The following is a 57,539-nucleotide window of genomic DNA, read 5'->3' as shown; positions in this document are numbered from 1 at the left end:
CACCAACCGCTCTCGACCAATCGGCGTCAAACGGGCATTCTTGTGGATGTTCATCCGGTCCTCCTTGGATGCCTGAAGCTTCGCAACCTCAGTCTCCTCGGTCCGGATCGGATGGACAAACTATTGAAAGCTCACAGCTAGGCGCGTTCGATTGCAATTCGAGGCGTCATTCCGGGGCGCGAGAGCGTAAGCTCGAGCGAACCCGGAATCTCGCAACAAGGCGGAGCTTCTCCAAGCAGCAAGATTCCGGGTTCGCTCGGCCTGCGGCCTCGCGCCCCGGAATGACAAAATTGAGGACTGCAGTGGGAGCAACAATCGCATGACCGACCTCGAATTGTGGCCCGCCGACGGCGCGCGGCGCTGGCAGCTGATCACCGACGCGGTGATGGGCGGGGTCTCGCGCGGCCGCGTCGTCGCGGATCTGGTCGCCGACCGTCCCGCCATCCGGATGCGCGGCGCGGTGTCGACCGACAACAACGGCGGCTTCATCCAGATCGCGCTCGACCTCGCCGCGCCCGACGCTGTGCTCGATGGTTCCGGCTTCACCGGCCTCGCGCTCGACGTCGCCGGCAACGGCGAGCGCTACGGCGTGCATCTGCGCACCCCCGACGTCGGCCGGCCGCAGCAATCCTGGCGGCAGGGCTTTGTCGCCACGCCGCAGTGGCAAACCGTGCTGCTGCCGTTCGCGCAATTTGTTCCGCATCGCATCGACTGCGCGCTCGATCCGGCGCGGCTGCGGCGGATCGGCCTGGTGGCGATCGGCCGGGAGTTTGACGCAGATCTATCGGTGGCGCGGCTGGCGTTGTATGGATCTGGCAAAGCCTGACTTATGGCGAATGGCGGCGGCCGCCGCCGGTTCCTAGAAATGCGGCATCTTCCGAAGGCGCAGCCAGGACACGACACACCATGGTAGATCTGGCACAACCCGCCGCGGCGCTGTGGACGCCCGACCTCGCCGAGCCGGCGCCGCGCGAGCTGTGCACCGATTGCGGGGTGTCGCGCTCCAGCGATCCGAAGCAATGCGGCCAGGCCTGCCAGTTCATCAAGCCGGACTACAAGGCTCTGGAACAGCGCGTGCACGGCCGCGTCCGCGATCCGGCCAAGCCCGACGAGGCGTTCTTCGGCCCCTATCAGAGCATGCTGCGCGCGGCGATGAAACAGCCGCGGCAAGGCGCGCAATGGACCGGCATCACCACCCGGATCGGCGAGCGATTGCTCGAGACCGGCGCGGTCGACGCGGTGCTGACCATGGCGCAGGACCCCGACGACAAGTGGAAGCCGAAGCCGGTGATCGTCACCGAGGCGCAGGGCATGCGGGCCTGCCGCGGCATGCGGATGGGCTACGCGCCATTGCTGTCGCTGCTGGAGCCGGCGCGCGACGCCGGCTACAAGCGGATCGCGGTCATCGGGATTCCCTGCCAGATCTACGCGCTGCGGCAACTCGAGCAAAAGCTCGGCTTCGACAAGCTCTACGTGATCGGCACGCCATGTTCCGACAACACCACCACGGAGAGCTTCCACCAGTTCCTCGACCTGCTGTCGGATCAGCCCGACACAATCACCTATCTGGAATTCCGCGCCGACTATCATGTCGAGCTGCGCTTCGATGACGGACGGGTGAAGGAAATTCCGTTCCTGCTGCTGCCGATCTCCAAGCTGCCGGCGGATTTCTTTCCGATGACCTGCCGGACCTGCGTCGACTACACCAACAGCCTGGCCGACATCACCGTCGGCTATATGGGCGGCCAGGGCGAACAGTGGCTGTTGGTGCGCAACCAGCGCGGCCGGCAATTGCTGGATCTGCTCGGCAACGAGGTCAGGCTCAGCGAGCCCGGCAGCGCCGGCAAGCGCACCGCGCCGGTGAAGGGATTTCTGAAGAACGTCGAACTCGCCGCCGGCGGGCTGCCGGTGCGCGGCATGCCGAACTGGCTGCGCCCGTTGATGGGCTGGCTGATGCCGAAGGTCGGCCCGCGCGGGCTGGAATTTGCCCGCGCCCGCGTCGAGATGAAGGCGGTGGAAACCGTGCTGCATCTGCGTCGGCAATATCCGCAACGCATCAAGAACATGGTCCCCGACCACGTCTGGGCGCTGGTGAAACCCTACGGTCTCGCGCCGCGCGACGGCGAGCGCAAGTAGTTTCCGCGGCCTGCGACAACCTGTCGGGAACCGGCTCCCTCCACCCGGGTTGTCTGGCGACGCCCGTTGCGCCAGCAGGCCAGGGCGTATCAACCCGTGGAGGATGACGTGGACAAGGACCTGCTCGATCATTTGAAGACGCTGCATACCGCCGCAATCGACGCCCGCAACGGTTATCAGGAAGCACTCGAGGACGCCGAAGGCCACGGCCTGACCGGGCTTTTCAACGAGATGATCGCGCTGCATGAAGGCAACGCCCGCGAACTCGCCGCCGAACTGAGCAAGGCCGGCGAGACGCCCGACGATGACGGCTCGTTCATGAGCATCATTCACCGCACCATCATGAATGTGCGCTCGCTGTTCAACGGCCTCGACGGCAGCGTGCTGCCCGGCCTGATCGACGGCGAAAAGCGCAACGTCTCGAAATACGACGACGCGCTGCAGGCCACCACAGCGCCGACTTCCATCACCGCGCTGTTGACTACGCAGCGCAGCAAGATCCAGCAGAAGATCGCCAAGATGGAAGTCGAACAGGCCGAATACAAAAACGCCTCCGCGAGCACCTGAGAGCCTGGCCGAGATGAAGCATTGAAATAAAGCCGATCCGTCATTGCAAGCCGAGGACGGCGCGCAGCGCCGGCCGAACAGCGAAGCAATCCAGGGGCCCGCGCGTGGTCCTGGATTGCTTCGTCGCAAGAGCTCCTCGCAATGATGAACTTAAGCGCCTGATTTCGCAGCAGACATTTTCGAACAGACTCTGAGGAGAGCCGCGCGCGTCGCGGGCCGCCCCGAAACCAAGATCCAGCCCCGCGCCCGCGGGGCTGGATCTTCTGTGTTATGCGCCGGTGATGCCCTGCGATTCTGCGCGAAAGAGCAGCGAGCCAAGCATGCTTGGCCCTGATTGCTCGGTCCTGATTGCTCGGTCCTGATTGCTTGGCCCTGATGCTTGACCCTGATTGCTTCGCCGCGACAAGCTCGCACTGACGTGTTGAACGGCTGATTTCGTTGAGGGCTGTTTCGGTCAGGCTCGATGGCGCAACGCGTTTGCCGCACCGCTGTCATCAATTGCTGACCGCACGAAATCGGGGGCCGCGAGGCCCCCGATCACGTCGCAAAGGATGTCGCGATTGGTGACTTGGCGATTGATGACTTGGCGATCGGCTATTTAGTCAGCGTGCCGGTGTTGCCGGGCGAAGATCCCACGCCAGTGTCAGAGCCGGTCGGCGCGGCACGGGTGTCGGTGCCCGGGTTAGCCGGCTGATAGCGCTTCGGCTGGTTGAACGATCCCGGATCCTGCATGTTGCCCTGGCCGGTGGTTCCGACCTGACCCGGCAGTTGCGCGGTCTCGACGCGGGGCTTGTTGTTCTGGCCGACCGCCAGCAGGCCCATGGCAATCAGCGCGAAGGCGGTAATCGCCAGAAGTTCGGGCAGCGCCCCGCTCGGCGCGGCGCCGCGGCTACGACCATCGCCTTCCAGGGCATCGGCCGCAGCATCACGGTTCGAGCGCGAGCGAATGAAATTCAGGAATACCGCGCCGACGATCACGATTCCGGCCGCGAGCGTGAAGAACATCAGCCAGCTGATGGGTTGATCACCGTTCATAAGATCCTCCAAGGGGTGTGAACTATCAGAAAAAATAACGGAGGATATTTGGTTTGGTTCCGGCCGGGACAACCTCGCCGGCAATGGCGCGCCGAAAAGGTTAAGCGCTATGTCCCCTGGCGGGCTTAGTCCGAATGATGTGTGTTGGAAGGCTGATCAGCTCCCTCTATCAACGAGTGTTGCGGTGGTCGCGAAGCCCGGATTCCCGGTTTCAATCTCAGAGCCCAGCCGAAAATGCCTGCAGCGAAATCAGGCGCTTAAGTTCGTCATTGCGAGGAGTTCTTGCGACGAAGCAATCCAGGACCACACGCGCAGCCCCTGGATTGCTTCGCTTTTCGGCCGGCGCTACGCGCCGTCCTCGGCTCGCAATGACGGATCGACCGCGGTGTATTCAAAACTTTATTTTCGGCCAGGCTCTCAGGACAAAATCGTTGCTTCGGGAACTGGCGACCCGCACTGCACAATGGCGCCGACCGGCCGGGTCGTCCCGGCGGCGGCGCAACCCCGCAAAACAAACGCCGCAGGCATCGCTGCCTGCGGCGTTCGTTGGTGGTCTTAAGTGTGATCGGGCTTACTTGGCCAGCAGCAGCAGCGAGCCCGAGAACGACTTGTACTCGCCCTTCTGCTCGAGGATCAGCGGCACGCCCGAGAAGAAGGTGTTGCTGTCGATCAAGAGCGGGGTTCCCGAGAACGACTTATACTCACCCTCCTGCTCCAGGATCAGCGGGGAGCCGGAATAGGTCTTGTCGCTGTCGACCAGCAGCGGGGTGCCGGAATAGAACTTGTCGCTCTCGACGAGCAGCGGGGTGCCGGAATAGGACTGATAGGACTCGTTGGACATGGTGTTCACCTACTTTGAGAGGACAGGGAGGCCCAGCCAAGACGACAGCGGGGTCGGATTGTTGATCAAGAGCGGGGTGCCCGAATAGGACTTGTAGGGCCCCTTGTTATCGAGCAGCAGCGGGGTGCCGGAGAACGACTTGTACGGCCCCTTGCTATCAAGCAGCAGCGGCGTGCCGGAATAGGTTTTTTGGCTATCGACCAGCAACGGCGTGCCGGAATAGGTCTTGTTGCTATCGACCAGCAGCGGAGTGCCGGAATAGGATTCATAGGGTCCCGAATTATCCAGCAGCACCGGTGCGTGCAGGATATTGGAGAACGGCGTCGCGGCGTCGATCTCGACGCTGCCGGTCGACGAGCTGGGGATGCTGGCCTGGTTCGGGCTGTAGCGGTCGAGGATCGCCGCGGCCTTGGCGCCCAATCCGAATTCGGCCTGCACCGAAACGACCGCGCCGCCCTTCTTGATGGCGTCGACATAAGAGCGGCCTTCGCCGCGCGACACCCCGGCCCGGACCAGCGCCGCCAGGATGTTTTCGTCGAGCGTGGTGCCGGGCTTACTGGGCTGCGCGCTGGTGACGACGGCGTATTTCAGGCTGGCGTTCTTCAGCTCGGTCTCGATCGCCGAGACCTGCCTGCTGGTGTCATACAGTCGGGTGATTTGGGTCATGACTTCTCCGTTTCAGTCTCAAGGCCGATCGGTGGCCGTGTCAGAAGCTGCCCCGCTCCGGCACCAACGGTGGTTTGTCGAATGAGCGGGACCATCGTTACCAGCGTCGCGAAGAGCAGAACGATTTCGACGCAATAGACGAAATCATAGCCCGCGGCGGCGCCAAGCGAAGTGTGCGGCGCGATCGCATCGACGACGTCGCGCAGCACGCCGCCGAGCGCGATCGCAATGCCGGCCGCCGAGGCTTGCACCGCGCCCCAGGCGCCGAGCGCGAGGCCGGCCTGATGCTTGGGCGCGGCATTCATCGTCGCGGTCAGCGTGCCGTGGCCGAACAGGCCGGCACCGAAGCCGATCAGGAAGGTGCCGGCGCCGAACAGCAGCGCCGACAGCAGCGGCGCGGCGAAGATCACCGCAAGGAACGCCGGAATGCCGACCAGCGCGCCATAGCTCGCCATCCGGAACGGATCGGCGCCGCGGCTAAGCACGCGCGACGCCAGCCCGAAGCCGAACAGCCCGCCGAGCGCCAGCGCCGCGGTCAATTTGGTGGTGTCGCCGACCGCGAGATGCAGGATCTGGCCGCCGAACGGTTCCAGCAGCACGTCCTCCATGCTGAACGCCATGGTGCCGAGCCCGACCGCAACCAGCCGCCGCAGCGCGTTGTCGCCGGCGATGAAGGCGTCCCAGGATTCCCGGAAGCCCGGCGTGCGCGGCTGCGGCGCCGCCTGCGCGGCCGCACCGGAGCGCCGGGTCTCCTGCTTCCACACCGCGACGCCGTTGAGAATGATGGTGACCACCGCCGCGCCCTGGATCACCTGGATCAGACGCCCCGGCGAGAAATTCGCCAACAGCGCGCCGAAGATGAATGCGCTGGCGATCATGCCGAACAGCAGCATCACATACATCAGGCCGACGACTTTGGGGCGCGATTCCGGCGCCGCCAGATCGGTGGCGAGCGCGAGCCCGACGGTCTGCGTAGTATGGACGCCGGCGCCGATCAGTAGAAACGCCGTTGCGGCTGCGGCCTGCCCGATCCATACCGGGGCATGGCCGGCTTCGCCACCGCCGGACAGCACCAACAGCGCGAACGGCAGAATCGCCAGTCCGCCGAATTGCACCATGGTGCCCTTATAGAGAAACGGCACCCGCTTCCAGCCGAGCACGGACTTATGGACGTCGGAGCGAAAGCCGATCAGCGCCCGAAACGGCGCAAAGATCAGCGGCAGAGAAATCATGATGCCGACGATCGACGCCGGAACGTTGAGCTCGACGATCATCACCCGGTTCAGCGTGCCAACCAGCAGCACCAGGGACATGCCGACCGAGACTTGAAACAGCGACAGTCGCAGCAGCCGCGACAGCGGCAGATCGGGGGTCGCCGCATCCGCGAAGGGCAGGAAGCGGGTCCCGAGGGAGATCCAGGCCTTCATCGCTTTTTGGCTGATAGGGTTCATCGTTGAGCTAATCCAACAGATGAGAGGCTGATGCTGGATTCTAACACCAGTCCCCGATCGGGTAAGCGGAAAGACCACTTCGCGGCCGAAGATGAACAAGCCCGGCCAACTTTGGCGCGCTTGTTCACCCCGGCTACAAAGCAAGCGACCGGGACCCTTGGATCCCGGTCCTGCATCACAGCTCTAAGGAGCCGAATTAACCGACGTTGACCGAGCTCTCGATCGAGGCGGTCTTGCCGTTCCAGTACTTCGGGAACCAGGTGGTGTGCGAGATCAGCGCATAGTGCACGAGGATCGCGATGATGGTGACGCTGCCCAGCAGGAGGGGCAGACCGACGGTCGGCTTAACGACAGTCCAGATACGACCTTGATTCATTTTCGGTTCCCCTTACTTCAGCCACGGCGAATAGACATACGCCAGAAAGTGAGCAACGATCGCGATCGCGCCGAAGATGCGCGTGCCGTCGATGACGTGCTTGTGGAGTTCTTCCGATTCCGCGATTGTCAAGCCAGTCGGCCAGACCTTGTTCGGATCGTCTACCATAACATAACCTCCTAAGAGACTTACGATCAGTTTCGTGCTGAACCCGCACGCAGGTTATTTCGCTGCTACGCCGAACAGATGTTCGCTTGGTCTCAGCATTGTCCTGTCTGTTGCCCCGCCGCCCGCGTCGCCAAACGGGACGTGGATCGAACGAAGCGCTTCCAGACTCGTTTGATCGGAAAATCCCAGAACGGCATGCCCCAACTTGCTTGGAAACACCCTCGTTCGTAGCGGGAACTCCTACTCGCTCGAGTGAGTGTAAGAATAACCTGACACCAAACTTTGTCAACTAAACGTGACAACAAGTTGGGAACTTGTGACGCGGTGGCAGGCTCCGCAACCCGGTACCATCCGCTCCGGGCATTGGCATGCTCGTACCTGCACGGAGCTTTGCCGCAGTTTCCCGTCGCGACCCGCTAAGCGGTTTGAAGGGCTTTGTTTTCCGCCGTCACGCGGGTGTCACGCGCGGCCCAGCTCGGAATTTATTGCATCTGGCGCGGCCAACCGCGGCGGCTGGTCCCGGAGCGCTGCGGCGTTGTTCTTTGGTTGTAAGGAGCCGGCGACGGGCGATCGTGCTGGCGGCGGACCGGCGTCGGCGACCGACTGAGGAACCCGCCGAGTCGTGGTCGAACCCGCCTTCCGTGCAACGGATGGTTTGTTCCGCCGCTGGCCATTGTCAAAGTCGCCTGACATTTCAGATCGTCAGTGTAACATGACAGTCGGCGCCGGCTGATGCGATGAGCGGGTCTCGATCGCCCAGCCGATTGATGCGCATGACGTTTGAAGGTCTGGTTGGCGATCATCCGCCGCTGCAACGCCCGGATTGCCCATGGATCAGCGATCGAAACATCCGCTGAGTGCCCGCGAGCACGAGGTGCTGCGGCTGGCCGCGGTCGGCTACAGCAACAAGATCATCGCCGAGAAGCTGCAGATCGGCGCCAAAAGCGTCGAGACCTACAAGGCGCGCGGCATGACCAAGCTCGGCTTTCACAACGGCGTCGAGGTGCTGCGCTTTGCGCTCAGCATGGGCTGGCTCGAGGAACCCTGACGCATGGGCGCGGTTCACACGCCGGGCCGCGCCGCGGGCGCCGCCGTTGGCCGCTTGCGATAGCCGGCCAGCAGCGGCGCAAAACTTGTGGCAAACCCAAGGAAGGCCGCCGCCCAGGCGAACGCCGCCAGATGCAGCAGGCCGACGCTCCAGGCCGGATGGATCGCGGCGCAGATCCGCGCCAGCACCGCCACCACCGCCAGCGCGTAGATGGTCTGGGTGGTGAGCGACGCGGTGAGTTGCTGGCCGGTGTGGCCGAGGCTGGCGCGGGTCATCACCGCCAGCGTCATGATGCCGGCGGCGCCGACCATCCAGGCATGGGCGCCGGCGCTCGGCGCGATCGCCCCGAACGCCGCCGCGGCGGTGAGCAGAAAGCCGAGCGGCACGAACAGATAGCCGACATGCAGCACCAGCACGAGACGTTCCTTGCCGGTGCGGTGGCCGGCCCAGCGGCCGAGCCGGACCAGATGCAGCACGCCGGCGATGCCGAGCACGCTGCCGACCACAACGCCGTCCTTCAGCGCCACCCATAGCAGCAGGCTCACCGCGCTCGCCGCCACCACCGCCATGTCGAAGCGGCCGAACGGAGCCGGCAACCGGCCGGGATTCTCCCGCACCAGCCAGTTGCGGGTGAAGCTCGGAATGATGCGGCCGCCGATCATCCCGATCAGCAGGATCACCACGGCGATGCCGAGCCGGATGCTGACGTCGGCAACCCCGTTCAGATGCGCCTCGAGGTGGAAGCCGACATTGCCGGCAAGCAGCAGCGTCAGCAGCACGACCACCGGCAGGTTATTCCATTTGCGGCCGGTGATGATTTCCCGCGCCACCACCGCCGCCACCAGCGCCAGGAAGCTGGCGTCGATCAGCAGCGCCGCGAGCCAGCCGGTGTCGGCGGAGAACGCCATCACGAAGCGGCCGGCGAGCCACACCAGCACCAGGCCGAGCAAAGGCCAGCCCTGGATCGGCATCCGCCCGGTCCAGTTCGGGATCGCGGTGAACAGGAAGCCGGTGATCACCGCCGGCAGATAGCCGTACAGCATTTCGTGGACGTGCCAGTCGCGCGGCACCAGCGTGGTCGCAAGCGTCAGCTCGCCATAATAGAACGGCAGCCAGATCAGCACCGCGAGCGCGGCATAGATCGCTCCGGCGAGAAAGAACGGCCGAAACCCGCTCTCCAGAATGGCCGGGCCATGATGCGGCTGAAAGCGGGGAATCGGGCTCATGTCGGATGTCCGGTGCGTTGCGCTCCGAACATTTGTAAGGCGCCGCCGAAAGCCTTGGTTGCGCCAGCGCAAGCTCGCCGGCGATTGCCCGCGCAGCGGCTATCCCAGCGCCCGCCCCGGTTCCGCATAGGGGGCGCGCCCGACCGCGGCGTCATAATGCGCCACCGGCAACGGCCGGCCGATCAGATAGCCCTGCACCTGGTCGCAATGCTGCTGCGCCAGGAAGCGGTACTGTTCCTCGGTCTCCACGCCCTCGGCGATCACCGACATGTCGAGGCCGTGGCCGAGTGCGATCACCGCGCGCAGGATGGTGGAGGATTGCGGATTGGCGCCGAGATTGCGGACGAATTTGGCGTCGATCTTGATCTTGTCGAACGGAAACGACTGCAGATAGGACAGCGACGAATAGCCGGTGCCGAAATCGTCCAGCGCGATCTGCACACCCAGCGCCTTCAGCCGACGCAGCAGCGACAGCGCGCGCGCGGAATCGCTCAGCAGCACGCCTTCGGTGATTTCCAGCTCCAGCCGCGAAGGCGCCAGCCCGCTCTCCAGCAGCACCCGATGCACCAATTGTGGAAGATCGCGTTGCTGAAATTGCACCGGCGACAGGTTGACGGCGATGCTCAAAGGCTGCGGCCACGACGCCGCCTCCCGGCAGGCTTCGCGCAACACCCATTCGCCGATCGGGTCGATCAGTCCGGATTCTTCCGCGAGCGGAATGAACTCCGCCGGCGAGATCATGCCGCGGGTTTCGTGGCGCCAGCGCAACAGCGCCTCGAAGCCGATCACCTCGCCATCGACCACGGCCTGCGGCTGGTAGTACAATAGCAATTCGTCGCGCTCCACCGCCTGCCGCAGGTCGCGCAGCAGCGCGTGGGATTGCTGGATCTTGCTGTCCATCTGCGGATCGAAGAAACAGGCGCGGCCGCGGCCGTCCTCCTTGGCGCGATACAGCACGGTGTCGGCATTGGCGAGCAGCGTCTTGGCATCGGTGCCGTCGGCCGGGTACAGCGCCACCCCGACGCTGAGGCCGATCTCGACCTTGTGGCCCTGCAGCTCGAGCTGTTCGGACGACATCCCGATCAGCCGCTCCGCCACCGCCGACGCGGTCAGCGGCTGCGGGCCTTCGGCGATGATGACGAATTCGTCGCCGCCGATCCGCGCCACGAAATTGTCCTCGGCGAGGCGCTGCAGCCGTTCGGAGGCCGCGCAGAGAAACGCGTCGCCCACCACATGGCCGAACACGTCGTTGATCTCCTTGAAGAAGTCGAGATCGACGAACAACAGCCCGAAGCTTTCGCCGCTGCCCTGCGCGCGTTCGATGGTGGCGTCGAGACGTTCGGTGAAGGCGGCGCGGTTGGGTAATTTGGTCAGCATGTCGTGATGCGCCAGATGCGCGATGCGACGCTCGGCGACGCGCCGCTCGGTGATGTCGATCACCGAGACCAACGCCGCGGCGGCGCCGGCATAGCGCAGCCGGCGCGAATACACCGCGACTTCGATCAGCCCGCCGTCGGCCTTGGCGTGCCAGTCGGTGGCGCCGACGTGATCCTCCATCGCCCGCAGCTCGGTGCCGCCGATGTCGCCGGCGACGCTTTGCAGGTCCGGCAGCGACATCGTCAGGAACTGCTCGCGGCGATAGCCGTAATGCTCGACCGCGGCCTGGTTGACCGCGAGGAAGCGCAGCGTGTCGCGATCATAGACCCACATCGGCACCGGATTGTTGTCGAACAACAGCTGGAACGAGGCCTCGCGCTGCTTCAGCTCGGTGATGTCCTCGTGGGTCGCCACCCAGCCGCCGCCGGCCAAAGGCCGCCGCGCCACCGCGATGATGCGGCCGTCGGCGAGCTTGTGGATCTTGTCGACCGAGGTCGACACTCCTTCGGTGCGTTCCTTCAGGTAGCTTTCCGGCGCCTCGTCAGCGAAGCGGATGCCGTTGGCGACGATGCGCTCGACCATGTCGCGGCGCCGGGTACCGGGTGTCACCATCTCCGGTGTCAGGCCATAGAGCGCTGCGTACTTGTGGTTGCAGACGATGATGCGTTGCTCGCCGTCGAACATGCACAGGCCCTGTGGCATGTTGTGCAGCGCCGCCACCAATTGCTGGTTCTGGTCAACCACAGCGGCCCCATCGGCACCGGCGCGACGCCGCCGAAATGGCAACAGACAGCAGAAAATTCCAACGACAAACCCGCCAATGGCGACAAACAACCCGTGATCGGTCATTGTCGCGAAAATCATTTCAACACTGGTCAGCAACTTCATTCCCCGACGCGTCCCGCACCGAGCCCGAGCCCGCCACATCGCTCGATAAGTAACAGGGAATGATCAATTATCAGTTCATGCGCGAGCCATGGCGAAGAGCCGACGTGGCGCGTAGTTAGGGCAGCGGCGACACGCCGATCACCGGGGCATGCAGCGCCAGCAGCGTCAGCCAGGCGAGAATGCCGATCGCCAGCCGCTTCGGCGCGATCCTTGAGGAGCGCGGCCGAAAGCGGCCATCGAACAGCGCGGCCAACGGCCAGAACGAGGTGTTGCGCGCCAGCGCCTGCCACGCCTCGCGGCCGAGCCGGCGCTGCTTGCGGCGGTCGATGATCACCATGCCCGCCAGCGCAATGAATGCGAAGAAGCCGAACAGCACGACGTGGGCGAGATCGCCGTTGGGAACCAGATGCGCGGCGGACCACAGCGCGATCGCCCACAACAGCGGATGCCGCGCCAAGCCTACCACGCCGGGCTGATCGGGATCGAACGCAAGCTTCGCATTGCCGCCGAACGACAGCGGATTGGCGGCGCCGATACCGAACGCCGCCAGCAGGCAGGCGCACGGCATCGCCAGATTCGGCGCCAGCATCTGCCAGGGCTCGAACGTCCACAGCGGCACGAACGGCGCACGCGCCGCGGCGCCGATCAGCCAGGCCAACACCAAAAGCGAGACGCCGCTGTACAGCGCCAGAAAGCCGCGCTCGCCGAGCCTCGCCGTCAACGCCGCACGCAGCTCAGGGCGCGACGGCACGGCATGCGAAGCTACGAACACCACGAAGGCGGCGGCGAATTCCGCCCAGGCGCCGAGATGGGTGGCTGCGCTGGCTGGCATGCGGCTCCCGTTGAGGCTGTTGAATCTACGACCCTGACCCCAACGCATTTTCGTTGGAGGTGATGCGCTTCGCAACGACGAGGCTGTCATTCCTGGGCACGAGCAGCGTGAGCTGCGAGTGAACCCGGAATCTTGCCGCGGGGGCAAGGCCCAAACCCGTTGCGAGATTCCGGGTTCGCTCGGCCTATCGGCCTCGCGCCCCGGAATGACAGCCGTGTTTTCGATCGGCGCCGCGACGCAACCCCTACCCTGTCATTCCGGGGCATGAGCAGCGAAGCTGCGAGTGAACCCGGAATCTTGCTGCGGGGGCAAGGCCCCAGCCCGTTGCGAGATTCCGGGTTCGCTCGGCCTATCGGCCTCGCGCCCCGGAATGACGGCTTGTTTCGAACAGGCGCGTCGAACCAACAGCGAGCGACGCTACCCCTTCGCCGCGAACACCGCCGACAACGCGCTCTGCGCCTCTTGCTGGATGCGGCGAAGGTGATCCTCGCCGCGGAAGCTCTCGGCATAGATCTTGTAGACGTCCTCGGTGCCGGACGGCCGCGCCGCGAACCAGCCGTTCTCGGTCACCACCTTGATGCCGCCGAACGGCTGATCGTTGCCCGGCGCGTTGGTCAGGGTGGAGTGGATCGGCTCGCCGGCGAGCTCCTTCAATCCGAGCTGGTCGGCCGATAGCGACTTCAGGATCGACTTCTGCTGGGCGCTGGCCGGCGCGTCGATCCGTTCGTAGAACGGCACGCCGAGCTGTTCGCCGAGCTGATGGAACAGTTGTCCCGGATCGACCCCAGTGCGCGCGGTGATCTCCGCCGCGAGCAGCCCGAGGATCAGCCCGTCCTTGTCGGTGGTCCACACCGTGCCGTCGCGGCGCAGGAACGAGGCGCCGGCGCTCTCCTCGCCGGCAAAGCCGAAGGCGCCGGAGCCGAGCCCGTCGACGAACCATTTGAAGCCGACCGGGGTCTCGACCAGGTCGCGGCCAAGCCGCGTCGCGACCCGGTTGATCATCGCGCTTGAGACGATGGTCTTGCCGATCGCGGCCTGCGCGCTCCATTCCGGGCGGTGCTCGAACAGGTAGAAGATCGCGGCGGCCAGATAATGGTTGGGATTCATCAGCCCGTTCCAACGGGTGACGATGCCGTGTCGATCGGCGTCGGTGTCGTTGGCAAACGAGACGTCGAAATTGTCGCGCATCCCGATCAGCCGCGCCATCGCATAGGGCGACGAGCAGTCCATCCGCACCTTGCCGTCCCAGTCCGCGGTCATGAAGCGGAAGGTCGGATCGACCACGTCGCTGACGATGCTGGCGTCGATGCCGTAGCGGTCGATGATCGGCCGCCAGTAATGCACCGCGGCGCCGCCCAAGGGATCGATGCCGATCTTGACGCCGGAGGCCTTGATCGCCTCCATGTCGATGACGTTGGCAAGGTCGGCGACATAGGGCCCGACATAATCGTAGCGGTGCACATTGGCCGCGCGCAGCGCGCGTTCGAGCGGGATCCGCGTCACGCCGCGCAGGCCGTCCTCGAGCAGCGCGTTGGCGGTGCGCTCGATGGCGCTGGTGATGTCGGTGTCGGCCGGGCCGCCGTTCGGCGGGTTGTATTTGAAGCCGCCGTCCTCCGGCGGATTGTGCGAAGGGGTGATCACCACGCCGTCGGCGAGCCCGCTCGTGCGGCCGCGGTTGTAGCTCAGGATGGCGTGCGAGATCACCGGCGTCGGGGTGTAGCCGCCGTGCTCGTCGATCATCACCTCGACGCCGTTGGCCGCGAACACTTCGAGCGCGCTGGCCAGCGCCGGCTCGGCCAGCGCGTGGGTGTCGATCCCGATGAACAGCGGCCCGGTGATGCCGGCGCGTCGCCGGTATTCGCACACCCCCTGACTCACCGCCAGGATGTGCGATTCGTTGAACGCGTTGTTGAGGGCCGAGCCGCGATGGCCGGAGGTGCCGAACGCCACGCGCTGCGCCGGGATCGCCGGATCGGGCCGGCCGGAAAAATACGCCGTCACCAAACGCGGCACATTGACCAGCATTGACGGGTCAATGATCTGGCCGGCGAGCGGGCTGACTTCCGCAACCATCTGTTGCTCCTGGATGGACAAGACCACGCGACCGGGCGGCCGCGATATCGCGGCACCATGGCACGGCGCTGATCTGATTGAAAATTCCGCGTGGGCCGCGACCGCCCTACCAAAGTGGCAGAGGCCGCAGCGCGGCCCCAGCGCGTCGCCGGCTCAGAGCAGCAACGACGATTGTTCCAGCAGCGTTTCGTAGCATTCGCAGGACAGCTTCGCCACCGCGGGCCGATTGAGGATCTTGATGACGCCGCGCGAATAGGAGATCAGCCCGGCGTTCTGCAGCTTGGTGGCGACCTCGGTGACCGAGGTACGCCGCACGCCGAGCATCTCGGCGAGAAACTCCTGGGTCAGATTGACGGTGTCGCCGCCGGCGCGGTCGGCGGACTGCAACAGCCAGCGGCAGAACCGCGCCTCGATCAGATGCAGCGCGTTGCAGGCCGCGGTGACCCGGGCCTGCGACAGCAGCACCTCATTGTACTGGATGCACAGGTTGCGCAGCGCCTCGCTGGCGGTGGCGACCTTGCGGAATTGCGACGACGGAATCTTGGTCAGCGAGGTCGGCATCTGCACCACGACGCGGACCAGCGACTTGTACAGGCCGAGCCCGGCCATCGCGCCGACCACGCCTTCGCGGCCCACCGTGGCGGTCTCGATCGCCTTGCCGTCGCGCAACACCGCCAGCAGCGACAGCATCCCGTTATGAGGAAAATACACCTGCTCGAATTCGTCGCCGGGCTCCAGCAGCACCAATCCCTGCTGCAAGGATGCAGTGGTCATATGCGGCGCCAACAGATCGAACTGAGCGCGGGGAAGCCCCGCCAACAATTTGTTATCCAAGGGAAATCTGATGTCTATGGAGGGCACTGCGATATCTGCCCGATCGGTCGGGCTGTCTACCGCAGGGGTGGGGTGGAGGACGCGCCGAGACGCGTTCCGCGGATCAGCGACTATAGGAAAATGGCCCTCGATTTGTCTGTCCGGTTCCGCGCTTAGCTCCCGCCGCCGGACACGATCAGCAAGCCGCCGCGAAAGTCTGCTCCTGTAGCGCTGGCGGCGATCGCGCTGCGGTGGCGCTACGACTTTCGTTTGTCGGATAGGCGACACAAGGTTCCCCGACACCCGCTTGGGCCATCCGGGGCGGCGCGCGGCCGGGCCGGATCACCGGATCGGATGGAACTGGTCCCGGCGCGGCTGGTTGTCTCCCCAGCAACAAAGGAGGACATCTCATGGGTCTCGAAAAAGGTGCTCTGCTCTGGCTGATCGGCATTCCGCTGCCAATCATTATCATTCTCGCGTTGTTCATGAACCACTGAACGCGCAACCACGGCGCGCAAAGGCCTCGGCGCCCGCCGGGGCCTTTGCTGCGCCTCACCGCCTTTGCTGCGCCTCGCCACCTTTGCTGCGCCTCACCCTGGAACCGACATGCTGGATTTCATCGCCACTGAACAAAGCGATTTGCGCGGTGGCGTATCCCCCTGGCAGGCCGGCGCGCATCGACCGATCCGCCACCCGCTGACCGAGTCCATCGCCACCGAGGTGCTGATCGTCGGCGCCGGCATCACCGGATCGTTGATGGCCGAGCACCTGACCCGGCAGGGCCGGCAGGTCTGCGTGATCGATCGCGAGCGCCCCGGCATGGGCAGCACCGCCGCCTCCACCGCGATGCTGGAATGGGAAATCGATCGCTCGCTGCAGGAGCTTGCCGCGATCTACGGCTTCGAACCCGCCGCTGAGATCTACCGGCTCAGCCTCGGCGCGGTGGCCGGCCTCTACGAGTTGGTGCAGTCGAATGGTCTGGCGCCAACGCTGCGCGGCCGCAACACCGTCTACCTCGCCGGCGGCGACGCCGGCGCCCGCGAGCTGCTGGCCGAGCATGAGCTGCGCGAGCGCGCCGGGCTGCCCGGCGCCTTTCTCGACCGCCGCACGCTGTCGGCCGAGTTCGCATTCGACCGCGAGGCGGCGATCGTATCGCCGGGCTCGGCGGAGGTCGATCCGCTGCGGCTATCGCACGCTCTGCTCAGCCTGGCCGAACGCCGCGGCGCCAAATTGTACGACGGCGAGGCGGTCGGCTACGACAGCGGCGGCCGAACCACCCATGTCGCGCTGGACAATGGCTGCAGCATCGAGGCCGACCACGTGGTGCTGGCGACCGGCTATGTGATGCCGGACATCGTCACGTCGGATCTGCACAAGACCGCCTCGAGCTGGGTGATTGCAACCCCAAGGCAATCGCCGCAGCAGCTGTGGCGCGACGGCGCGCTGATCTGGGAAGCCTCGAAGAACTATCTCTATGCCCGCACCACCACCGACGGCCGCATCGTGATCGGCGGCGAGGACGACGACAGCGTCGTCGCGCAGAGCGACCGCGACCGGCTGATGCCGCGCAAGGCGACCATCCTGCTCGATAAGCTGCAGCGGCTGTGGCCGCGCGCCGAGCCCTTCGCCGAATTTGCCTGGTCCGGCGCTTTCAGTACCACCGTGGACGGCCTGCCGCTGATCGGCGTGGTGCCCGGCCATCCGCGGCTTTACGCGGCCTATGGCTATGGCGGCAACGGCATCACCTTTAGCTATCTGGCGAGCCGGATGATCGGCCGGCTGATCGACGGCGAGCGGCTGGCGTGGTTCGACCATTTCGCCATCGATCGCGCGCCCGTGGTGTGAAGCACCGCTGTCTCCAGACGAAAGCCAGTCCGAGAAACCAAACCCGTCCGAACCTCCGGCCCGGCTGCGGGTGATAGCGGCGTTTTGCTCAGTTGCGGAAGGGCTGTTCGAACGCCGAAATCGCCTTGTTGGCGAGCCGGATCTTGTTGCGCTCGCCGCGGTAATACAGGTCGACCACGGTATCGAGCAGCAGTTCGTGCACGCCGAACATCTCCGGAATGGCCCCGCTCATCCGCAGATAGTCGAACGCGATGTCGTAAGCCTGGTCGAGGGTTTCTAATCCGGTGGTGCGCAGATTTTGCTGGGCCAACATGGCGATCACTCCCGTTCCGAAGTGAAAAGCCGGCCACCGAAAAAAGGTTCCCGAGGAGGCGTGCCGGCTGCCGTCAGCGCGCTAAGGCCCCATCGCCCGGGGATCGGTGTTCAGCTTGCTGGTATCCACCGGGGCAAGCTGGCTGGTCTCATCCTCGCCGAGAAACTTGTCGAGCGTATCCTGGATGCGCTGTTTGACGTTGTCCGGGCCGCGATCGCTCATGTCGGTATGCTGAAAGTCGGTGCTGACGATGTCGATCCCCGCCTGTTTGGCCATTTCCGGATCCGGCAATACCCCGGGATCGGTCTTGAACACCGGGTCCTTGGAGCGGAACGAGAGGATCTTGGCGGCCCCCGAGGTGACGAACGGCACCCGCAGATTGTCCAGCGTCACCACGCGGCGGACTAGCTCCGGATGCTGCTGGGCGAAGAACATCGAGATATCGCCGCCGTTGGAATGTCCGGCCAGCGTCAGATGCGCGTAGTCGGCGTTGGGCTGGATCTTCTTCAGCTCGGCGATCGCGAACAGGATGTTCTCCATGCCGCGCTCGTAGACCTGCAGCCGGCCGACATAGAGCGAGCCGGCCTTGGTCATCAGCGGCGTGTCGGTCGGCAGATCGTGCTGGATGCTGGCGACCATGTAGCCCCGCGCAGCCAGCACGTTGGCGAGGAAGGAATATTCGGTATTCTTGACGGTGTTGCCGTGGCTGAGAATGGCCACCGGCAGCGGGATGCCGGCCATCGCCTTCATTTCGGCGTCACGCCGCACCGCAATGTCGACATCGATCGCGCGGTTGCGCGTGCTGTCGAACAGATTCAAGGTCTCGTGCCGGATCGCCAGCTTGCTGGCCACGAAGTACGAGCCGATCGCCAGCACAAACACGCTTACTATGATCAAGAGCTTCTTCATCGCTCCATCCGTGCCAAGGGTCCCGCTGAGGTGGGCGTCTTTGATAACGCGGAAAGCCCCCGGTTTGCACGCGAGGAATTAAATTTTTGAAATAATCCCGGGGGTTAGCATGCCGCAGCGCGAAAAAAGCAACGGCACTGCGGTATCCGCATCAAGCTATCAATTCGCTCAGCGCGGCGGCGATCTGCGCCGGGCTGTAGGGCTTGGCGACGAACCGGCCCCGCTCCGGAAGATCCTCCGGACCCACCGTCAGATGGCCCGAGGTGGTGATGATCTCGATCGGCGGCCAGCGCCCCCGCACCGCCCGGGCGAGCTTCAGTCCGTCCATCGAGCCGGGCATCTGGATGTCGGTGAACACCACGCGGATATCGTTGCGCGATTCCAGGATCTCGATGGCTTCGTCGGCGCTGGCGGCTTCCAACACGAAAAACCCCGCCGCCTCGATCATCTCGACCGCATTGGCCCGCAGCAGGCTTTCGTCCTCAACCACCAGAACGATGGGCTTGCTGTTGATCGATTCGGCCATCCGCCCACCCCACGCCGTTACACTCGGAATTAAACTTTAGAGACTGTTCTGGTTCCAGCGCCCGTGCGGAGCTGCCGGAGGTCGCCAGGGCGCCGCGACCGCAGCCGCGCCCCGGCAGGCTCACGCCTGCCGGGCTTCCCACAGCGACAACGACCGGCCGGCCATGTCGTAATGCGCCTCCTTCTTGACTCTTGGAATCTTGCTGTCGCCGGGCTTGTTGGTGTCGATCAGGCAGTCCCAGGTCCGGCACTGCGGCACCGCCGGGAAATTGAACGTCACCGTGTCGTGGTGGGCGTTGAACATCAGAAACAGCGTATTGTCGGAGCCCTTGCGCCGGATTCCGGTGACCTGCGCGCGGCCGTCGAGCAACATCCCGACGCAGCGCGCATTGCCGTCGTTCCATTGCTCGCAGGTCATCTCGGCGCCGCTGGGATCGACCCAGGTGACGTCCTTGACGCCGAGCTCCTCGTTAAAGGCGCCGGTGAGAAACCGGCCGCGATGAAACAGCGGCTGGCGCTGCCTTGTGTCGATCAGCCGCTGGGTGAATTCGATCAGGCTGCGGCCGTCGTCGTCGATTCCCTCCCAATCCAGCCAGCTGATCTCGTTGTCCTGCGCGTAGGCGTTGTTGTTGCCCTGCTGGGTGCGGGCGAATTCGTCGCCGGCCAGGATCATCGGGGTGCCGCGCGACAACAGCACGGTGGCGAGCAGATTGCGCATCTGCCGGAATCGCAATTCGCGGATCTTCGGATCGTCGGTCGGACCTTCGACGCCGTGATTCCACGACAGATTATGCGAGTGGCCGTCGCGATTGTCCTCGCCATTGGCCTCGTTGTGCTTGTGGTCGTAGGACACCAGATCGTTCAGCGTGAAGCCGTCATGCGCGGTGACGAAATTGACCGAGGCCCACGGCTTGCGGCCACGCTTGTTGAACAGGTCCGGCGACGCCGACAGCCTGGTGGCCAGCTCGGCGAGCTTGCCCTCGTCGCCCTTCCAGAACGCTCTGGTGGTGTCGCGGAAGCGGTCATTCCACTCCGCCCAGCCCGGCGAGAAATGCCCGACCTGATAGCCGCCCGGTCCGCAATCCCACGGCTCGGCGATCAGCTTGACCTGACTCAGCACCGGGTCCTGCCGGCAGGCGTCGAGGAAGCCGCCGCCTTCGTCGAAGCCGTACGGCTCGCGCGCCAGGATCGTCGCCAGATCGAAGCGAAAGCCGTCGACCCGCATCTCCTGCGCCCAATAGCGCAAGCTGTCGGCAACCATCTGCAGCACCCGCTGATGCGACAGGTTGACGGTGTTGCCGGTGCCGGTGTCGTTGATGTAGTAGCGCCGATCCGGCGCCAGGCGATAATAGGATGCGTTGTCGATGCCCTTGAACGACAGCGTCGGCCCGAGTTCGTTGCCCTCGGCGGTGTGGTTGTAGACCACGTCGAGGATGATCTCGATCCCGACGCGGTGGAATTGCGACACCATTTCCTTGAATTCGTTGACGAACGGGCCGGACAAATAGCGCGCCTGCGGCGCGAAGAAGCCGATGGTATTGTAGCCCCAATAATTGTGCTTGCCCTTCTCGACCAGATAGCTGTCGTCGACAAAGGCGTGGATCGGCAATAGCTCGAGCGCGGTGATGCCGAGGTTGCGGATGTAATCGATCACCTCATGATGCATCATGCCGGCAAAGCTGCCGCGCAGCACTTCCGGCACCGCCGGATGCTTCATGGTGTAGCCGCGCACATGCGCCTCGTAGAAAATCGTCCGTTCCCAGGGGATCTGCGGCCTGCGCTCGTCGCCCCAGGTGAAGGCCGGGTCGATCACCCGGCTCTTCGGCACGAAGGCCGCGCTGTCGCGCTCGTCAAACGACAGGTCGGCGTCGGGATGGCCGATGGTGTAGCCGAACAGCGCCGGGTCCCATTTCAGATCGCCGACGATCTGCTTGGCATAGGGATCGAGCAGCAGCTTGTTGGGATTGAAGCGATGGCCTTCGGCCGGCGCATAAGGACCGTGGACGCGATAGCCATAGACCTGACCGGGCCGCGCGTCCGGCAGATAGCCGTGCCAGACCTCGTCGGTATATTCCGGCAGCTCGATCCGCTCCAACTCGCGCAGGCCGTCATTGTCGAACAGGCACAGCTCGACCTTGGTGGCGTTGGCGGAAAACAGCGCGAAATTGACGCCGAGACCGTCCCAATTGGCGCCCAGCGGAAACGGCCGGCCCTCGAGCACGCGGTGGCGGGCCGCCGCCCTGACGGGCTGCGCAGCGGAAATCCTCGACATCTGGTTCATGACAGCCCCCTGAATGATGGTCAATAACGACCACCAGCCGACAAAGTTCAAAAACTCAACCGCGTGCCCCGTCGATCGCGGATCGATGCTCTCCCGAAGTTGCGCGGCGGCGACCGCCGCGTAGTAGCTTGAGCCGACGCCCGCGCGGGGGAACGTGTGCCGGACTGTGCCGTTCATAACCGCCACCAACCTGAAAGACCCCCGATGGACCATGTCGCCCCGCCTGCTCCCACCCGCTTTGGCCCCGAGGTTCATCATGACGGCGGCGTGCTGTTTCGGCTGTGGGCGCCGAGCCAGAGCGAGGTCGCCCTGGTGCTCGAGGCAGACGCGCCGCGGACGATGCATAGAACCGACCTCGGCTGGCACAGCCTGCTGGTGCCGGACGCTCGCCCAGGCACCCGTTATCGGTTTCGGCTGGCCGATGGCTTGGAAGTGCCTGACCCGGCGTCGCGCTATCAGCCCGAAGACGTTCACGGCCCGAGCGAGGTGGTGGATGCGGCGTTCGCCTGGTCGGACCGCGGCTGGCGCGGCCGGCCCTGGGAAGAAGCCGTGGTCTACGAATTGCACGTCGGCGCCTTCACCGCGGAGGGCACTTTTGCCGCCGCGATCGAGCGGCTGGATTATCTCGCCGAACTCGGCGTCACCGCGATCGAACTGATGCCGGTGGCGGAATTTCCCGGCGCGCGCAATTGGGGCTACGACGGCGTGCTGCTGTTTGCGCCGGACGCAAGCTATGGCCGGCCGGACGACATGAAGGCGCTGGTCGACGCCGCGCATGCGAGGGGCATCATGGTGTTTCTCGACGTGGTCTATAATCACTTCGGCCCCGACGGCAATTATCTCGCGGCCTACGCGCCGATCTTCAACGACCAGCACCAGACCCCCTGGGGCGACGCGGTCAATTACGACGCGGCGGGATCGGAAACGGTGCGGGAATTCGTGATCCAGAACGCGATCTACTGGATCGACGAGTTTCATCTCGACGGGTTGCGGTTCGACGCCGTGCACGCCATCAAGGACGACAGCGATCCGCATCTGCTGGCGGAGATTCCGTCGCGGCTGCGCGCCGGCGGCCTCAACCGGCCGATCCATCTGATGCTGGAAAACGAGGAGAACGAGGTGGCGCGGCTCGCCCGCGACGTCGACGGTGAACCGCAGCAATACACCGCACAATGGAACGACGACCTGCACCACGTGCTGCACGCCGCCGCCAGCGGTGAGACGTCGGGCTACTACGCCGAATATGCCGGCGACACTGAAAAGCTCGGCCGCGCGCTGGCCGAGGGCTTTGCGTTTCAGGGCGACCATATGCGCTACAGCGACCGCAGCCGCGGCCAGCCCAGCCGCCACCTGCCGCCGACCGCGTTCGTCGGCTTCATCCAGAACCACGACCAGATCGGCAACCGCGCCTTTGGCGACCGGCTGACCAGCTTCGCCCCGGCGGCCGCGGTCGAGGCAGCGGCGGCGGTCTATCTGCTGTTGCCGCAGATCCCGATGCTGTTCATGGGCGAGGAATTCGGCTCGTCGCGGCCGTTTCCGTTCTTCTGCGATTTCTCCGGTGCGCTCGCCGACGCGGTTCGCGAAGGCCGGCGCAAGGAATTCGCGCGGTTTCCGGAATTCGCCGATCCAAAGATGCGCGAGGCGATCCCCGACCCCGGCGCGGCGGCGACCTTCGAAGCGGCCAAGCTCGACTGGAACGAACCGCGCAGCGCGCTGCATGCGCAATGGCTCGAACTCTACCGCGCGCTGCTGGCGATCCGGCATCGCGAGATCATCCCGCGGCTGAAGCACATCGGCGGCAATTCGGCGCGGTTCAAGGTTCTCGGCCGGCTGGCGGTCGAGATCGATTGGACGCTGCCCGGCGGCGCGCATCTGAACCTGATCGCCAATCTCAGCGATCAGCCGTTGCCCGGGGTGACGCCGCCCGGCGGCCGCCGCTTATGGCCGACCACCCCGGTCGAGACCGCGTCGCTGCCAGCCTGGCAGGTGCTGTGGACCCTCAGCGACGCGGCGTAGACCCCGGCCTCCCCGCACGCATAGCGGCTGGCCGCCGGGCAAATGGAACCCGAGCCGCCGTCAGCGATTGACCCCGCGGCAGCATGCCCGGGGCCGGAGAGATGGAGCGAGCCGATGCCGCCAGACGACAAGGAGCGCAAGCGAATCCAGGACGAGCAAGGCGGACACCATATGCCGCCGCGGCCCGAGGACGACGCCCCGCTCGACGATACCGATCGCAACACCGACAAGGTGATCAAGCCGTCGCGCAAGCCGAAATGAGGCCTGCCGATCGCATCGCATCATTGGAGTGATTTCCGGATGGCTACCAAGCTCATGCCTTTGATCTTCACTATCGACATCGGCGGCCGGCCGATTCTGACATTCGAGGCCGCCAATCTGCGCGAGGCCCACGAAGTCTGCCACGAGCACTGGCTGCTCGCCGATCTGCGGCAGATGACGCATCGCGGCGCCCCGGTGTGGGACGGCAAGACCCGGCTGCGGGCGCGCTACGCCACCGATCCGGAAAAATCCGCGTACCGAAACGCCCCGGCGGGACGCGAAGATGAAGAGCTGACGCTGGTCTATCTTTTCGACGTTGACGGCGTCGCAGCCACCAGCCAGGCGGCAGAATAGCCGCGCGGCCGGTTCGGCATCGCGTTATAGCGTTCTCGAGCGAAGCGGCTCCCGGTTTGCGTGAAGAGAAAACGCGCCAAAATGAGAATCCAGATCCGGTTCTGTTCTATCAGAACCGGAATAGCCCCAGCCGCGCGGTCATCCCTTGGCCGACCCGGGTTCGGCCCATTTGCGGTGCTGCGACGCCAGAAGGCCGGCCGGCACCACATGCGCCACCCGCGACTGCAGCTTGTTGATCCAGCCGCTGACCACGTCGCCCTCGCCGTTCATCATCGCCTCGAAGCCGAGCTTGGCGACGCGGCCCGGATCGTCCTTGCCGATGGTGCCGACGCTGGTGTCGAGCATGTCGGCGCGCTTGAAGAAGTCGGTCGCGGTGGCGCCCGGCATCAGGCAGGTCACACTGACGCCGCTATCCTTCAGCTCCTCGCGGATCGCGAAGGAAAAGGAATTCAGGAACGCCTTGCTGGCATTGTACACCGCCTGGAAGCTGCCCGGGACGAAGCCGGCGATCGAGCCGGTGATCAGGATGCGGCCGGCGCCGCGCCGGCGCATGTCGTTGCCGATCTTGTGGATCAGATAGGTGGTGCCGGTGATGTTGGTATCGATCACGCCACGCGCCTTGGCAAAGTCCTGATCGAGGAAGGCGTGGCCGAGACCGCGGCCGGCATTGGCCAGCAACGCATCGACCGGCCTGGCCCGGGTCGCGGCATACAGCGTGTCGACGCCCTCCATCGTCGAAAGGTCGACCTGCACCGCCTCGACCTCCACGCCGCCGGTTCTCAGCTCCGCGGCGGCGCGTTCGATCTTGGCTTCGTCGGCTGCGATCAGCAGATCGAAGCCATCCTTGGCGCAGCAGCGCGCAAGCTCCAGGCCGATGCCGCTGGACGCTCCGGTGACGATGGCGAAACGGCGCTGTGCTGACATCAATTGCTCCGTGCGAGGCATCTGTGGGCGCTAACCCGCACTGTCGCCCAGGGTTCCTGTCGGCTGCGGTTTCTGGACCTAACAGGGAACAGAACACCGTCGTTGCCTTTATGCCTGCCGCAATTTAGCAGATGGACGGCTGGATGAAAGCGCTGACCTGGCACGGCAAGAACCACACTCGTTGCAACAGCGTGCCGGCCTCACCCCTCCGGGCCCCGCCCGCACCTGCTACGGCAGGCGATCCTTTGCTGTCGCAATTTCGGTACGGCGTCGATCGTCGGCGTCTCTGGCAACCTGCTCGACAAGATCCCGATGAGCCCGCCGATCCAGCGCGGGCTGACCTTCCGGATGGCTGCGGCGCAGGTCTCGCACGATCTGCCGCAGCCGTTCGGGCGGATCGAAAAAAGACACCACGCGTCAAAAATAAGCGCGTAAAAAATGCGAAGTATCAAGAAGGCGACCTGTCAAACGTGGAAGCGACCCTGTCTCGACAGGGCCGCTGCACAGACGACCGCATCCGGTGCGGGATCAGCTGCTGGTACTGACGCTGGGATCGGCGCGGAGCTTTTCCAGCGTCTCGCCTTCACCGCGCACCTGCTGTTCGGCCTTGTGCCAGAACTCGTCCTCGCGTCCCTCGGGACGGCCCGCCATTTCCCACAACTCATGGGCCCGGCGCTTGATATCTTCTTCGGAAACTTCAGCCATTGTGTGCTCCACTCATCACGTTTGGAACCCTTTAATGAAGTTCAAGCGGACAAGTTCCGGTGGCAACGTAGAGCTGATGCGTGATCGTCTGATGACGCGCCGCCGCGTGCGGCGCCGCGCCGAAACGCTTAGCCGCGATCCAGCACGCTGCGGATCTTGGCGGCCAGCGCCGCCTGCGACAGCGGTTTCTGGATAAGGTCAACGCCGGCATCGAGCCTGCCCTGATGAACGATGGCGTTGCGCGAATAGCCGGTCATGAACAGCACCTTCAGATCCGGCCGTTGCGCACGCAGCTGATCGGCGAGCTCGCGGCCGTTCATTCCGGGCAGCACCACGTCGGTCAACAGCAGATCGAGCCCGCCGTCGAGCTTGCCGGCCATGCCGAGCGCGGCACCGGCGTCGGGCGCCTCGACCACTTGGTAGTTCAGCTCCTGCAGCACCTCGACGACATAGCCGCGAACCTCCGGATCGTCCTCCACCACCAGGATCTGCTCCGCCCGCGCCGCGCCGATCTGAATGTCCGGCACGTCCTCGTCGCGGGCCGCGGCGTGCAGCCGCGGCAGATAGACCTTGATCGTGGTCCCCTCGCCGAGCTCGCTGTAGATCTTGATGTGGCCGTTGGACTGCTTGACGAAGCCATAGACCTGGCTGAGCCCGAGCCCGGTGCCCTGGCCGACATCCTTGGTGGTGTAGAACGGCTCGAACGCCCGCGCGATGATATCGGCCGACATCCCGGCGCCGGTGTCGGTCACCGCGACCTGGACGTATTGTCCGGTGACCAACTCGGCATGGCGGCGCGCATAGTCCTCGTCGAGAAACACGTTGCTGGTTTCGACGGTCAGCTTGCCGCCGTCCGGCATCGCATCGCGGGCATTGACCACGAGGTTGAGAATTGCCGCCTCGAAATGGCTGGGATCGATCTCGACCTGCCACAGCCCGCCGGTGCCGACATATTCGAGATCGATGGTCTCGCCCAAGGTGCTGCGAAAGAAGCCGGCCATGCCCTTCAGCAATTGATCGAGATTGCAGGGCTTCGGATCGAGCGGCTGCCGCCGGGCAAACGCCAACAGCCGGCTGGTCAGGGTCGCGGCGCGTTGCGCGCCCGACATCGCGCTGCCGACCAGCCGGCGCAGCCGGCCGTCGGCGGCGTCGGTCAGCTTGTTCATGTGGCGTTCGGCAATCTCGAGATTGCCGATGATGATGGTCAAGAGATTGTTGAAGTCGTGCGCCACCCCGCCTGTCAATTGACCGACCGCTTCCATCTTCTGCGCCTGCCGCAGCATGTCTTCGGCCTCGCGGCGCTGCAGCGTCTCGGTCTGCAACGCCAATTGCGCCTCGCGCAATTGCGCCGGCGACGGCACCGCGAGCAGCTTCGGCAACAGCGGCCACAGCATCGCCGCGGTGACCACCGAAGCGACCGCAGTCACCGCCTTGACCACGCCTTCCATCTCGTAGACCGGCACCCACAGCGTGACGATGGCAAAGATGTGGGTGAAGCCGCAGGCCATGATGAAGATGGAAAACGCCCAGAACACCCAGCCGAATTCGACGTCCGGCCGCTTGGCGACGAAATATGACAGCGCGAACGGAATCGAAAAATACGCCAGCGCGATGGCGGCGTCGGACAGCACATGCAGCCAGATCAGCCCCGGCTCCCACAGCAGACAAATGCCATGCGGCGAAAACGTCGAGGTGTCCAACAGCCCGTGCAGCAGCGCCCACATTCGCCCGTGTCCTCCCAGTCGATTGAATCGCCCGCTTCGCATGACGCAAAAGCAAGGTCACGATTTCTCGAACCGGAAAGGATTAGCACGGACGGCCGGCGGTTGAGTAGCGGACTGCGGCCGGGTTTCTATCAAGCGTCGGCTCGGCGTAAAGGGCCCGGCACAGCCGCGCCCGCTACTGCCGAGGTTTCTTAAAGCGGAACGCTGATCCCGCCGCGCATGCTGCGCCGCCGTTCGAACCGGGCACGCAGCCGGGGCGCCAGTCCCCAGGCCAGCGGCGCCGCCAGCACGAAGCTTGCGACCACCACCGCGGGAATCAGTTCCATCGCCCGCGACGACAGCGCGGGAAACAGCAGCACCGTCACCAACAGCGCGCCGAAGATGACCGCGTTGGTCATCAAGAAGATCAAAGCCGCGACTCGAAATCTGGTGTTGAACATGTTCGCCTCCTGACGGCCATTTGGAAGCTAATGCCGGCTCACCCGATCTGTTCCAAGGATCGGCCGGCGCCGCGACCCCGCGCCGGCCGATCTTTGGTTTATGGCCTTGGGCTTATTGCAGACCGATCGTGGTCAGATCCTGGAACCAGTGCTGCGCCTGCACAAAGCTCTTCACCTTCGGCGACAGCGCGTGCGGATTGGTGTCGTGCACCACCCAGACCAGCACCGCGTCGTCGACGATCAGGCTGTGCGCCTGCGCCAGCAATTCGTCCTGCTTGGTGGAATCGAACGTGGTCTTGGCTTCGTCGATCAGTGCGTCAACCTTGGGGTTGTTGTAGCCGCCCCAATTGACGCCGACCGGCGCGATCTGCCCGGAGTGAAAGAACCGCACGATGGCATAGAGCGGATCCGAGGTGACGTAAGCGATGTTGTTGGCGGTGATGCCGGCATTGGACTCGTCGGCCGCGCCCTTGCGCCATGCGGTGTACAGCACTTCGAGTTCGACCACCTTGAACTCGACATCGACGCCGATCTCCTTGAAGCTCTGCTGCAGGAACTCGTTCATCGGCAGCGACAGCATCTGGCCGGTGCCGCCATTGGCGATGATGAAGGTCGCCTTCAACGGCTTCTCCGGCGAATAGCCGGCCTCCTTCACCAACCGCTTGGCTTCGGCGAGATCATATTTGATCTTGAAGGTGGGATTGCCGAACCACGGGCTCGACGGATCGACCTGGCCGACCGCCGGCTTGGCGAGGCCGTTCATCAAACCGACCACGGCGTCGCGGTCGATCGCCAGATTGAGCGCCTTGCGCAACCGCACGTCGGTCCAGGGCGAGCCCGGCAACACGCTGAGGTGGTAGTTCCAGACATGCGGGGTGACGTTGTCGACGATCTTCATGCCGGCCGACTTCAATTGCGGCACGGCGTCCGGCGCCGGCGTCTCGATCAGATCGACCTGGCCCGCGAGCAGCGCGTTGGTGCGGGTCAGCGCTTCCGGCATCGGCACCAGCACCAGCTTGTCGGTCTTCGGCAACCGAGTTTTATCCCAGTAATCATCGTTGCGGGTCAGTTCGGCGAGTTCGCGCGGCACCAGCTTGGTCAGCTTGAACGGCCCGGTGCCCGACGGCTCGGCGGCGAACTTGTCCCAGTCATTGCCGAGCTTGGCGTATTGCGCCGGGCTCGACACCAAGAACCAAAGCATCTGATAAGGAAAAAACGAGTCGACCGTTTTGGTTGTAATTTCGACGGTGTCGTCGTCGATTTTGGCGTAGCTCGCGACCGAGGGCAGCCGTGTCTTGACCTGCGCACTCTGCCGTTTGTCGAACTGCGGTGCCTTATCATTCAGCACCTTGTCTAAATTCCAGACCACTGCATCGGCGTTGAATACACTGCCGTCGTGGAACTTGACGCCCTTGCGCAAAGTGAATCGCCACTTTTTCTTATCGCCATCATCGACTTTCCATGATGTCGCGAGCCCCGGCACCAATTTCCCGGGACGATCCGACACGTTCATCTCCCACGCCACCAGGGGATCGTAGATCGTATATCCGGTGAACTGATAAGCGCCGGCGCCGCGGTCGGGCTGGCCTGTGGTCAGCGGGATATCCGCCATCGATATGCCGTAACGCACCACCGACTCGGCGCGCGCAGAACTAATTGCGCCGACCGCGATGAGTGCGGCGATGGCGATAGAGTTTCGAATGGTCATTGAAACACAGCTCCACAGGAAGGATGCAGATCCGGCTGCAACGATGGTGCCAGCAATGTGATTTGCGGCGCGTGATGACGCAAACGTGTGAGTCCGCCAGACGGACGAGGCGCGATTTTGCTGGCACAGCCATTGCGCTCGCTGGCACAGCCATTGCATGAGATTGCATAAGTTTTTGGCAGCCCCGATAAAGGACATCTTGCATGCGTATGATTGGTTTTGTCGCTCGGCGAACAGCCGCGGCCGTCTTCATGCTGACCACGGCGAGCGCGCTGGCGCTGTCGCACGCGGCCAGCGCCGAAGCCGTGCTGCGCATCGGCATGACCGCCGCCGATGTGCCACGCACGCTCGGCCAACCCGATCAGGGCTTCGAAGGCAACCGCTTCACCGGGCTGACGATGTACGACGCGCTGACGATGTGGGATCTGTCGTCTGCAACCAAAGCCAGCGTGGTGATTCCCGGGCTCGCCACCGAATGGGCGGTTAACGACGCCGACAAGACCAAATGGACGTTCAAGTTGCGCCCCGGCGTCAGCTTCCATGACGGTTCGCCGTTCAACGCCGACGCCGTGGTGTGGAACGTGGACAAGGTGCTGAAACAGGACGCGCCGCAATTCGACCCCAGCCAAGTCGGCGTCACCGCCTCGCGCATGCCGACGCTGGTCTCGGCGAAGAAGATCGACGACATGACGGTGGAGTTGACCACCAAGGAGCCGGACAGCTTCCTGCCGATCAACTTGACCAACCTGTTCATGGCGAGCCCGAGCAAATGGCAGGGCCTGTATGAGAAGGCCGAGGGCGCCGACGCCAAGGCGAAGTCACAGGCGGCGTGGGCGGCGTTCGCCAAGGACGCCTCCGGCACCGGGCCGTGGAAGATGTCGAAGTTCACGCCGCGCGAACGGCTCGAACTGGTAAAGAACGACAAATATTGGGACACGGCGCGGGTGCCGCATGTCGACCGCCTGGTGCTATTACCGATGCCGGAAGCCAACGCCCGCACCGCGGCGCTGTTGTCCGGCCAGGTCGACTGGATCGAAGCGCCGGCCCCCGACGCGGTGAAGGAAATCACCGCGCGCGGCTTCAAGATCGAGAAGAACGAGCAGCCGCACGTCTGGCCGTGGCAGTTCTCGCGCGTCGAAGGCTCGCCGTGGAACGACATCCGGGTGCGCCGCGCCGCCAATCTGTGCATCGACCGCGAAGGCTTGCGCGACGGCCTGCTCGCCGGATTGATGGTGCCGGCGACCGGCACCTTCGAGCCCGGCCATCCGTGGCGCGGCAAGCCGTCGTTCCAGATCAAATATGACCTGCCGGCGGCGCAGAAGCTGATGAAGGAAGCCGGCTTTGGCCCGACCAAGAAGCTCAGCGTCAAGGTGCAGACCTCGGCGTCGGGCTCCGGCCAGATGCTGCCGTTGCCGATGAACGAATATCTGCAGCAGGCGCTGGCGGAGTGCTACTTCGACGTCAAGCTCGACGTCATCGAGTGGAATACGCTGTTCACCAATTGGCGCCGCGGCGTCAAGGATCCCTCGGCCAACGGCTCCGACGCCACCAACGTCACCTATGCGGCGATGGACCCGTTCTTCGCCATGGTGCGCTTCCTGCAGTCGTCGATGGCGCCGCCGGTGTCGAACAATTGGGGCTTCATCAACAACCCGAAGTTCGACGCGCTGGTGACCAAGGCGCGCACCACCTTCGACGCCTCGTTGCGCGACGAGGCGCTGGCCGAACTGCACGCCGCCTCGGTCGACGACGCGTCGTTCCTGTTCGTCGCCCACGACGTCGGACCGCGCGCGCTGAGCCCGAAGATCAAGGGCTTCGTGCAGCCGAAGAGCTGGTTCGTCGACTTCTCGCCGGTGACGCTGGCGCCGTGACCAGCGATCCCGGCAGGCGAAAGTGATTGCTTTGCCGCGCCAGCTTCTCCCCTTGTGGGAGAAGGTGGCGCGGACGAAGTCCGCGTCGGATGAGGGCGCCGGATCGCTGAGCGAATCCCCCCTCACCCGGCGAGCTACGCTCGCCACCCTCTCCACAGGGGGAGAGGGAAGCAAGAGCTGTTTGTCGAAGCGCTCGTCTCAAGATCGAAGGCCGCCCATTGTTCATCTATATCGCCCGCCGCATCGTCTATGTGATCCCGATCGTGATCAGCGTCGCGCTGGTGTGCTTCCTGTTGGTGCATATCACCCCCGGCGATCCGCTGGTGGCGGTGCTGCCGGCCGACGCCTCGCAGGAATTGGCCGCGCAATTGCGCGTCGCCTATGGCTTCGACCGGCCGCTGCCGGTGCAGTTCGGACTGTGGCTGTGGAAGGCGCTGCACGGCGACCTCGGCAATTCGATCGCCACCGGCCGCCCGGTGCTCGCCGAAGTGCTGCGCGCGGTCGGCAACACCGTGACGCTGGCAATTGCGGCGGCGACCATCGGCTTTTCGCTCGGGCTGTTCTTCGGCCTGGTCGCCGGCTACTTCCGCGACACCTGGATCGACAAAGTCGCGACCGGGGTCGCGATCGCCGGCGTCTCGGTGCCGCATTACTGGCTCGGCATGGTGCTGGTGATCATCTTCTCGGTGCAATTGAACTGGCTGCCCGCAGTCGGCGCCGGCCCCGGCGGCTCCGGACAATGGGGCTGGGACTGGGAGCACCTGAAATATCTGGTGCTGCCGGCGCTCACCACCTCGGTCATTCCGATGGGCATCGTCACCCGCACGGTGCGGGCGCTGACCGGCGATATCCTGTCGCAGGACTTTGTCGAAGCATTGCGCGCAAAAGGGCTGCGCGAGACCGGCGTATTCCGCCACGTCATCAAGAACGCCGCGCCCACCGCGCTGGCGGTGATGGGGCTGCAACTCGGCTATATGCTCGGCGGCTCGATCCTGATCGAGACGGTGTTCTCCTGGCCGGGAAGCGGCCTGTTGCTGAACTCCGCGATCTTCCAGCGCGACCTGCCGCTGTTGCAGGGCACCATCCTGGTGCTGGCGCTGTTCTTCGTGTTCCTCAATCTGGTCGTCGACATCGCGCAGGCCGCGATCGATCCGCGCATCAAGCGGAGCTGAGCAGGATGGCCCGCCGATGACTGTGATGACCGACACCGCGCTGCAAAGCGCTCCTGCTACGCCCGCGCGCGGCTATTGGGCGACCGTCGCCCGCCGCATCCGCCGCGACAAGGTGGCGATGGCCTGCGCGCTGATCCTGCTGCTGATCTTCGTCTCGGCGCTGGTGGCGCCGTGGCTCGGCCTCGCCGATCCCTATCAGGGCTCCATGATCCGAAGGCTGAAGCCGATCGGCACGCCGCACTATCCGCTCGGCACCGACGAGCTCGGCCGTGACATGCTGGCGCGGCTGATCTATGGCGGCCGGCTATCGCTATTGATCGGCATCCTGCCGGTGATCCTCGCCTTCGGTATCGGCACGTCGCTGGGCCTGGTCGCCGGCTATGTCGGCGGCAAGCTCAACACCGCGATCATGCGCACCGTCGACGTGTTCTACGCGTTTCCCTCGGTGCTGCTCGCAATCGCGATCTCCGGCGCGCTCGGCGCCGGCATCACCAATTCCATCGTGTCGCTGACCGTGGTGTTCGTGCCGCAGATCACCCGCGTCGCCGAAAGCGTCACCACCGGGGTGCGCAACATGGATTTCGTCGAGGCGGCGCGGGCCTCGGGCGCCGACGCCTTCACCATCATGCGGGTGCACATGCTCGGCAACGTGCTGGGGCCGATCTTCGTCTACGCCACAGGTCTGATTTCGGTGTCGATGATCCTCGCCGCTGGTCTATCGTTCCTCGGGCTCGGCACCAAGCCGCCGGAGCCGGAATGGGGCCTGATGCTGAACACGCTGCGCACCGCGATCTACGTCAATCCCTGGGTCGCCGCCTTGCCCGGCGCGATGATCTTCGCGGTGTCGATCTGCTTCAACCTCCTCAGCGACGGCATGCGCAGCGCGATGGACATCCGGAATTGATGGCATGACCGAGATCCTTGACCCGCTCGACGCAATCGAAAAACTGGAGCCGATCGAAGACATCGGCGGCGTCGCGCAGCCGCTGCTCAAGGTCAACGGCCTCACCAAGCATTTCCCGGTGCGCGGCGGGCTGTTCGCGCCGTCAAAGACGGTGCGCGCGGTCGACGACGTCTCGTTCACCATCGCCAAGGGCGAGACGCTCGGCATCGTCGGCGAATCCGGCTGCGGCAAGTCGACCACCGCGCGGCTCTTGATGCATCTGATGCCGCGCTCAAGCGGCGAGATCATCTTCGACGCCCGCCAGGTCGGCCGCCAGCTTAGCTTGCGCGAATTGCGCCGCGGCATGCAGATGGTGTTTCAGGACAGCTACGCTTCGCTCAACCCGCGGCTCACCATCGAGGAGTCGATCGCGTTCGGCCCCAAGGTGCACGGCATGGCGGATGCCGCGTCGCGCGTGCTGGCGCGCGAGTTGCTCGGCAAGGTCGGCTTGCGTCCGGAGAACTTCGCCAACCGCTATCCGCACGAGATTTCCGGCGGCCAGCGGCAGCGCGTCAACATCGCCCGCGCGCTGGCCTTGTCGCCGCGCCTCGTGATCCTCGACGAAGCGGTGTCGGCGCTCGACAAATCGGTCGAGGCGCAGGTGCTCAATCTTCTCGTCGATCTGAAGCGCGAATTCGGCCTGACTTATCTCTTCATCAGCCACGACCTCAATGTGGTGCGCTACATCTCCGACCGCGTGCTGGTGATGTATCTCGGCGAGGTGGTCGAGGTCGGCCCGGTCGACGAGGTGTGGGACGCCCCCGCGCATCCCTATACGCGGGCGCTGCTGGCGGCGATGCCGTCGTCCGATCCCGACCGCCGCACGCAGGTGCCGCCGATCACCGGCGATCCGCCGAACCCGATCGATCCGCCGAAGGGCTGCCGGTTTCATCCGCGCTGCCCGTTCGCCGAGCCTTTGTGCAGCGCCGCCACGCCGAAGCTCACCGCGCTCGATCCATCCGGCCATCAGGCCGCCTGCTACATGGCGATCCCGGGCTCCGGCCACAGCCGCGCGCCCGCCAAGGAGGTGCACAACGATGTCGACCAAACCTGATTCCGCGACGATCAAGGCGATGGCGGCGGTGGCCGGCATGGCCGTCAGCAACGAAGTGGCGGCGCGGATCGCCAATTCGGTCGGCCCGGCGTTCGACGGCTTTGCGCCGGTCGCGGGCACGCTGCCGTTCGATCTGGAGCCGGCCAGCTTCGTCGCGGTGCAGAATGCGAAGGTCGCGTCATGAGCGCGACCGATCCGGCGCTGTTGTCGCTGACCGAAATCACAACGGCGATCGCGCAGAAGAAATTGTCCTCGCGCGAAGCAACCTCCTCTTGCTTGAACCGCATCGCGGCCTGGCAGCCGAAGCTCAACGCCTTCATCGCAATCGAGCCCGAACAGGCGCTGACCGCGGCCGACGCCGCCGATGCCGCACTGGCGCGCGGCGAGAGCAAAGGCGCGCTGCACGGCGTGCCGCTGGCGCACAAGGACATGTATTACGACCAGGGCCACGTGGTGACCTGCGGCTCCGAGATCCGCCGCAACTTTGTGGCGACCACCACCTCGACCGCGCTGCAGCGGCTGAAGAACGCCGGCACGGTGCGGCTCGGCTCGCTGCAGATGTCGGAATTCGCCTATGGGCCGACCGGGCACAACGCGCATTTCGGCGCGGTGCATAATCCGTGGGACGTTGATCGCATCACCGGCGGCTCGTCCTCGGGCTCCGGCTCCGCGGTGGCGGCGCGGCTGACCTTTGCAGCATTAGGCTCCGACACCGGCGGTTCAATCCGGATGCCGGCGCATTTCTGCGGCGTCACCGGCTTGAAGACCACGGTCGGCCTGGTCAGCCGGGCCGGCGCGATGCCGCTGTCGCAATCGCTCGACACCGTGGGACCGTTGGCGCGCAGCGCGGAAGATTGCGCGCTGTTGCTCGGCCTGATGGCCGGCGCCGATCCTGCCGATCCGACCTGCAGCGCCCGCGCGGTGCCGGACTATCTCGCCGCGACTAAAGGACCGCTGCAAGGCGTCCGCATCGGCATTCCCAGCGCGTTCTATGTCGACGACCTCGATGCCGAAGTGGCGCGGGTGCTCGACGACAGCATTGCCGCGCTGCGACGAGAGGGGGCTAGCGTCGTCAAGGTCGAGCTGCCCGACCAGCGCCAGCTCAGCGCGGCGTGTCAATTGGTGCTGGCGGTCGAGGCCGCCGGCTTTCACGCCCGCTGGATGATCGAGCGGCCGCAGGACTACGGCCCGCAGGTGTTGATGCGGCTGCAGAACGCGCTGGCTGTTCCCGCCGTTACGTATCTGGAGGCGATGCGCTGGCGCGGCCCGGCGCTCTCAGCACATCTCGCCGCCACCGCCGGCGTCGACGCGGTGCTGGCGCCGGTCGCGCCAGTGGCGGCGCCGACCATTGCCGAGAGCGACGTCGGCAATTCGCTCGACGCCGAAGCGGTGATCCAGCGGCTGACCCGCTTCACCCGGCCGATCAACTATCTCGGCCTGCCGGCGCTGGCGCTGCCCTGCGGCTTCACCAAGGCCGGCCTGCCGGTCGGGCTGCAGATGATCGGCAAACCGTTCGACGAGGCGATGCTGCTGCGGATCGGCGCGGCCTGGCAGCGGGTCAGCGATTTTCACAGCCAGCGTCCGGAGCTGGCATGAGCAACCTGGTCGAGGTCAGAAATCTCAACATCCGCTTCACCGGCGAGCGCACCGTGCATGCGGTGAACGACCTCAGCCTGTCGCTCGGCGAAGGCGAGGTGCTCGGGCTGCTCGGCGAATCCGGCTCCGGCAAGAGCGTGACGCTGCGCGCCCTGATGCGGCTCTTGCCGAAGAAGCGCACGCAGATTTCCGGCACCGTCAACGTGCTCGGCCAGGACGTATTGGCGCTCGACGACGACGGGCTGTCGGCGTTCCGCGGTCAGACCGTGTCGATGATCTTCCAGGAGCCGGCGCTGGCGCTCGATCCGGTCTACACCATCGGCCGACAGATCGCCGAAAGCGTGATGCGCCACGAAGGCAACAGCCAGGCCGAGGCGATGGCGCGCGCGCTTGAAATGCTGGAAGTGGTGCGCATCCCCTCCGCCAAGCGCCGGCTCGAGGCCTATCCGCACGAGATGAGCGGCGGCATGCGGCAGCGCGCGATGATCGCGCTGGCGCTTTCCTGCAAGCCGAAGATTCTTCTCGCCGACGAGCCAACCACCGCGCTCGACGCCACCGTGCAGATCCAGATCCTGCTGCTATTGCGCGAATTGCAGCGAGAATTCGGCATGTCGGTGATCTTCGTCACCCACGACATCGGCGTCGCGATCGAAATCTGCGACCGCGTCGCGGTGATGTATGCCGGGCAGATCGTCGAACAGGGCACGCTCAGCCAGATCGTGCGCTCGCCGCTGCATCCCTATGCGCAGGGCCTGCTCGCTTCCACTGTTCACGGCGCCAAGCGCGGCGCAAGGCTGGAGACCATTCCGGGCACGCCGCCGTCGCTGGACAAGGCGCCGACCGCCTGCTCGTTCGCGCCGCGCTGCCGCTACGCCCAGCCGCGCTGCGTCGAGGCGCTGCCGCCGGACGTTCAGGTCGGCCCCAACCGCGCCGCGCGCTGCATCCTGGCCGAGGCGATCGCCGAGGGGCACAGCCCGGCGCCGGGCGCCGATCCGGTTGCCGGCGGGCTCAATCTCGCCTAAGCGGTCGGGCCAGCCTCGCTTCGACAGCTTTGGAGTGCCGTCGCGCCATGGATTCCCCGCTGAAGATCGTCATCGTCGATGAAAGTCCGGTGCGGGCCGCGATCCTGAAGGATGGCTTGCGCGAGGCCGGCGTGGCCCAGGTGGTGCATCTGGAGGCCACCACCAATCTGTTGGCGCGGGTCTACGAGATCGACCCCGACGTGATCCTGATCGACCTGGAAAACCCCAGCCGCGACATGCTGGAGCAGATGTTCCAGGTCAGCCGCATCGTCAAGCGGCCGATCGCGATGTTCGTCGACCAGAGCGACACCGCCTCGATCCAGGCCTCGGTCGACGCCGGGGTCTCCGCCTATATCGTCGACGGGCTGAAGAAGGAGCGGATGAAGCACATCCTCGATCTGTGCATCTCGCGCTTCAACGCGTTTTCCAAACTGCAGAACGAACTCGATCGCGCCAAGACCGCGCTCGACGACCGCAAGGTGATCGACCGTGCCAAGGGCATTCTGATGAAGGCCAAGTCGCTCACCGAAGAACAGGCCTATGTGATGCTGCGCAGCGCCGCGATGAACGAGAAGAAGAAGATCGCCGAGATCGCCCAGTCGGTGATCACAGCGTCGGAGATGTTGAAATGAGCACGCCCCTGCGGATCGGGTTCATCCCGCTGGTCGACGCCGCGGCCTTGATCGTCGCGGTCGACAAGGGGTTCTGCAAAGCCGAGGGGCTCGACGTCGAACTGGTGCGGGAAATCTCCTGGGCCAATGTCCGCGACAAGCTCAACATCGGGATGTTCGATGCCGCGCATATTCTGACGCCGATGGCGATCGCCTCCAGCCTCGGCATCGGCCACGTCAAGGTGCCGATCGTCTCCGGCTTCGGGCTCGGCATCAACGGCAACGCCATTACGGTGTCGCCGGACCTCTATGCCGCGATCAAGGCCGAGGCCGACGGCGACCTGCTCGATCCGCTGGTGACGGCGCGCGCGCTGGCCCGCGTCATCGCCGCGCGCAAGCACAAGGCGCTGGAGCCTTTGACCTTCGGCATGACCTTTCCGTTTTCCACCCATAATTACGACCTGCGGTTTTGGATGGCGGCCGGCGGCATCGACCCGGACGACGACGTACGCCTGGTGGTGCTGCCGCCGCCGTTCATGGTGGAAAGCCTTGCCAACAAGCACCTCGACGGCTTCTGCGTCGGCGCGCCGTGGAACTCGGTGGCGATCGATCTCGGCATCGGCTACGTGCTGCACTTCGCTTCCGAACTGTTGCAGCGGGTCGCGGAGAAGCTCTTGGCGGTGCGCGCGCCGTGGGCCGCGGAGCATCCCGAGCGGATGATGGCGCTGCTGCGCGCCCACGCCCGCGCCGCGGATTACGTCGAGGACCTCGACAACCGCGATGAGGTCGCGGCGCTGCTGACCGCGCCGGGCCGCATCGAAGTGACCCCGGAACTGATCCTGCGCACGCTCGACGGCCGGATGCGGGTGGCGCCGGACGGCACCGTGCGGCCCAGCGACCGCTATCTCTTGGTCGGCCGGGCCGGCGCGGCACGGCCGGACCCGGTGCAGGCGGCGTGGCTTTACGCGCAGATGGTGCGCTGGGGGCAGGCGCCGCTGTCGGACGAGTTGCTCGCCGCCGCCAAGGCGGTGTTCCGCCCGGATCTCTACGACGCAGCGCTCGGCCCGACCGCGCCGCCGCCCGTCTCCGAGCCCGCCGACGGCATCGGCGCCTTCACCGGCCCGGTGTTCGATCCGAACGATATCGCAGGCTATATCGCGGCCTGCCGGCGCGGCGCTTAAACACCGAGCACCGCGCCGCATTGCACATTATTCAGGCCACGCTGCCCAAGCGCGCCGCGTCGAACCCGCCAGCGGGCTCCGGGAACCTGCGGGCGCGACAACTAATCACTTGGCACAACTCACATTTCCTCACTTGCGAGTGGTTGGCACGGAATTCGCTATACTTCAGCGAGGGCGCCGACGCGGAGCCTGACGTTCATCGATGGTCTGACAGCAATGCCGCTGTCCTGGAAACGCGCGCGAGCGAATTCCAGGCGGCGGCTTTTTTCGTTTCAGGCCCCGCGATCAGCAATGGCGGCGCACCGCGCAAGCGGCTCGCGCCCAACAGGAAGGGGTGACGATGACCAACACTAGGACGGGCAGCGGCCGCAACACACTCAGTCGCCGCCAGCTTCTGAAGGCCGGCGCCGGCACCGCGGCGCTATTCGCCGCGGCGAAGCTGAATTTTCCCGCCGGCGCCTTCGCGCAGGGCGCCGGTCCCGAAGTCAAGACCGCCAAGCTCGGCTTCATCGCGCTGACCGACGCCGCGCCGCTGTTCGTCGCCAAGGAGAAGGGCCTGTTCGCCAAATACGGCATGCCCGACGTCGAGGTGCTGAAGCAGGCCTCCTGGGGCACCACGCGCGACAATCTGGTGCTCGGCTCGGAAGGCAACGGCATCGACGGCGCGCATATCCTGACCCCGATGCCCTATCTGATTTCCTCGGGCAAGGTGACGCAGAACAATCAGCCGACGCCGATGTACATCCTGGCGCGGCTCAATTTGAACGGCCAGTGCATCTCGGTCGGCAAGGACTACAGCGACCTCAAGGTCGGCGTCGATAGCGCACCGTTCAAGGCCGCACTCGACAAGAAGAAGGCCGCCGGCAAAGCCATCAAGGCGGCGATGACCTTCCCCGGCGGAACGCATGATCTGTGGATCCGCTATTGGCTCGCCGCCGGCGGCATCGATCCCGACAAGGACATCGAAACCATCGTGGTGCCGCCGCCGCAGATGGTCGCCAACATGAAGGTCGGCACCATGGATTGCTTCTGCGTCTGCGAGCCTTGGAATCTGCAGCTGATCCATCAGGACATCGGCTACACCGCGCTGACCACCGGCGAGCTCTGGAACAAGCATCCGGAAAAATCCTTCGCCATGCGGGCCGCCTATGTCGACAAATATCCGATCGCCGCCAAGGCGCTGCTGATGGCGGTGATGGAGGCGCAGCAATGGTGCGAGACGCCGGAGAACCGCGACGAGGTCGCCGCGATCTGCGCCAAGCGGCAATGGATCAATTGCCCGGTCGAGGACATCACCGACCGCGTCAAGGGCAAGTTCGATTACGGCACCGGCCGCGTGGTGGACAACAGCCCGCACATCATGCGGTTCTGGGACGACCACGCCTCCTATCCGTATCAGAGCCACGATTTGTGGTTCATGACCGAGGATATCCGCTGGGGCAAATACGCCCCCGACTTCGACGCCAAGGCGCTGATCGGCAAGGTCAACCGCGAGGATCTGTGGCGCGACGCCGCCAAGGCGCTGGGCGTCGCCGAACTGCCGGCGTCGACCTCGCGCGGCAAGGAGACGTTCTTCGACGGCAAGGTGTTCGATCCGGAGAATCCCGCCGCTTACTTGAAGTCGCTGTCGATCAAACGCGTGGAAGCCTGATGACGCCCCGCGCCGCCTGCGCGCGGCGCGCCCTTGTCCAGCACGGAGACGCTGCCCGATGACCATGCCCGCCCTCGACACCACGCCCGTCACCAGGCTGCCGGCCGCCGCCGCGCCGGTGGTCGCGATCACCCCGCGCAAACGGCCGCGGCGCGACAGCTACGGCAGACTCGCGCGCGAAACCGCGGCGCGGGTGATCCCGCCCTTGGTCGTCATAGCGCTGTTGATGCTGTTCTGGGAGCTGGTGTGCCGGCGCACCGGCTCGACGCTGCCGCCGCCGTCGAAGGTCTATAACGACACCAAGGAACTGATCTTCGATCCGTTCTTCGATCACGGCGGCATCGACAAGGGGTTGTTCTGGCATCTGTCGGCGAGCCTGCAGCGCGTGGCACTCGGCTACTCGCTGGCGGCGGTCGCCGGCATCGGGCTCGGCGTGCTGGTCGGGCAATCGGTGTGGGCGATGCGCGGGCTCGATCCGATCTTTCAGGTGCTGCGCACCATCCCGCCCTTGGCCTGGCTGCCGCTGGCGCTAGCGGCATTTCGCGACGGCCAGCCCTCGGCGATCTTCGTGATCTTCATTACGTCGATCTGGCCGATCATCATCAACACCGCGGTCGGCATCCGCAACATCCCGCAGGACTATCGCAACGTCGCCGCGGTGGTGCAGCTCAATCCGCTGGAATTCTTCGGCAAGATCATGCTGCCGTCGGCCGCGCCCTACATCTTCACCGGGCTGCGGATCGGCGTCGGCCTGTCGTGGCTCGCGATCATCGCAGCCGAGATGCTGATCGGCGGCGTCGGCATCGGCTTCTTCATCTGGGACGCGTGGAATTCCTCGCACATCAGCGAGATCATCCTGGCGCTGTTCTATGTCGGCCTGATCGGCTTCTTGCTCGACCGCGCCATCGCCGGGCTCGGCCGCCTCGTCACCCATGGCACCTCGGCCAGCTAAGGATCACGCCCATGTCCGCTTATCTGAAGCTCGATCACGTAGACAAGGTGTTTTCCCGCGGCGCCGCCTCCACCGAGGTGCTGAAAGACATCACGCTGACCATCGATCGCGGCGAATTCGTCTCGATCATCGGCCATTCCGGCTGCGGCAAGTCGACCTTGCTCAACATCGTCGCCGGGCTGACCACCGCCACCATCGGCGGCGTGCTGTTGGAGGACCACGAGGTCAACGCGCCGGGCCCGGACCGCGCCGTGGTGTTTCAGAACCACAGCCTGCTGCCGTGGCTGACGGTGTATCAGAACGTCCGGCTCGGTGTCGACAAGGTGTTCGCCAGGACCAAGAGCCGCGCCGAGCGCGACGCCTGGACGCTGCACAATCTCAATCTGGTGCAGATGGTGCACGCCAGGGACAAGCGGCCCTCGGAAATCTCCGGCGGCATGAAGCAGCGCGTCGGCATCGCCCGCGCACTGGCGATGGAGCCGAAGGTGCTTTTGCTCGACGAGCCGTTCGGCGCGCTCGACGCGCTGACCCGCGCTCACTTACAGGATTCAGTGATGGCGCTGCATCACAAGCTCGGCAACACCATCCTGATGATCACCCACGACGTCGACGAGGCGGTGCTGCTCAGCGACCGCATCGTGATGATGACCAACGGCCCCAGCGCCACGATCGGCGAGGTGCTCGAGGTGCCGTTGCCGCATCCGCGCAAACGGCTCGAGCTCGCCACCAACGCCACCTATCTGAAATGCCGGCAGCGGGTGCTGGAATTCCTGTACGAGCGCCACCGCTTCATCGAGGCGGCGTGACGCGTCACCTCTCCCCGCTTGCGGCAGGGCATTCGCATATGGATTTTCGCGGACTGGTGCGCCGACGCTTCCTTCACCCTCCCCTGGAGGGGGAGGGTCGGCATGTGGCGCGCGCAGCGCGGTGCATGCCGGGGTGGGGTGTGTCGCGCGCACGGCGGATGACCTCATCGCCACCCCACCCCGCTCGCTGCGCGAGCGACCCTCCCCTCCAGGGGAGGGTGATCCACGAAGCGACCGCAACGCCAGGAGACGACCATGACGCCCGCCGACATCGCTCTCGTCCAGGACAGCTTCTCCAAGGTCGCGCCGATTTCCGAACAGGCCGCGGCGTTGTTCTACGGTCGGCTGTTTGAGATCGCCCCTGACGTGAAGCCGATGTTCAAGGGCGATATCCGCGAGCAGGGCAGGAAGCTGATGGCCACGCTGGCCGTGGTGGTCGGCGGCCTCACCGATCTCAATAGCGTGCTGCCGGCGGCGAGCCGGCTCGCCAAGCACCATGTTGGCTATGGCGTGAAGGCCGCGCATTACGGCTTCGTCGGCGCCGCGCTGTTGTGGACGCTCGAACAGGGTCTCGGCGAAGCTTGGAATCCCGAACTCGCCAGCGCCTGGACCAGCGCCTACGCCACGCTGTCGGGCTACATGATCGCCGAAGCCTACGGCGTTGCCGCATGAGCGAGCCGCTGGTCATTATCGGCAACGGCATGGCGGCGCTGCGGCTGGTCGAAGAACTGGCCAAGCGCGCGCTCGGCCGCTACGCCATCGCGGTGGTCGGCGAGGAGCCGCACCTCGCCTATAACCGCGTGCTGTTGAGTTCGGTGCTGGCGCGAGAGATCGCACCCGCCGAGACCGAATTGAAACCCGCGTCGTGGTGGCGGGAGCGCGGCGTCACCTTGCTCTATGGCCGCAGCGCGATTGCGATCGACGCCGATATTCGCCGCGTCAAGCTCGCCGGCGGCGCCACGCTGCCGTTCGGCAAATTGGTGCTGGCGACAGGCTCGACGCCGATCCGGCTCAACGTCCCCGGCATGACTCTGCCCGGCGTGCTGACCTTCCGCGATCTCGCCGACGTCGCCGCGATCGCGCGCGCCGCGGAAGGCCGTCGCAAGGCCGTGGTGATCGGCGGCGGCCTGCTCGGCCTGGAAGCCGCCTACGGCTTGGCGAAAGCCGGCGTGGAGGTCGCCGTGCTGCATCTGATGGACCGGCTGATGGAACGCCAGCTCGACCCGCGCGCCTCAATGCTGCTGCAACACGCGCTGCAAGCCCGCGGCATCGAGGTGCAGCTTGGCGCCGACACCAAGGCGTTGCGCGGCCGCGACCGCGTCGAAGCGGTCGAACTCGCCGGCGGCGAACTGATCGAGGCGGATCTTGTGGTGGTCGCGGCCGGGATCCGGCCCAATGTCGAGCTCGCGCGCAGTGCTGGTCTCGCCATCGGCCGCGGCATCGTGGTCGATGATCAGTTGCAAACCAGCAGAGCCGGGATCTACGCGATCGGCGAATGCGCCGAACATCGCGGCACCTGCTACGGGTTGGTCGAGCCGGCCTATCAGCAGGCCGGCGTGCTGGCGGCGCATCTCGCCGGCGCCGCGGCCGCCTACACCGGCAGCGTGCTGGCGACCAATCTGAAAGTGTCCGGTGTCAACGTATTCTCGGCGGGCGACTTCATCGGCGCGCCGGGCAGCGAACAGATCGTGCTGTCCGATGCGGGGCTCGGCCATTACCGCAAGCTGGTGATCGCCGGTGGCAGGCTCAGCGGCGCGGTGCTGTTCGGCGATACGACCGACGCGCTGTGGTATCTCGATTTGATCCGCTCCGGCGCGCCGATCGCGGCGTTCCGCGACGACATGATGTTCGGCCGCGCTCTGGCCGAACGCTCCTCGAACCTGGCGGCGTAAGCGCGATGGGCAGCGAATTCAGCATCGACCAGAAGCGCTATCTCGAAGGCTTTGCCTCCGGCGTCACCGCGGCGCGCAGCGCGCGCGCCGTCAAGCCTTCGGAGCCTGCCCCGAGCGGCCCCGACGCCATCCACATCGACGCGCAGAACCGCACGTTGGCGGCGGGCAAAAAGCTGGTCGATCAGGAAAAATGGAAGCGCGACGAACATCCGTTCGACGCCTATGCGCGGCTGAAGAGCCAAGCCCGCGACAACGCCGCCCCGAAGCCCGCCGACAATTTCCGCTGGCGCTATTACGGGCTGTTCTACGTCGCGCCGGCGCAGACCTCCTATATGTGCCGGCTGCGGATTCCCAACGGCATCCTCAACGCCTGGCAATTCGCCGGCGTTGCGGATCTGGCGGATCGCCACGCCGGCGGCTATTGCCACGTCACCACCCGCGCCAATCTGCAGTTGCGCGAGATCGAACCGCGCCACGCGGTCGCCGTGCTCGAAGGCATCGAAAGTCTCGGGCTGTGGACCCGCGGCTCCGGCGCCGACAACATCCGCAACGTCACAGGTTCGGCCACCGCCGGCATCGATCCGCAGGAGCTCATCGACACCCGCGCTTACGCCCGGGAATGGCACTTCCACATTCTCAACACCCGCGCGCTGATCGGCCTGCCGCGCAAGTTCAACGTCGGCTTCGACGGCGCGGGGCTGATCCCGACGCTGGAAGACACCAACGACATCGGCTTCCAGGCCGTGGACGTGCAGCCCGGCTTCGGCGTCGCACCGGGCATCTGGTTTCGGCTCGCGCTCGGCGGCATCACCGGGCATCAGGATTTCGCCCGCGACACGGGCGTGATCGTTAAGCCCGACGACGCCACGCAACTCGCCGACGCCATCGTGCGGATCTATAGCGCGCATGGCGACCGCACCGACCGCGGCAAAGCGCGGCTGAAGTATCTGCTCGATGCCTGGGGCTTCGAGAAATTTTTGACCGAGGTCGAGAAGCTGCTCGGGCAGCCGCTGACGCGCGTGGCGGCCGACGCCATCGCGCCTCGGCCTATGTTCGATCGCGCCGCGCATATCGGCGTGCATCGGCAGAAGCAGGCCGGGCTGAACTGGATCGGCGTGGTGTTTCCCGTCGGCAAGATCACCACGGCGCAGATGCGCGGGCTTGCGCGCATCGCGCAACGCTTCGGCGACGGCGAGATCCGGCTGACGGTGTGGCAGAATCTGCTGATCTCCGGTGTCGCCGACGCCGACGTCGCAGCGACGCGCGCGGCGATCGACGCGCTGGGCCTTGCCACGCAGGCCAGCGCGCTGCGCGCCGGGCTGGTGTCCTGCACCGGCGCCACCGGCTGCCGCTTCGCCGCGGCGCATACCAAGGAGGATTCCGAGGCGATCGCGGCGTGGTGCGAGCCGCGCGTGGCATTGGACAGCCCGGTCAACATCCACCTCACCGGCTGCCACAATAGCTGCGCGCAGCATTACATCGGCGACATCGGGCTGATCGGCTGCAAGGTCGAGGTCTCGGAGGATGAGACCGTCGAGGGCTATCACATCCATGTCGGCGGCGGCTTCGGCCCCGACGCCGCGATCGGCCGCGAACTCTTTCGCGACGTCAAGGCGAGCGACGCGCCGCGCCAAGTCGAACAGATGCTGCAAGCCTATCTGGCGCGCCGCGCCACGCCGCAGGAAAGCTTCCTCGGCTTCGTGCGAAGGCACGAGGTCGAGACGTTGCAAGAGCTGTTCGCGATCGAGGTCCCCGCATGAACCAGACCACGCCGTCGCCGATCCCGTCGCTGGTGCCGGACAGCGCGCCGTTCTCCGAAGAGCAGCGCGCCTGGCTGAACGGCTTCTTCGCCGGCTTGGTGTCGCTGGATAGCGCAGGGATCACGCCGCTCTCCGCCGAGCAGGCGTCGGCGCTGCTGGGCGGCGCGCCGGCGCCCGCCGAGGACGATGACGGTGGCGCGCCATGGCACGACCAGACCCTGCCGCTCGCCGACCGCATGAAGAGTGCGGAGGACAAGCCGCTGCGCTGGAAGATGATGGCGGCGATGGCGCAGCAGGATTGCGGCCAGTGCGGCTCCGACTGCAAGACTTATTCAGGCGCGATCTTTGAAGGCAAAGAGACGCGGCTGAATCTCTGCGTGCCGGGCGGCAAGGAAACCACCCGCATGGTGAAGGCGCTGGCCGAGCAGCTCGGCGCCACGCCGCCGCTGCCGGCCGTTGCGGCGCCGGCCGTCACTGAAGCTGCGCCATCCACGCGGCCCGCGCCCGGCTGTTCGCGCGACAATCCGGCGACCGCCACCGTGGCGTCGTGCCGCAAGCTCAACAAACAAGGCTCGGAGAAGGAGACCTGGCACGTCGAATTCGATCTCGCGTCCTGCGAGCTCGACTACGTCGTCGGGGATTCCTTCGGCGTGTTTCCGACCAACGATCCGGTGCTGGTCGAGGCGGTGATCGCGGCGCTCGACGCACCGGCGGATTTTCCGATCGGCGGCCGCACCTTGCGCGAGGTGCTACACGACGGCGTGTCGCTGTCGCCGGCGCCCGACATGCTGTTCCAGCTGTTCTCCTACATCACCGGCGGCGAACGCCGGAAGCTCGCGCGTGCGCTTGCCAATGGCGAAGACCCGCATGGCGACGCGGCGACGCTCGACGTGCTGGCTGCGATCGAAAAATTCCCCGGCATCCGTCCCGACCCGGAAGCCTTCATCGAGGCACTCGATCCGTTGCAGCCGCGGCTGTATTCGATCTCGTCGTCGCCGAAGGCCACCCCCGGCCGGCTCGCGCTCACCGTCGACACGGTGCGCTACACCATCGGCAAGCGGCAGCGACTCGGCGTCGCCTCGACCTGTCTTGCCGAGCGCTTCATGCCCGGCGATCCGGTGCGGGTCTATGTGCAGAAGGCACACAATTTCGCGCTGCCCGCCGATCCCAACGTGCCGATCATCATGATCGGCCCCGGCACCGGCGTGGCGCCGTTCCGCGCCTTCCTGCACGAGCGTAGCGCCATCAAGGCGCCGGGCCGCAACTGGCTGTTCTTCGGCCATCAGCGCTCGAATTGTGATTTCTTCTACGAGGACGAATTCAAGGCGATGAAGACGTCCGGCGTGCTGACCCGGCTGACGCTGGCGTGGTCGCGCGACGGCGACCAGAAGATCTACGTGCAGGACCGCATGCGCGAGGTCGGCCGCGAGCTGTGGGCGTGGCTCGCCGACGGCGCCATCCTCTACGTCTGCGGCGACGCCAAGCGGATGGCCAAGGACGTCGAACTGGCGCTGGTCGATATCGTCGCACAATACGGCGCGCGCACCCCCGCGGAGGCCGCCGGCTTCGTCCACGAGTTGAAGAAGACCGGCCGCTATCAGCAGGACGTCTATTGATGAACGCGCAGCCTCCGCATCCGCTCGCGGTGAAGACCACCTGCGCCTATTGCGGCGTGGGCTGCGGGATTCTCGCGAGCCCCGACGGCCGCGGCGGCGCGGCGATCGCCGGCGATCCTGCGCATCCGGCGAATTTCGGCCGGCTGTGCTCGAAGGGCTCGGCGCTCGGCGAGACGCTGGGACTCGGAACCCGCCTCTTGCATCCGATGCTGCGCGGCGGCGACGGCGCGCTGAAGCAAACATCGTGGGACGCAGCGCTCGGCGCGGTCGCCAACGGTTTCACGGCGACCATCGCCAAGCACGGCCCGGACTCGGTGGCGTTCTATCTGTCCGGGCAATTGCTGACCGAGGATTACTACGTCGCCAACAAGCTGATGAAAGGCTTCATCGGCTCGGCCAATGTCGACACCAATTCGCGGTTGTGCATGGCCTCCTCGGTCGCCGGCCATCGCCGTGCCTTCGGCGCCGACGTCGTGCCGGGCAACTATGCCGATCTCGACGAGGCCGACCTGATCGTGCTGGTCGGCTCCAACGCCGCCTGGTGCCATCCGGTGCTGTATCAGCGCATGCTCGCCAACAAGCGCAACCGCGGCGCCAAGATCGTGGTGATCGATCCGCGCCGCACCGAAACCGTCGAGCCCGACGATCTGTTTCTCGGCCTCGCGCCGGGCATGGACGTGGCGCTGTTCAGCGGCCTCTTGGTGCATCTCGCCGACACGCTGGCGCTCGACTACGGTTATATCGACGCGCACACCGCCAATCTCACCGACGCCTTGGTGCGGGCGCGCGAGATCGCCCCCGACCTCGCCGCCACCGCCCGCGTCAGCGGCCTTGCCGAAGCCGACGTGGCGAAATTCTTCGCGCTGTTTCGCGGCACGCCGAAAGTTGTCACCTGCTTCTCGCAAGGCGTCAACCAATCGGCGCAGGGCACCGACAAGGTCGGCGCCATCATCAATTGCCATCTCGCCACCGGGCGGATCGGCAAACCAGGGATGGGACCGTTCTCGCTGACCGGACAGCCCAATGCGATGGGCGGCCGCGAAGTCGGCGGCCTCGCCAATCAGCTTGCAGCGCATATGGATTTTACGCCGGACAACATCGACCGCGTCGGCCGGTTCTGGCGGGCGTCGAACATGGCTGAGCGCGACGGCCTCAAGGCGGTGCAGCTGTTCGAGGCCATTGCGCGCGGCGAGATCAAGGCGCTGTGGGTGATGGCGACCAATCCCGCGGTGTCGCTGCCGCGCGCTGGCGCGATGCGCGACGCGCTGCGCAAACTCGATCTGCTGGTGATCTCGGAAAACGTCGCCGGCAACGACACGCTCGATGCGCGGCCGCATGTGCTCTTGCCGGCGGCGGCGTGGGGCGAGAAGGACGGCACCGTCACCAATTCGGAGCGGCGGATCTCGCGGCAGCGGCCGTTCCTGCCGCTACCCGGCGAGGCCAAGCCGGACTGGTGGATCGTCGCGCAAGTGGCGCAGCGCATGGGGTTTTCGCAAGCCTTCACCTATCGATCCGCCGCCGAGATTTTTCGCGAGCACGCCGCACTCTCGGCCTTCGAGAACGAGGGCGGTCGCGCCTTCGATATCGGCGCGTTGGCGACGCTGAGCGATCAGGCCTTCAACGCGCTGGAGCCGGTGCAATGGCCGGCGCGGTCGGGCGAAGCTCCGAGCGAGTCGCGGCTGTTTGCCGATGGCGGTTTCTTCACCGCGGATCGCCGCGCGCAACTGATCGCGCCGCAACCACCGAGCCCGCGCGAAGCCGTGTCGGCGCAATTTCCGTTTCGCCTCAACACCGGGCGGCTGCGCGACCAATGGCACACCATGACGCGCTCCGGGCTGAGCCCGCGGCTCGCCGCCCACCGCCCAGAACCGTTCGTCGAGTTGCACGAAAAAGATGCGGCAAACTTGAGGCTGCGCGCCGGTGGCTTTGCCCGGGTGACGACGGCGTATGGAAGCTGCATTCTGAAGGCCGTCGTCAGCGAGGGACAGCGGCCGGGCTCGCTGTTCGCGCCGATCCATTGGAGCGATGCCACCGCCTCCTCGGCGCGGCTCGGCGATCTGGTGGCGCCGATCACCGATCCGTTGTCCGGACAACCCGAGGCCAAGGCGACGCCGGCTGCGATCGCGCCGGTCGTCTTCGCGTGTCGCGGCTTTGCGCTGAGCCGAACGCCGCTGTCGCTGCCGCCGGAGAGTTGGTGGTCGCGGGTGGCGGTGCAGAACGGTCACGGCCTGCTGTTTGCCAGCAACGATTCTGCGGCGGCGTGGCGCGCCCGTGCGCTTGAGATGTTCGGCGCAGCCGAACTTGCGGAATATGTCGATGAGCCCGGCGGGCAGTATCGCGCCGCGGCGTTCGTCGACGGCCGACTGCTCGGCTGCCTGTTCGTCGGCCCGGCGGAGGCCGCGCCGCAATGGGAGGCGGTGAAGGCGTTGTTTGAAGGCGAAGTGGTCGATGCCGCGCAGCGCCGCGCGGTGCTGTCGGGGAAATCCGCCGGCCCCGATGCAGGGCCGATCGTCTGCGCCTGCTTCGGCGTCGGCCTCAACGCCATCAACGCGGCGCTGCAGCGCGGCGCGTCCAGCGTCGAGCAGATCGGCCAGCGGCTGCGCGCCGGCACCAATTGCGGCTCCTGCCTGCCAGAGTTGCGCCGCATCGTCGGCGCCGCGGCCGCGGTGCAGCCGACTGATGAAACGCTGCGGGAACCAAGTGCAACGATGGCAATTGTTCCGGGGTGATTGATCACACCTTGTTGCTTAGTTGGAGGTCCCATGGACACCGAGAAGACCCCGTCATCGGCCGATGAGGCCGCGACCGCCGAGCCGTCGGCTCCCGCCGAGAAGCCGAAGCCGCTGGTCGACAACCTCATCGACATCGTCATCGACGGCGCCGCGGCGCTGGCCAAGGGCGCGGCGAAGACCGCGGCCAAGCGCGTCGCCAAATCGGCCGGCAAGACCCGGCCCGGCAAGGCCATCGAGTCGGTGACCAAGGCGGTGACGCAGGCCGCGCCGAAGCCGGCGTCGGCCAAGAAGGCGGCGAAGAAGATCGTCAAGAAGGCGGTCAAGAAGGCCGCGGCGAAGTCCTCGACCGCCAAGAAGACCTCGAAGAAGACCTCGAAGAAGGCAGCGAAGACCGCGAAGAAGTCTGGCGGCAGCAAGACCGCCGGCAGGAAGACCGGCAAAGCCGCCAAGTCTGGCAAGACCGCCAAGAAAACCACCAAGAGCGCGGCCAAGAAAGCCGGCAAGAAAACCGGCAAGAAAACCGGGAAGTCGAGCAGCAAGGCCGCCGGCAAGAAGGGCTCGGCGAAGTCATCGGCCAAGCGCGGCAAGACGTCCAAGCGCTGACCCGCTTGCGCAACCGCCGCCGTCGCAGCCCGTGAACCTTGCTGCGACGTCGACGTTGGACAAGCATGTCGGACGCTGTGGATTATTTCCGCGCCTATGCACGCCGCGCCATCTGCCGCGCGCGAACCATGCCGTTCGGCCGCAGCAAGCGGCTACAGCGCGTCATCGCGCGGATCTATCATCTCCTCAGCAAGGAAGCCGCTTACGGTCCGAACCTCGATCACATCAGCGATTTCCGGGCCGCAGAAAAGCTGGAAAAGACGTTGCGCTGAACGGAGCGGTCAGCGGCCGGCGCCGCGCTCTGTAATGCCGGCCTCACCCGCCTTCGACGCCGGGTGACCAGCGGCTCGGCCCCCGTTGCGCAAGACGACGTCAGCACAATCCAGCTCGGCGCGTGATGGCTAGCGCGTTCGATCGGCTGCGCCGGAAATTCGGCGTCGCCGCATTGCAATTCCTGCAGGCAGACGATGTCCGGCCGGGCCTGCGTCAGCAGGCTCTGAGATGGTCAGGCTCTGAGATGGTCGGGCTCTGAGGCAACCAGCCCACGACCGCCGCATTCAGCGCGCCTCCGCAGCGCCGCACCTCCCGCGCTAGTTGCACATCAGTCTTATTAAAATTGACCGCGGTCAATTCCGAGTGATCAGCACTTTGCTAGAATAGAAATAGTTTGCAAGAGCGGCGGGCGAAGACCCGGGGGGTTGGGCGCCCGCCGCCTCATTCGAGGGGCTCCCATGACCATTTCCAAAGCACTGCTGCTGGCAACGACCCTCTGTATCTCGACACCCGTCTGGGCCGCACCGGCCGACGAACCGATCAAGCCGCTGCCGGCGGCGGTGGTCAAAGACCCCAAGCTGGTCGAACTCGGCAAGAAGCTGTTCTTCGATCCGCGGCTGTCGCTGTCCGGCTTCATCTCCTGCAATTCCTGCCACAACCTGTCGATGGGCGGCTCCGACAACCTGAAGAGCTCGATCGGCCACAACTGGCAGAAGGGCCCGATCAATTCGCCGACGGTGCTGAACTCCAGCCTCAACGTCGCGCAGTTCTGGGATGGCCGGGCGCTGACCCTGGTCGACCAGGCCGGCGGCCCGATCGCCAATCCCGGCGAGATGGCCTCCACCCACGAGCTGGCGGTGGCGACGCTGCAGTCGATCCCGGGCTATGTCGGCGAGTTCAAGTCGGTGTTCGGCAACGACAAAGTGACGATCGAGGAAGTCACCAAGGCGATCGCGGCGTTCGAAGAAACCCTGGTCACGCCGAATTCGCGGTTCGACAAATGGCTGAAGGGCGACAAGAAGGCGCTGACCCCGGTCGAACTGGCGGGCTACGAGCTATTCAAGGATTCCGGCTGCACCGCCTGCCACAACGGCTCGGCGGTCGGCGGCAACACCTTCCAGAAGATGGGCGTGGTGGAAGCCTACAAGACCACCAACCTGGCGCAGGGCCGCATCGCGGTGACCAAGGAAGAAGCCGACCGCTTCAACTTCAAGGTGCCGACCTTGCGTAACGTCGAACTGACCTATCCCTACTTCCATGACGGCGAGGCGGCGACGCTGAGCGAGGCGGTGGAAACCATGGGGCGGATCCAGCTCGGCAAGAAATTCACTGACGACGAGAACAGCAAGATCGTCGCCTTCCTGAAGACGCTGACCGGCGACCAGCCCGATTTCAAATTGCCGATCCTGCCGCCGTCGACCGACAAGACCACGCCGCCGAAGCCGTTCAACAACTAACCGCGGCGCCAAGCCGGATCATCGCGCGCGATCATCAAGCGATCATCGACCAAGCCCGACGGCAGCGATGCCGTCGGGCTTGTCGTTTGCGGCGCGCGAACTTTTTGCAGCCGCGAAAGGCTCCCGACGCAGCCGCAAAATGGTTCCAAATGATATTTCGCCGCGTTGTGTTGGAAACCGGACCAAGCTTTTCGGGTTTGTTGGATAGGTTGATTTGCCACGATGGAGCGAAGACATGAAACGGGTCGCGACGACCTATTTGTCCAGCGAGGAAATCCAGCAGATCGCCAGCGAGCAGCTCAAGGAGGCCGAGGCGTTACCGGACGGCCCGGCGCGCGACGAAGTGATGCGCGCGGCGCAGACGCTGTCCAACCTCGCCGACATGAAACGCTGGCTGTCCTCGAAAGAGCTGCAGGCGCCGCAGCTGTCGACCGCGCCTCCCCAGCGCCGCCGCTGAGGAGCCGCTGACGTCATTGGGCCTGCTCGGCGCAGCGTCGATCACCGCTTGGTCATCGGCGGAACTTTCGTACCGTTCCGAACATTCCACTCCGGTCATAGCCCTGCCCGCGACGATTGCGCCGCGCCGGGCGACCGGAGTGAGCAGCATGGCCTCGAAGCGGGAATTGGGACCGGATCTGGTCGTCGAAGCGAACGACGAACCGGCGGGCGGCTGGGGTTCGTTGCGCTCGGTGGCGAAAAGCCTCACCCGCGACCGGGTGCCGTTCACCGGCCCGGACCTGCTGCTGAAGCAGAACAAGAATGACGGCTTCATGTGCGTGAGCTGCGCCTGGGCCAAGCCGGCCGACCCGCGGGTGTTCGAATTCTGCGAAAACGGCGCCAAGGCCACCACCTGGGAAGTCACCAGCAAGCGGGTGACGCCGGCGTTCTTCGCCGAACGCACCGTGACCGAACTGGAGGCCTGGGACGATCATGAACTCGAGGATGCCGGGCGGCTGACCGCGCCGCTGCGCTGGGATGCGGCCAGCGACACATATCTGCCGGTGAGCTGGGACGAAGCGTTCGCCGAGATCGGCCGCGAATTGAAGGCGCTGCAGCCCGACAGCGCGGTGTTCTACGCCTCCGGCCGCGCCTCGCTGGAAACCGCCTTCATGTATTCGCTGCTGGCGCGGGCCTATGGCAACAACAACCTGCCCGACAGCTCCAACATGTGCCACGAGACCACCTCGGTGGCCTTGCCGGAAAGCATCGGCGTGCCGGTCGGCACCTGCACGCTCGACGATTTCACCAAGACCGATTGCATCTTCTTCTTCGGCCAGAACGTCGGCACCTCGAGCCCGCGCATGCTGCATCAATTGCAGGAGGCCGCCAAACGCGGCGTGCCGATCGTCACCTTCAATCCGTTGCGCGAGCCCGGCCTGGTCGAATTCTCCAATCCGCAATCGCCCACCGAAATGCTGATCAGCGAGCCGACCAAGATCTCCTCGCAATATCACCAGGTGAAAGCCGGCGGCGACACCGCGGCGATGCTCGGCATCGCTAAGATTCTGTTCGCGCTCGACGACGCCGCCTCGGCTGAGGGCGCCACCGCCCTGCTCGACCACGATTTCATCCGCGAACATACCAACGGCTTCGAGCAGTTCGCCGCCGCGGCGCGCGCCGCGACCTGGAGCGACATCGAACGACATTCCGGCCTCAGCCGCACCGCGCTGGAGGCTGCGGCCACGGTCTATGCCCACGCCAAATCGGTGATCTTCATCTACGGCATGGGGCTGACCCAGCATAAGAAGGGCGTCGAGACCGTGCAGACGCTGGTCAATCTGGCGCTGCTGCGCGGCAATATCGGCCGCCCCGGCGCCGGCATCTGTCCGGTGCGCGGCCATTCCAACGTGCAGGGCCAGCGCACCGTCGGCATCACCGAGAAGCCGGAGATGGTGCCGGCGGACAAGATCAAACAATTGTTCGACATCGACGTGCCGCAGAAAAAGGGGCTCAACACCGTCGAGGCCTGCGAGAAGATCATCGACGGCAGCGTGCGCGCGGTGATCTCGCTCGGCGGCAATCTCGTGCGCGCGGTGCCGGAGCATCGGCTGGTGACGCCGGCCTGGCGCAAGCTGAGGCTCACCGTGCAGATCATCACCAAGCTGAACCGCACCGCGCTGGTGCATGGCGAGGTGTCGTTCATCCTGCCCTGCCTCGGCCGCATCGAAATCGACACCCAGGCCAGCGGGCCGCAGGCGGTGTCGGTCGAGGACAGCGTCGGCTTCATGCACGGCTCGCGCGGCCAGATAGAGCCGGCCAGCACGGAGTTGTTATCGGAGCCGAAGATCGTCGCCGAGATCGCCAAGGCGACGCTGACGGGCAGCAAGGTGCCGTGGGACGACTGGGTAGCGGACTACAGCAAGGTGCGCGACGCCATCGCCGCGACCTATCCAAAAATCTTCCACGACTTCAACGCCAGGCTGTGGCAGCCCGGCGGCTTCCACCGCCCGCTCGGCGCAAGGCACCGGCAATGGGAGACCAAGACCGGCAAGGCGAATTTCATCACGCCCACCACGCTGACCTCGGACATCGCCATGTCGGAGGAGGCGCGCGACGTGGTGCAACTGATCACGCTGCGCACCAACGGCCAGTTCAACACCACGATCTACAATTACGACGACCGTTTCCGCGGCATCTACGGCTCTCGGGAAGTGGTGCTGATGCATAAGAACGACATCGACCGCTTCTCGCTGCGCGAGGGCGACCTGATCACGCTGCAGACCGCGGTCGATGACGGCGTCGACCGCGAGGTCGGCGGGCTTCGCGTGGTGGCCTATGATATTCCGGAAGGCTGCATCGGCGGCTACTATCCGGAATGCAACCCGCTGATCCCGCTGTGGCACCACGCCGAAAAGAGCAAGGTGCCGGCGGCGAAATCGATCCCGGTGCGGGTGCTTCCGCGGGCGGCGGTGGCGGCGGCGGCGGCGGCGGCGTAGTTCGACCGCCGACTGGTCATGTAAACGATACGATACAGGGCGCCCGTTCCAAGCACTGATTCACCTCTCCCCGCGTGCGGGGAGAGGTCGACCCGGCGTAGCGCCAGCGAAGCCGGGTCGGGTGAGGGGGCGCCTCAACATAACGAGGCGCCCCCTCACCCGACTCGAACGCGCTACGCGCATTCGAGCCACCCTCTCCCCGCAAGCGGGGCGAGGGGCGTGCCGCTACGTCATTCCGGGGCGCGAGAGCGATAACTCGAGCGAACCCGAAATCTTGCTACGAGTGCTGGTGCGTGGCGTGCCCAACCACGCGCCCCGCAATGCTCTTTGGACTACTCCTTCTTCTCGATATTCCAGAACACCGGGGTCGCCGGGCCGGTGAGCACGCCGGACAGCGACTTCCGCCAGGCGCTCGGCACCTTGTACTGGCCGAGCGGGATATACAGCACCTGCTCATAGACCCGCGCCTGGATCGCTTCGGCGAGCTGCTTCTGCTCATCGAGCGCCTTGGCGCGCGCAAACTTGTCGCGCAGCGCTTCCATGGCCGGATCGTCCGGCCAACCGAACCAGCCGCCGTTCTTGCCCTTGCCGCTGGTGGAGACGTTGGCGATCGGGTTGAGAATTTCCGGGCCGGCCCAGTTGGTGAAGAACATGTTCCAGCCGCCGTCCTTCACTGGCTTCTGGCTGGCGCGCCGCGTCACCACGGTCTGCCAGTCGGTGGCCTGCACGTCGACCTTGAAGCCGGCGTCGCGCAACAATTGCGCCGCCACGATCGGCTGCGCGCGCAGCGTGCCGACGTCGGTCGGCGCCATCAGCGCGATCGGCGTGCCGTCGTAACCGCTCTCGGCCAGAAGCTTCTTGGCCTCCGCCATGCCGTTGCCCTTGACCAGGCTTTCGGAGCCGACGTCGGTCGCCAGCGGCGTATCGCAGCCGAACACCGCGCCGCACACTTTGTAGTAGTCCGGATTGCCGACCAGCGCGTCGAGCACCGGCTTCTCGCTCATCGCCAGGAACGCGGCGCGCCGCACCTTGATATTGTCGAACGGCGGATACAGGAAATTCATCCGCCCCAGCGTCTGATAGCCGAGCGGGCTCAGCGTCTGCACGGTCACCTCGCTGTCGGCGAGCAGCACCGGCAGAATATCGAAGGACGGGTTTTCGAGGAAATCGATGTCGCCGGATTGCAGCGCGTTCACCGCGGTCTGCGCATCCGCCATGGTCAGCCATTCGACGCGGTCGACCTTCACCACCTTGCCGCCGGAGGTCCAGCTCGGCGGCTCGGCGCGCGGCACATAGTCGGTGTTCTTGACATACACCGCCTTGACGCCGGGCTGGAACTCGGCGGCGACGAATTTGAACGGACCGGAACCGATCTGCTCGGAAATCGCGGTGCCCGCTGGCGTCGCGGCGATCCGCTTCGGCATCATGAACGGCACCAGCGACGACGGCTTGCCGATCGATTCCAGCACCAGCGCGTAGGGCTCCTTCAGTTTCAGCGTGATGGTCTTGGGGTCGGTGGCCTCGATGCTCGCGGTGAAGTCCATGAGCTTCTGGCCCATGCCATCCGCCTTGCCCCAGCGCTTGAGCGAGGCCACGCAATCCTCGGCAGTAACGGGTGCGCCGTCATGCCATTTCAATCCGTCGCGCAGGGTGAAGGTGTAGGTGAGCTTGTCGTCGGAGACCTTGAACTCGGCCATCTGCGGCTGGATCTTGAAGTTGGAATCTTCCGCAAGCAGCGTGTCATAGATCATGTAGCCGAAGTCGCGAATGATATAGGCGGTCGTCGTCATGCCCGGCGTGCGCAGATCGGCATGCATAACCGCGGTGATGGTCTTGCCGGCCGCCAGTATCGGCGTCGACGACACGAGCGCGGCCGCCAGTGCGACCGACGCGATCGTGATACCCTTCC

The 57,539-nt window shown here is 65.4% G+C and carries 50 protein-coding genes and 2 pseudogenes; 31 read left to right on the top strand and 21 right to left on the bottom strand.

Translation table 11 applies throughout. From position 1 onward, the window contains the following. Positions 1–319: 319 nt before the first annotated feature. The 3 genes from VGC77_RS13355 to VGC77_RS13345 all read left to right on the top strand — a co-directional run bounded on the left by VGC77_RS13355 (position 320) and on the right by VGC77_RS13345 (position 2,703). Positions 320–826: a CIA30 family protein gene (locus tag VGC77_RS13355; RefSeq protein ID WP_331172051.1), complete on the top strand. Its 507-nt coding sequence runs from the start codon at positions 320–322 to the stop codon at positions 824–826. Positions 827–906: 80 nt separating this feature from the next. Then, complete coding sequence (locus VGC77_RS13350; RefSeq protein WP_331172050.1) at positions 907–2,136, top strand: Coenzyme F420 hydrogenase/dehydrogenase, beta subunit C-terminal domain; 1,230 nt, start codon at positions 907–909, stop codon at positions 2,134–2,136. Between the two features lie 108 nt (positions 2,137–2,244). Further along, complete coding sequence (locus VGC77_RS13345) at positions 2,245–2,703, top strand: PA2169 family four-helix-bundle protein (RefSeq protein ID WP_331172049.1); 459 nt, start codon at positions 2,245–2,247, stop codon at positions 2,701–2,703. A 594-nt stretch (positions 2,704–3,297) separates the two neighbouring features. Here VGC77_RS13345 and VGC77_RS13340 read toward each other — a convergent pair. The 6 genes from VGC77_RS13340 to pufB all read right to left on the bottom strand — a co-directional run bounded on the left by VGC77_RS13340 (position 3,298) and on the right by pufB (position 7,240). Then, a complete protein-coding gene (locus tag VGC77_RS13340) occupies positions 3,298–3,738 on the bottom strand; it encodes a hypothetical protein (protein ID WP_331172048.1) in 441 nt (146 codons plus the stop codon). Positions 3,739–4,309: 571 nt separating this feature from the next. Further along, positions 4,310–4,579 (bottom strand): hypothetical protein, encoded by a 270-nt coding sequence (locus VGC77_RS13335; RefSeq protein ID WP_331172047.1) that lies wholly within the window; start codon positions 4,577–4,579, stop codon positions 4,310–4,312. A gap of 9 nt (positions 4,580–4,588) precedes the next feature. Continuing rightward, entirely contained in the window at positions 4,589–5,245 is a 657-nt protein-coding gene (locus VGC77_RS13330) for a hypothetical protein (protein ID WP_331172046.1), read from the bottom strand. Continuing rightward, positions 5,242–6,696, bottom strand: a complete 1,455-nt coding sequence (locus tag VGC77_RS13325) for a PucC family protein (protein ID WP_331172045.1) — start codon at positions 6,694–6,696, stop codon at positions 5,242–5,244. Before VGC77_RS13325 ends, VGC77_RS13330 begins: the two co-directional genes overlap by 4 nt. A gap of 196 nt (positions 6,697–6,892) precedes the next feature. Next, a complete protein-coding gene (locus VGC77_RS13320; RefSeq protein ID WP_184259843.1) occupies positions 6,893–7,072 on the bottom strand; it encodes a light-harvesting protein in 180 nt (59 codons plus the stop codon). A 12-nt stretch (positions 7,073–7,084) separates the two neighbouring features. Then, the gene (gene pufB, locus VGC77_RS13315; protein WP_011471705.1) at positions 7,085–7,240 is read right to left on the bottom strand and encodes a light-harvesting antenna LH1, beta subunit; all 156 of its coding nucleotides are present in this window, start codon (positions 7,238–7,240) and stop codon (positions 7,085–7,087) included. Positions 7,241–8,093: 853 nt separating this feature from the next. Between pufB and VGC77_RS13310 the strand changes: the two are divergent. Beyond that, a pseudogene (locus VGC77_RS13310) lies at positions 8,094–8,288 on the top strand (response regulator transcription factor); the annotation flags it as partial. Positions 8,289–8,302: 14 nt separating this feature from the next. On the opposite strand, the gene VGC77_RS13305 reads toward VGC77_RS13310, so the two are convergent. The 5 genes from VGC77_RS13305 to VGC77_RS13285 all read right to left on the bottom strand — a co-directional run bounded on the left by VGC77_RS13305 (position 8,303) and on the right by VGC77_RS13285 (position 15,458). Beyond that, a complete protein-coding gene (locus VGC77_RS13305) occupies positions 8,303–9,514 on the bottom strand; it encodes an NnrS family protein (RefSeq protein ID WP_331172044.1) in 1,212 nt (403 codons plus the stop codon). Positions 9,515–9,613: 99 nt separating this feature from the next. Next, positions 9,614–11,635 (bottom strand): sensor domain-containing protein, encoded by a 2,022-nt coding sequence (locus VGC77_RS13300; protein ID WP_331172043.1) that lies wholly within the window; start codon positions 11,633–11,635, stop codon positions 9,614–9,616. Between the two features lie 259 nt (positions 11,636–11,894). Beyond that, on the bottom strand, positions 11,895–12,611 hold the full coding sequence (locus VGC77_RS13295) for an NnrU family protein (protein WP_331172042.1): 717 nt from the start codon (positions 12,609–12,611) through the stop codon (positions 11,895–11,897). 417 nt (positions 12,612–13,028) lie between these two features. Beyond that, positions 13,029–14,684, bottom strand: coding sequence for a phosphoglucomutase (alpha-D-glucose-1,6-bisphosphate-dependent) (gene pgm / locus VGC77_RS13290; protein WP_331172041.1), 1,656 nt, complete (start codon positions 14,682–14,684; stop codon positions 13,029–13,031). A gap of 153 nt (positions 14,685–14,837) precedes the next feature. Then, entirely contained in the window at positions 14,838–15,458 is a 621-nt protein-coding gene (locus VGC77_RS13285; protein WP_331172040.1) for a Crp/Fnr family transcriptional regulator, read from the bottom strand. A gap of 645 nt (positions 15,459–16,103) precedes the next feature. Between VGC77_RS13285 and VGC77_RS13280 the strand changes: the two genes are divergently transcribed. After that, positions 16,104–17,342 (top strand): FAD-dependent oxidoreductase, encoded by a 1,239-nt coding sequence (locus VGC77_RS13280; RefSeq protein ID WP_331172039.1) that lies wholly within the window; start codon positions 16,104–16,106, stop codon positions 17,340–17,342. Between the two features lie 88 nt (positions 17,343–17,430). Here VGC77_RS13280 and VGC77_RS13275 read toward each other — a convergent pair whose 3' ends face one another. The 4 genes from VGC77_RS13275 to glgX form a co-directional block, all read right to left on the bottom strand. Next, positions 17,431–17,655 (bottom strand): hypothetical protein, encoded by a 225-nt coding sequence (locus VGC77_RS13275; RefSeq protein ID WP_331172038.1) that lies wholly within the window; start codon positions 17,653–17,655, stop codon positions 17,431–17,433. Positions 17,656–17,736: 81 nt separating this feature from the next. Continuing rightward, positions 17,737–18,564 carry an alpha/beta hydrolase gene (locus tag VGC77_RS13270; RefSeq protein ID WP_331172037.1) on the bottom strand — a complete coding sequence of 276 codons (828 nt, stop codon included), beginning with the start codon at positions 18,562–18,564 and terminating at the stop codon, positions 17,737–17,739. A gap of 151 nt (positions 18,565–18,715) precedes the next feature. Next, complete coding sequence (locus VGC77_RS13265) at positions 18,716–19,090, bottom strand: response regulator (protein WP_331172036.1); 375 nt, start codon at positions 19,088–19,090, stop codon at positions 18,716–18,718. Between the two features lie 120 nt (positions 19,091–19,210). Then, on the bottom strand, positions 19,211–21,370 hold the full coding sequence (glgX, locus tag VGC77_RS13260; protein WP_331172035.1) for a glycogen debranching protein GlgX: 2,160 nt from the start codon (positions 21,368–21,370) through the stop codon (positions 19,211–19,213). A 204-nt stretch (positions 21,371–21,574) separates the two neighbouring features. On the opposite strand from glgX, the gene treZ reads away from it, so the two are divergent. The 3 genes from treZ (at position 21,575) to VGC77_RS13245 (ending at position 24,001) form a co-directional block, all read left to right on the top strand. After that, a complete protein-coding gene (gene treZ, locus VGC77_RS13255; protein WP_331172034.1) occupies positions 21,575–23,386 on the top strand; it encodes a malto-oligosyltrehalose trehalohydrolase in 1,812 nt (603 codons plus the stop codon). 114 nt (positions 23,387–23,500) lie between these two features. Then, complete coding sequence (locus tag VGC77_RS13250) at positions 23,501–23,647, top strand: hypothetical protein (RefSeq protein WP_331172033.1); 147 nt, start codon at positions 23,501–23,503, stop codon at positions 23,645–23,647. Positions 23,648–23,686: 39 nt separating this feature from the next. Beyond that, on the top strand, positions 23,687–24,001 hold the full coding sequence (locus tag VGC77_RS13245; RefSeq protein ID WP_331172032.1) for a hypothetical protein: 315 nt from the start codon (positions 23,687–23,689) through the stop codon (positions 23,999–24,001). A 138-nt stretch (positions 24,002–24,139) separates the two neighbouring features. On the opposite strand, the gene VGC77_RS13240 is transcribed toward VGC77_RS13245, so the two are convergent. Further along, positions 24,140–24,925: an SDR family NAD(P)-dependent oxidoreductase gene (locus tag VGC77_RS13240; RefSeq protein WP_331172031.1), complete on the bottom strand. Its 786-nt coding sequence runs from the start codon at positions 24,923–24,925 to the stop codon at positions 24,140–24,142. Between the two features lie 216 nt (positions 24,926–25,141). On the opposite strand from VGC77_RS13240, the pseudogene VGC77_RS13235 reads away from it, so the two are divergent. Further along, positions 25,142–25,330: pseudogene (locus tag VGC77_RS13235) on the top strand (glutathione-dependent formaldehyde dehydrogenase); the annotation flags it as partial. Between the two features lie 123 nt (positions 25,331–25,453). Here the strand turns inward: VGC77_RS13235 and VGC77_RS13230 are convergent. The 4 genes from VGC77_RS13230 to VGC77_RS13215 form a co-directional block, all read right to left on the bottom strand. Continuing rightward, entirely contained in the window at positions 25,454–25,630 is a 177-nt protein-coding gene (locus VGC77_RS13230) for a DUF2934 domain-containing protein (RefSeq protein ID WP_331172030.1), read from the bottom strand. Between the two features lie 128 nt (positions 25,631–25,758). Beyond that, a complete protein-coding gene (locus VGC77_RS13225) occupies positions 25,759–27,354 on the bottom strand; it encodes a response regulator (protein ID WP_331172029.1) in 1,596 nt (531 codons plus the stop codon). A 191-nt stretch (positions 27,355–27,545) separates the two neighbouring features. Beyond that, a complete protein-coding gene (locus tag VGC77_RS13220; RefSeq protein WP_414709658.1) occupies positions 27,546–27,752 on the bottom strand; it encodes a hypothetical protein in 207 nt (68 codons plus the stop codon). A gap of 154 nt (positions 27,753–27,906) precedes the next feature. Further along, positions 27,907–29,502, bottom strand: a complete 1,596-nt coding sequence (locus VGC77_RS13215) for an ABC transporter substrate-binding protein (protein ID WP_331172027.1) — start codon at positions 29,500–29,502, stop codon at positions 27,907–27,909. Between the two features lie 251 nt (positions 29,503–29,753). Between VGC77_RS13215 and VGC77_RS13210 the strand changes: the two genes are divergently transcribed. From VGC77_RS13210 to VGC77_RS13105, 22 genes are all read left to right on the top strand, one after another. Next, on the top strand, positions 29,754–31,373 hold the full coding sequence (locus VGC77_RS13210) for an ABC transporter substrate-binding protein (protein WP_331172026.1): 1,620 nt from the start codon (positions 29,754–29,756) through the stop codon (positions 31,371–31,373). 218 nt (positions 31,374–31,591) lie between these two features. Then, entirely contained in the window at positions 31,592–32,545 is a 954-nt protein-coding gene (locus tag VGC77_RS13205) for an ABC transporter permease (protein WP_331172025.1), read from the top strand. A gap of 25 nt (positions 32,546–32,570) precedes the next feature. After that, a complete protein-coding gene (locus VGC77_RS13200) occupies positions 32,571–33,449 on the top strand; it encodes an ABC transporter permease (protein WP_331172053.1) in 879 nt (292 codons plus the stop codon). A gap of 4 nt (positions 33,450–33,453) precedes the next feature. After that, positions 33,454–34,542, top strand: a complete 1,089-nt coding sequence (locus VGC77_RS13195; protein WP_331172024.1) for an oligopeptide/dipeptide ABC transporter ATP-binding protein — start codon at positions 33,454–33,456, stop codon at positions 34,540–34,542. Further along, the gene (locus tag VGC77_RS13190) at positions 34,526–34,726 is read left to right on the top strand and encodes a hypothetical protein (RefSeq protein WP_331172023.1); all 201 of its coding nucleotides are present in this window, start codon (positions 34,526–34,528) and stop codon (positions 34,724–34,726) included. The genes VGC77_RS13195 and VGC77_RS13190 overlap by 17 nt, the downstream gene beginning before the upstream one ends. Next, positions 34,723–36,138, top strand: coding sequence for an amidase (locus VGC77_RS13185; RefSeq protein ID WP_331172022.1), 1,416 nt, complete (start codon positions 34,723–34,725; stop codon positions 36,136–36,138). Before VGC77_RS13190 ends, VGC77_RS13185 begins: the two co-directional genes overlap by 4 nt. Then, entirely contained in the window at positions 36,135–37,160 is a 1,026-nt protein-coding gene (locus tag VGC77_RS13180) for an ABC transporter ATP-binding protein (RefSeq protein ID WP_331172021.1), read from the top strand. Before VGC77_RS13185 ends, VGC77_RS13180 begins: the two co-directional genes overlap by 4 nt. A 47-nt stretch (positions 37,161–37,207) precedes the next feature. Beyond that, entirely contained in the window at positions 37,208–37,792 is a 585-nt protein-coding gene (locus VGC77_RS13175) for an ANTAR domain-containing response regulator (RefSeq protein ID WP_331172020.1), read from the top strand. After that, positions 37,789–38,952: a CmpA/NrtA family ABC transporter substrate-binding protein gene (locus VGC77_RS13170; RefSeq protein ID WP_331172019.1), complete on the top strand. Its 1,164-nt coding sequence runs from the start codon at positions 37,789–37,791 to the stop codon at positions 38,950–38,952. The genes VGC77_RS13175 and VGC77_RS13170 overlap by 4 nt, the downstream gene beginning before the upstream one ends. 340 nt (positions 38,953–39,292) lie before the next feature. Beyond that, positions 39,293–40,603: a CmpA/NrtA family ABC transporter substrate-binding protein gene (locus VGC77_RS13165; protein WP_331172018.1), complete on the top strand. Its 1,311-nt coding sequence runs from the start codon at positions 39,293–39,295 to the stop codon at positions 40,601–40,603. Positions 40,604–40,661: 58 nt separating this feature from the next. Next, positions 40,662–41,555, top strand: coding sequence for a nitrate ABC transporter permease (gene ntrB, locus VGC77_RS13160; protein WP_331172017.1), 894 nt, complete (start codon positions 40,662–40,664; stop codon positions 41,553–41,555). 11 nt (positions 41,556–41,566) lie between these two features. After that, positions 41,567–42,361 carry an ABC transporter ATP-binding protein gene (locus VGC77_RS13155; protein WP_331172016.1) on the top strand — a complete coding sequence of 265 codons (795 nt, stop codon included), beginning with the start codon at positions 41,567–41,569 and terminating at the stop codon, positions 42,359–42,361. A 255-nt stretch (positions 42,362–42,616) separates the two neighbouring features. Continuing rightward, positions 42,617–43,033, top strand: coding sequence for a globin family protein (locus VGC77_RS13150; protein ID WP_331172015.1), 417 nt, complete (start codon positions 42,617–42,619; stop codon positions 43,031–43,033). Beyond that, a complete protein-coding gene (locus VGC77_RS13145; protein ID WP_331172014.1) occupies positions 43,030–44,253 on the top strand; it encodes an NAD(P)/FAD-dependent oxidoreductase in 1,224 nt (407 codons plus the stop codon). Before VGC77_RS13150 ends, VGC77_RS13145 begins: the two co-directional genes overlap by 4 nt. Positions 44,254–44,258: 5 nt before the next feature. Next, the gene (locus tag VGC77_RS13140; protein WP_331172013.1) at positions 44,259–46,013 is read left to right on the top strand and encodes a NirA family protein; all 1,755 of its coding nucleotides are present in this window, start codon (positions 44,259–44,261) and stop codon (positions 46,011–46,013) included. Next, positions 46,010–47,629, top strand: coding sequence for a sulfite reductase subunit alpha (locus VGC77_RS13135; protein ID WP_331172012.1), 1,620 nt, complete (start codon positions 46,010–46,012; stop codon positions 47,627–47,629). Before VGC77_RS13140 ends, VGC77_RS13135 begins: the two co-directional genes overlap by 4 nt. Beyond that, entirely contained in the window at positions 47,629–50,358 is a 2,730-nt protein-coding gene (locus VGC77_RS13130) for a molybdopterin-dependent oxidoreductase (protein ID WP_331172011.1), read from the top strand. Before VGC77_RS13135 ends, VGC77_RS13130 begins: the two co-directional genes overlap by 1 nt. A gap of 33 nt (positions 50,359–50,391) precedes the next feature. Next, a complete protein-coding gene (locus VGC77_RS13125; protein WP_331172010.1) occupies positions 50,392–50,964 on the top strand; it encodes a hypothetical protein in 573 nt (190 codons plus the stop codon). Positions 50,965–51,029: 65 nt separating this feature from the next. After that, positions 51,030–51,236: a hypothetical protein gene (locus tag VGC77_RS13120; RefSeq protein ID WP_331172009.1), complete on the top strand. Its 207-nt coding sequence runs from the start codon at positions 51,030–51,032 to the stop codon at positions 51,234–51,236. A gap of 459 nt (positions 51,237–51,695) precedes the next feature. Next, positions 51,696–52,694: a cytochrome-c peroxidase gene (locus VGC77_RS13115; RefSeq protein ID WP_331172008.1), complete on the top strand. Its 999-nt coding sequence runs from the start codon at positions 51,696–51,698 to the stop codon at positions 52,692–52,694. 235 nt (positions 52,695–52,929) lie between these two features. Beyond that, positions 52,930–53,151 (top strand): hypothetical protein, encoded by a 222-nt coding sequence (locus VGC77_RS13110; protein ID WP_331172007.1) that lies wholly within the window; start codon positions 52,930–52,932, stop codon positions 53,149–53,151. A 148-nt stretch (positions 53,152–53,299) separates the two neighbouring features. Next, complete coding sequence (locus VGC77_RS13105) at positions 53,300–55,630, top strand: FdhF/YdeP family oxidoreductase (RefSeq protein ID WP_331172006.1); 2,331 nt, start codon at positions 53,300–53,302, stop codon at positions 55,628–55,630. Positions 55,631–55,962: 332 nt separating this feature from the next. On the opposite strand, the gene VGC77_RS13100 is transcribed toward VGC77_RS13105, so the two are convergent. Next, a complete protein-coding gene (locus VGC77_RS13100) occupies positions 55,963–57,531 on the bottom strand; it encodes an ABC transporter substrate-binding protein (protein ID WP_331172052.1) in 1,569 nt (522 codons plus the stop codon). Positions 57,532–57,539 lie beyond the last annotated feature (8 nt).

It is taken from the genome of Rhodopseudomonas sp. (assembly GCF_036404135.1).
Lineage (GTDB): Bacteria > Pseudomonadota > Alphaproteobacteria > Rhizobiales > Xanthobacteraceae > Rhodopseudomonas_A.
This window is presented reverse-complemented; position numbering and strand designations above follow the sequence as displayed.

Excerpts from the sequence above, each read along its gene's own strand:
- VGC77_RS13305 (WP_331172044.1), bottom strand. The coding sequence starts at position 9,514 with ATGAGCCCGATTCCCCGCTTTCAGCCGCATCATGGCCCGGCCATTCTG.
- VGC77_RS13215 (WP_331172027.1), bottom strand. The coding sequence starts at position 29,502 with ATGACCATTCGAAACTCTATCGCCATCGCCGCACTCATCGCGGTCGGC.
- VGC77_RS13285 (WP_331172040.1), bottom strand. The coding sequence starts at position 15,458 with ATGACCACTGCATCCTTGCAGCAGGGATTGGTGCTGCTGGAGCCCGGC.
- VGC77_RS13190 (WP_331172023.1), top strand. The coding sequence starts at position 34,526 with ATGTCGACCAAACCTGATTCCGCGACGATCAAGGCGATGGCGGCGGTG.
- VGC77_RS13265 (WP_331172036.1), bottom strand. The coding sequence starts at position 19,090 with ATGGCCGAATCGATCAACAGCAAGCCCATCGTTCTGGTGGTTGAGGAC.
- VGC77_RS13175 (WP_331172020.1), top strand. The coding sequence starts at position 37,208 with ATGGATTCCCCGCTGAAGATCGTCATCGTCGATGAAAGTCCGGTGCGG.
- glgX (WP_331172035.1), bottom strand. The coding sequence starts at position 21,370 with ATGAACCAGATGTCGAGGATTTCCGCTGCGCAGCCCGTCAGGGCGGCG.
- pufB (WP_011471705.1), bottom strand. The coding sequence starts at position 7,240 with ATGGTAGACGATCCGAACAAGGTCTGGCCGACTGGCTTGACAATCGCG.
- VGC77_RS13210 (WP_331172026.1), top strand. The coding sequence starts at position 29,754 with ATGCTGACCACGGCGAGCGCGCTGGCGCTGTCGCACGCGGCCAGCGCC.
- VGC77_RS13105 (WP_331172006.1), top strand. The coding sequence starts at position 53,300 with ATGGCCTCGAAGCGGGAATTGGGACCGGATCTGGTCGTCGAAGCGAAC.
- VGC77_RS13200 (WP_331172053.1), top strand. The coding sequence starts at position 32,571 with ATGACCGACACCGCGCTGCAAAGCGCTCCTGCTACGCCCGCGCGCGGC.
- VGC77_RS13275 (WP_331172038.1), bottom strand. The coding sequence starts at position 17,655 with ATGTTGGCCCAGCAAAATCTGCGCACCACCGGATTAGAAACCCTCGAC.
- VGC77_RS13185 (WP_331172022.1), top strand. The coding sequence starts at position 34,723 with ATGAGCGCGACCGATCCGGCGCTGTTGTCGCTGACCGAAATCACAACG.
- VGC77_RS13280 (WP_331172039.1), top strand. The coding sequence starts at position 16,104 with ATGCTGGATTTCATCGCCACTGAACAAAGCGATTTGCGCGGTGGCGTA.
- VGC77_RS13180 (WP_331172021.1), top strand. The coding sequence starts at position 36,135 with ATGAGCAACCTGGTCGAGGTCAGAAATCTCAACATCCGCTTCACCGGC.
- VGC77_RS13270 (WP_331172037.1), bottom strand. The coding sequence starts at position 18,564 with ATGAAGAAGCTCTTGATCATAGTAAGCGTGTTTGTGCTGGCGATCGGC.
- VGC77_RS13295 (WP_331172042.1), bottom strand. The coding sequence starts at position 12,611 with ATGCCAGCCAGCGCAGCCACCCATCTCGGCGCCTGGGCGGAATTCGCC.
- VGC77_RS13230 (WP_331172030.1), bottom strand. The coding sequence starts at position 25,630 with ATGGCTGAAGTTTCCGAAGAAGATATCAAGCGCCGGGCCCATGAGTTG.
- VGC77_RS13130 (WP_331172011.1), top strand. The coding sequence starts at position 47,629 with ATGAACGCGCAGCCTCCGCATCCGCTCGCGGTGAAGACCACCTGCGCC.
- VGC77_RS13325 (WP_331172045.1), bottom strand. The coding sequence starts at position 6,696 with ATGAACCCTATCAGCCAAAAAGCGATGAAGGCCTGGATCTCCCTCGGG.
- VGC77_RS13155 (WP_331172016.1), top strand. The coding sequence starts at position 41,567 with ATGTCCGCTTATCTGAAGCTCGATCACGTAGACAAGGTGTTTTCCCGC.
- VGC77_RS13340 (WP_331172048.1), bottom strand. The coding sequence starts at position 3,738 with ATGAACGGTGATCAACCCATCAGCTGGCTGATGTTCTTCACGCTCGCG.
- VGC77_RS13240 (WP_331172031.1), bottom strand. The coding sequence starts at position 24,925 with ATGTCAGCACAGCGCCGTTTCGCCATCGTCACCGGAGCGTCCAGCGGC.
- VGC77_RS13355 (WP_331172051.1), top strand. The coding sequence starts at position 320 with ATGACCGACCTCGAATTGTGGCCCGCCGACGGCGCGCGGCGCTGGCAG.
- treZ (WP_331172034.1), top strand. The coding sequence starts at position 21,575 with ATGGACCATGTCGCCCCGCCTGCTCCCACCCGCTTTGGCCCCGAGGTT.
- ntrB (WP_331172017.1), top strand. The coding sequence starts at position 40,662 with ATGACCATGCCCGCCCTCGACACCACGCCCGTCACCAGGCTGCCGGCC.
- VGC77_RS13115 (WP_331172008.1), top strand. The coding sequence starts at position 51,696 with ATGACCATTTCCAAAGCACTGCTGCTGGCAACGACCCTCTGTATCTCG.
- VGC77_RS13165 (WP_331172018.1), top strand. The coding sequence starts at position 39,293 with ATGACCAACACTAGGACGGGCAGCGGCCGCAACACACTCAGTCGCCGC.
- pgm (WP_331172041.1), bottom strand. The coding sequence starts at position 14,684 with ATGGTTGCGGAAGTCAGCCCGCTCGCCGGCCAGATCATTGACCCGTCA.
- VGC77_RS13220 (WP_414709658.1), bottom strand. The coding sequence starts at position 27,752 with ATGACCAACGCGGTCATCTTCGGCGCGCTGTTGGTGACGGTGCTGCTG.
- VGC77_RS13170 (WP_331172019.1), top strand. The coding sequence starts at position 37,789 with ATGAGCACGCCCCTGCGGATCGGGTTCATCCCGCTGGTCGACGCCGCG.
- VGC77_RS13320 (WP_184259843.1), bottom strand. The coding sequence starts at position 7,072 with ATGAATCAAGGTCGTATCTGGACTGTCGTTAAGCCGACCGTCGGTCTG.
- VGC77_RS13120 (WP_331172009.1), top strand. The coding sequence starts at position 51,030 with ATGTCGGACGCTGTGGATTATTTCCGCGCCTATGCACGCCGCGCCATC.
- VGC77_RS13140 (WP_331172013.1), top strand. The coding sequence starts at position 44,259 with ATGGGCAGCGAATTCAGCATCGACCAGAAGCGCTATCTCGAAGGCTTT.
- VGC77_RS13145 (WP_331172014.1), top strand. The coding sequence starts at position 43,030 with ATGAGCGAGCCGCTGGTCATTATCGGCAACGGCATGGCGGCGCTGCGG.
- VGC77_RS13250 (WP_331172033.1), top strand. The coding sequence starts at position 23,501 with ATGCCGCCAGACGACAAGGAGCGCAAGCGAATCCAGGACGAGCAAGGC.
- VGC77_RS13225 (WP_331172029.1), bottom strand. The coding sequence starts at position 27,354 with ATGTGGGCGCTGCTGCACGGGCTGTTGGACACCTCGACGTTTTCGCCG.
- VGC77_RS13350 (WP_331172050.1), top strand. The coding sequence starts at position 907 with ATGGTAGATCTGGCACAACCCGCCGCGGCGCTGTGGACGCCCGACCTC.
- VGC77_RS13195 (WP_331172024.1), top strand. The coding sequence starts at position 33,454 with ATGACCGAGATCCTTGACCCGCTCGACGCAATCGAAAAACTGGAGCCG.
- VGC77_RS13135 (WP_331172012.1), top strand. The coding sequence starts at position 46,010 with ATGAACCAGACCACGCCGTCGCCGATCCCGTCGCTGGTGCCGGACAGC.
- VGC77_RS13110 (WP_331172007.1), top strand. The coding sequence starts at position 52,930 with ATGAAACGGGTCGCGACGACCTATTTGTCCAGCGAGGAAATCCAGCAG.
- VGC77_RS13330 (WP_331172046.1), bottom strand. The coding sequence starts at position 5,245 with ATGACCCAAATCACCCGACTGTATGACACCAGCAGGCAGGTCTCGGCG.
- VGC77_RS13125 (WP_331172010.1), top strand. The coding sequence starts at position 50,392 with ATGGACACCGAGAAGACCCCGTCATCGGCCGATGAGGCCGCGACCGCC.
- VGC77_RS13150 (WP_331172015.1), top strand. The coding sequence starts at position 42,617 with ATGACGCCCGCCGACATCGCTCTCGTCCAGGACAGCTTCTCCAAGGTC.
- VGC77_RS13245 (WP_331172032.1), top strand. The coding sequence starts at position 23,687 with ATGGCTACCAAGCTCATGCCTTTGATCTTCACTATCGACATCGGCGGC.
- VGC77_RS13335 (WP_331172047.1), bottom strand. The coding sequence starts at position 4,579 with ATGTCCAACGAGTCCTATCAGTCCTATTCCGGCACCCCGCTGCTCGTC.